The following is a 57180-nucleotide window of genomic DNA, read 5'->3' as shown; positions in this document are numbered from 1 at the left end:
CGAGCCGGGCGGCGCGGACGTAGGCGGCGGCGGGGGTGAACGCGAACCGGACGGTCACCGCCTCGGCCCGTCCCCCAGTGCGGTCGTGCTTGGAGCCGTTCACTCGCCGGGCACCGCTTCCCGGACATCGAGCACCTTGTCGAGGCCGGTGAGGTCCAGGAGCTTCCGGATGCGCGGGTTGGCGCAGACCACGACGAGGCTGCCGCCGGAGTCGGAGAGGCGGCGGCGGGCGCCGATGAGCACGCCCAGGCCGGTCGAGTCGCAGAACTCGGTGGGCGTCAGGTCGATCGCGACGCGCATGCGGCCCTCGGAGGAGAGTTGGCGGACGGCCTCGCGCAGCTGCGGCGCGGTGTACATGTCGATCTCGCCGGTCACGCTGATGACCGCGTACTCGCCGACCTGGGAGAGGCTGAGCCCCAGTTCGGGCTCGGCCGCGCCGTCGCCTGATGTTCCCCTCACGCCGTCTCTCCCCTCGTTCGTGCTGCCGACCGATCAATGCCTGTACCGCTCCCAGACCGCCGGACGACGGCCCGCCGGGCCTCGCCGGGCCGCTCGCGGGCCGTCGACCTGTGCCTTGCCGGGCGGACGGGCCCGCACTCGAGCAGCCGCGCCCGGTGAGCACTGTGTCTTGGCCCATAAGCGTACTGCGTTCCCAGTGGAGTGGAGCCGGGAGCGTATGACCGAATTGCGGGCGCGCCGTTCGCGTGGTCGATCGGTGCCGCTGGGTGGTGTCGGTGGGCTGCGGCATCATTGGACGGTGTCCGTCGACCAGCTCATCGCCGCCCTCGATCCGGAGTTCGCGCGCGCGTCCGGCCCGCAGGCCCCGCCGGGCGGCGGCCTGCGCCACCTGCGCCGGCTCCCGCCGCGCGCGTCGGTGCGCACCGAGTGGCCCGAGTGGGTGCCCGACCCGGTCCGGGACGCCTTGGCGGACACGGGGATCACCCGCCCCTGGCCGCACCAGGCCGAGGCCGCCACGCACGCGTTCGAGGGCCGTGACGTCGTCATCTCGACCGGCACCGCCTCGGGCAAGAGCCTCGCGTACCTGCTCCCGCTGCTCACTGAGGCCGCTGCGCACATTGACGGCCCGCAAGCTTCGCCGAAGGCGGCCGGCGAGGGCCGCACGCTGTACCTCGCCCCCACGAAGGCCCTGGCCGCCGACCAGGCGCGGGCCGTGGGCGAGTTCGCGGTCCCGGGCCTGATCCCGGCGATCGTCGACGGCGACACGCCGTTCGAGCACCGCCAGTGGGCGCAGCGGTTCGCGAACCTGATCCTCTCGAACCCGGACCTGCTCCACCACTCGCTGCTCCCCCGCCACCGCATGTGGCGCTCGCTGCTCAAGAACCTCAAGTACGTCGTGGTCGACGAATGCCACGTCTACCGGGGCGTCTTCGGCGCGCACGTGGCCCTCACCCTGCGCCGGCTCCTGCGCCTCGCCGAGCATTACGGGGCGAGCCCGACGGTGATCGCGGCCAGCGCGACCGCGGCGGACCCGGCCGCGTCCCTGTCGGTCCTCACCGGGCGCCCGGCGGTGGCGGTGACGCAGGACTTCTCGCCGCACCCGGGGGCGACGGTGGCGCTGTGGGAGCCGGTGACGTACGAGTTCGACGGCGAGCCGCAGCAGGCGTCGACGCTGAGCGAGACGGCGCGGATGCTGGCGCTGCTCACCCGCAGGGGTGTGCGCACGCTGGCGTTCGTCCCGTCGCGCCGGGGCGCGGAGATCGTTGCGGCGGAGGCGAAGTCGCGGCTGGGGGCGGATCCGGCGGCGGAGCGCATCGCGGCGTACCGCGCGGGCTACCTGCGGGAGCACCGCCGGGAGCTCGAGTCGGACCTGCGGGACGGGAAGCTGCTGGGCGTGGCGACGACGAACGCGCTGGAGCTGGGCATCGACGTCACCGGCCTGGACGCGGTGCTGCTGTGCGGGTATCCGGGCCGGCTGGCAAGCTTCTGGCAGCAGATCGGCAGGGCGGGCCGGGGCGACACGGAGGCGCTCGCGGTGATGCTCGCGAAGGACGATCCGCTGGACACGTTCCTGGTGCACCACCCGGAGGCGATCTTCGACCGGCCGGTGGAGGCGAGCGTCTGCGACCCGTCGAACCCGTACGTCCTGGCGGGGCACCTGTGCCTGGCGGCGGAGGAGCTGCCGCTGAAGGACGCCGATCTGGACGCGATCCCGGGCAGCCGCGCGGTGGCCGAGCAGCTGTGCGAGCAGAAGCTGCTGCGCCGGCGGCCCGGCGGCCGGTACTACTGGATCGGTTCGGAGCGGCCCGAGGTGACGCTGCGCGGTTCGGGCCCGATGGGCGTGGACATCGCGGAGACGAAGACGGGCCGGCTGATCGGCACGATCGACGCGGCGGCCTCGCACCGCCTGGTGCACAACGGGGCGCTGTACCTGCACCAGGGCGAGTCGTTCATTGTGGACAATCTGGATCTGGAGGACGGCCTGGCGCTGGTCCATGCCGCGAAGCCGCCGTGGACGACGACCGCGCAGGAGATCACGCACCTGGAGGTCCTCGCCGAGCGCGAGCGGCTGGAGATGGGCGACGTCACCATCTGCCTCGGGGAGGTGGAGGTGACGTCGAACGTGATCTCGTACCAGCGCCGCAGGCTCCCTTCGGGCGAGGTGATCGACACGCAGCCGCTCGACCTGCCGCCGCAGACGCTGCGCACCGTGGCGGTGTGGTGGACGGTGGAACCTGAAGCGCTGGAAGGGGTGCCGGACCTCGCGGGTTCGCTGCACGCCGCCGAGCACGCCTCGATCGGGCTGCTCCCGCTGATCGCGACGTGCGACCGGTGGGACATCGGCGGGCTGTCGACGCCCGCGCACATGGACACGGAGCTGCCGACGGTGTTCGTCTACGACGGCCACCCGGGCGGCGCGGGCTTCGCCGAGCAGGCCTTCCGCAAGTGGCAGGACTGGCTGGGCGCCACGAAGGAGGCGATCGCGAGCTGCGAGTGCCGCTACGGCTGCCCGAGCTGCATCCAGAGCCCCAAGTGCGGCAACGGCAACGAGCCGCTGCACAAGAAGGGCTCGATCGCGGTCCTGGAGCTCCTGCTCAAGGCGGGGGAAGGCCCGGTCACTGCGACGGTCCACGCCCAGAAGCCCGCCACGAGCCCGGAGGACGACCTCTGGCCCGGCGACTTCTGACCGCCCGAGCGGTGCCGAGCGGCAAGGCACCCACCGGGTGTCCGCCTCCGGTCCGGTTCAGCCGGAGACGCGGGTGAGGCTGGCGCTCAGGTGGGGGCTCAGGGGCTTGCCTTCGGCGGCCAGCTCCTGCGCGTACATGAGGGCGCCTTCGACGATGCCGTAGAGGCGCTTGCCCGCGGTGACCTCTTTGGCCTGGGGGCTGCGCACGACCGCGTCGGTGGCGATCTCGATCTTGGTGCCGTCCACGTGCCCGTAGTACAGGTCGAGGATGCCGGTGGGGTGCGAGAGGAGCACTTCGATCTCGGGGCGCTTGGGGTCCTCGCCCTTCACCACGCGCCACCAGCCGGTCTCCTGCGCCGCGGGGCGCACGGGCTTGCCGTCGGCGTCGATGATCCAGGAGCGGGACTGGTAGCGCAGGAACGGCCGCCCGTCGTGGAGGAAGCTGATCTCCTGGGCGTACAGGAAGTCCTCGGTGCCGGGGTAGCCGCCCTGCCCGCGGCCGCGCCAGCGGCCGACGAGGGGCAGCAGCGGCAGCAGGTCGTCGTGCAGGTTGGGCCCGCGGCGCAGGTCGTCGGTCTCCTCGAAGGGGTAGGGCTCGACCTTCTGAAAGGTCGAGGCGAACTCTTCGGGTACTTCGCGCTCGCTCATTTGTTCCTCGCGGTTCGAATGGTCCAGTAGCCGAGTGCGCCCGCCATGGCGCCTGCGGCGATGACGAGCACGGCGGTCATTGCCGTCTCCACGGCCACCACTTTACGTCCGGTCCTCGTCGTTTTCCCGATGCGATGGCAAGATGTTGAGCATGACTACACCTGGACCCTTCGACAGCTGGCTCTCGGACATGGACGGCGTGCTCGTCCACGAGGGCGTGCCGGTTCCCGGCGCCAACAAGCTCATCGAGAAGCTGCAGGAGGCGGGGAAGCGGTTCCTCGTCCTGACGAACAACTCGATCTACACCCCGCGCGACCTGCATGTGCGGCTGAAGAACTCCGGGCTGCAGGTGCCGGTCGAGTCGATCTACACCTCGGCGATGGCGACCGCGGACTTCCTGCAGTCGCAGCGGCCCAAGGGCTCGGCCTACGTCATCGGCGAGGCGGGCCTGACCACGGCCCTGCACGAGATCGGGTACGTCCTCACCGATTACCGCCCGGACTACGTGGTACTCGGTGAGACCCGGCGGTACGACTTCGGGGCGCTCACCACGGCGGTGCGGCTGGTCAAATCCGGGTCGCGGTTGATCTGCACCAACCCGGACACGACCGGCCCGAGCCCGGAAGGGCTCATGCTCGGGGTGGGCGCGGTTGCGGCGATGATCACTGCGGCGACCGGTTCGGAGGCGTACTTCCCGGGGAAGCCGAACCCCCTGATGATGCGGAACGCGTTGCGCCGCATCGGGGCCCACTCGGAGACGACGGTGATGATCGGCGACCGCATGGACACCGACGTGCTGTCGGGCCTGGAGGCCGGGCTCGAGACGGTCCTCGTTCTGTCAGGGGTCACTGACACTATGGAAGAAGTCGAGCGATACCCCTTCCGGCCGAACCACGTCAAGGACTCGGTCGCGGACCTCATCGACTGGATCGAATAGCCGCGGCGACCGCTCGCGGCGCCGCACCTGCGCAAGGAGCCGCCCATGCCTCCCGGCCAACGCCCCGCCAAGTCCGTCTCGCGTGCGCGCCAGGGAGGTGAAGCAGAGTTCGTCCCCGCACCGCGGCCCGCTCGCGGGCCGCAGGAGGCCTCCCGTCCGGCACGGGACGTGCCGCCGAAGCAGTTGGCGCCGCAGCGGGAACCGCACCGGCCCGAGCCCGAGGCCGAGCCGAGGGGCGAGGCCAAGCTGAGCGCGATGGAGTCGCGGCTCCTGGCGTTCGAGGCCCGCTGGTGGCGCGCGTCGGGCGCGAAGACGCAGGCCATCAGCGACGAGCTGGAGCTCACTCCCGAGCGGTACTACCAGCATCTGGCGCGGCTCATCGACCACCCGGAGGCGGCCGCCGAGCAGCCCGCGGTCGTGCGGCGGCTCAGGGCCGCCAGGGACCAGCGCCGCGCGGAGCGCTGACCGGGTCGCGGGCCGATGTCACTGCGCGAGCGGCTACCGCCGAGCACTGACCACCGCGGTCCGGCACCGCCCGACAGCACCGTGAACCGATGCCGCGGCACGCCCGCCCGGCCGCAGTTCGCGATCCGCCTGGGGCCCAAGCGGCCCCGGCACTCATGCGGCGCGCGCCCGCCGTTCCGTGACGGCGTACCAGCCCGCGCCCGCCGCGAACACGGCCAGGCCGCCGAGCACCGCCGAGAGCGGCAGGCTCGCGGCCACGAGCAGGCACCCGGCGAGCCCCAGCCACGGCAGCGGGGCGCGCCGGTCGAGGGTGACCGCGGCCGCGTTCGCGACCCCGTAGTAGATCAGCACGCAGAAGCTCGAGAATCCGATCGCGCCCGCCAAGTCCAGTGTGGACACCAGGATGAGGACGAGGCCGCTCGCGGCCAGCTCGGCCGCCCAAGGCACCCCGAACCGCTCCGACACCGCCGCCAGTCCGCCCGGGAGCCGCCGGTCGCGCGCCATCGCGAGCGCCGTGCGCCCGATGCCGGCGAGGAGGCTGAGGAGCACCCCGGCGACGGCGATCCCCGCGCCGATCGCCACGACCGGTTTGAGCGCGGGCGCGCTCGCGCCCGCGAGGTCGGCGAGTGGCGCGGTCGAGGCCGCGAGGGTGCCCGCGCCGAGGACGTTGAGCACGGTGAGCGCGACGAGCAGGTACACGGCGAAGGTGATGCCGAGGGCGATCGGGACGGCGCGCGGGATGGTCCGTTCCGGCTGCTTGACCTCTTCGCCGAGGGTGGCGATGCGGGCGTAGCCGGCGAAGGCGAAGAAGAGGAATCCGGCGGCGGTGAACACGCCCCACGGATGCGTGCCGTCGAGCGGTTGGGCGGCGACAGGCCCGGTGGTGCCGGCGATGACGACGGCGGCGAGCACGGCGAGGGTGGTTGCGGCGAACACGGCGGAGGCGAGGGCGGTGCGCTTGACACCGAGGAGGTTGATGGCGCAGAACGCGACCACGGCCGCGGCGGCGAGGGCCCGGGGGTGCTCGGGCAGGAGGTACGCGCCGAGGGTGAGGGCCATGGCCGCGGCGGACGCGGTCTTGCCGACGAGGAAGGCCCAGCCGGCGGTGAACCCGGCGGCGGGGTGCAGGCGGCGGGTGCCGTAGACGTACGCGCCGCCGGCCTGCGGGTGGAGGGCCGCGAGACGGGCGCTCGAGCGGGCGTTGCAGTAGGCGATGAACCCGGCGATGGCGAGGGCGGCGAGGAGGCCGGGGCCGGATCCGGCGGCGAGGGCGGCGGGGGCCCAGACGGCGAAGACGCCGGCGCCGAGCATGGAGGCGAGTCCGATGGCGATCGCGGAGGGGAGACCGAGGCGGCGCTCGAGGTTCGGCCGCTCTCGCGGCGGTGCGGGCATGCGTCGAAGATACCGTGCGGGCGTTCGGGAACCGCCTAGCGATAGCGCCGGTCGGGCTCGAGCCAGAGCGGCAGCGCGACGGTGTCCCACGGGATGCGCTGGACGGTGCGGAGGATGGCGAAGCCGATGAGGAGTCCCCCGGGGGTGTCGGTGAACCAGTGCCAGCCGAGGTAGGTCGTGGAGCAGATGACGATGATCGGCGGGAGGACCAGGAACAGCCGCCGCGCGAGCGGGGGCCAGCCCGCGCCGACGAGGAGCACGATGAACCCGTACCAGATGATCGTGTTGAGGACGTGCCCCGACGGGTAGGCCCCGGAGGGCTCGAGCCCGGAGAACAGGACCGACTGCGCCGCATCGGCATAGGGCGGCCGGGAGGCCTCGGGCCAGTGCGGGTAGACGCGCGGCAGGGCGTACTTGAGGACGAGAACCGCGCCCGCCATGCCGTACGCGGCGAGGAACGCGATGAGCGGGCGCACGTTGCGTCCGCGCCAGGCGATGATCGCGGCCAGGCCGAGGGCGATGCCGCCGAGGAGGCCGCCCTGGCCGAGCCGGTTGGTCTGGACCGCGATGAAGTTCGCCCACTCGGGACGGTTGGCGTCGGCGAGGTCGCGGATCCAGATGTCGAGGTCGACCAAGGGGCTGGGCCAGAAGAGGGGAATCGTGAGGGCCACGAACGCGACGGCCATGGCGATCTCCGGCAGCCATGAGCGCGGTCGTCTCGGGACGAAGGGCCGCCAGGCCTGAGTGTCGGCTTTGGTGCGGCGCTGGTCTGCGGCGGTCACGGGCGTAAGCCTAGCGACCGGGGTGCGGTCGGCGAATCCGATACGGGGTTGCACGTGGAAACGGTGAGGGGCGCCCGCGGGCGGGCGCCCCTCACCGGTGTCCTGGATGCGGGTTACAGCCCGGCGACGTCGGCCTGCTTGGTGCGGACGGCCTCGGCGGCTTCCTTCAGGTTGGCGAGCTCATCGTCGGTGAGGGGGGTCTCGACGACCTTCTTGACGCCTTCGGCGCCGATCTGGGCGTTGACGCCGAGGTAGACGCCGGAGATGCCGTACTCGCCGTCGACCCAGGCGCACACGGGCATCACGGCGCCGGAGTCCTCGGCGACGGCCTTGGCCATGCGGGCCGCGGCGGCGGACGGCGCGTAGTACGCCGAGCCGGTCTTCAGGAGGGCCACGATCTCGGCGCCGCCGTTGCGGGTCTTGGTGACGAGCTCCTCGACCTTCTCGGCGGGGAGCAGGTCGGCGAGCGGCTTGCCGTCCACAGAGGACTGGCTCGGCACGGGCACCATGGTGTCGCCGTGCGAGCCGAGCGTCAGGGTGGTGACGGACTTGACCGGGACCTGGAGCTCTTCGGCCACGAAGTTGGTGAAGCGGGCGGTGTCGAGCATGCCCGCCTGGCCGAGCACCCGGTGCTTCGGGAAGCCCGAAGCGAGCTGGGCGAGCGCGGTCATCTCGTCCAAGGGGTTGGAGACGACGATGATCACGGCGTTCGGGGAGTGCTTGACGAGGTTCTCGGTGACGCCGCGGACGATCTTGGCGTTGACCTCGAGGAGGTCCATGCGGCTCATGCCGGGCTTGCGCGGGAGGCCGGCGGTGATGACGATGACGTCGGAGCCGGCGGTCTTCTCGTACCCGTTGCCGTCGTTGTCGGTGGTGGCGCCGACGACCTTGGTCTCGAAGCCCTCGATGGTGCGGGACTGGTTCATGTCGAGGGCGAGGCCCTCGGGCTTGCCCTCGACGATGTCGGTGAGGACGACTTCATCGAAGACGTCGTACTCGGCCAGGCGCTGGGCGGTGGTGGAGCCGTAGAATCCGGCGCCGACGACCGTGACTTTCTTACCCATCGAATGCTCCTCTGCATTAAGGCTGCCTGTCTGGTGCGCAGGCCCTCGGGTTGGTGCGGCGGCGCTTGCGTCGCCGTGGTGTGCCAGGTGAATGGCGGGCTACGCGAGCGTAACCAGGTCTGTTCGTCCACGCTATGACGCTCGTCTCGGAAGGCGCATCCGGCCCCTGACCGGGTGGCGGAGGCCTCCAAATGCGCTCGGTGCGAGTGTGCGCGGCGGGTCCGCGGCACGGGCCCGGGGCCGGTTTGGCTCCGGCGGCGGGTTTCGGGGTGGCCGAAGCGGGGGATGATGTGAGCACGGGTGGCGTCGGCGAAGTGTCGGGGATCCGTCCCGCTTCGGCGTCCCGAAACGTGGGCACTCGTTGACTTCTCCTATTGATGTAGTGGACTATTCAGGGGCCATCCGTACCCGAGGGAGCCGCGCGTGCTGTTCGCGACCACCATCCTCTCGTCCGTCGCCGCAGGCTTCGTCGCCCAGCTCGTCGACGGCAGCCTCGGCATGGGCTTCGGCACGATCACGATGACGTTCCTGCTCGGCCTGGGCATCGCCCCGGTGGTGGCGTCGGCATCGGTGAACGTCGCGACGATCGCCACGGGCGCCGCGAGCGCGGTCGCGCACCACCGGCTCGAGAACGTCCACTGGCCCACGACGTTGAAGCTCGGCATCCCCGGGGCCGTCGGCGGTTTCGCCGGGGCCTGGGCGCTGGCGTCGCTGACGCGGCTCGACGCCGCCACACCGGTGACGAGCGCGATCCTCATCGCCCTGGGCGTGGTGATCGTGTGGCGCTTCATGCAGGGCCAGGGCGCGGGCCACGGCCCGATCCGGTCCGGGTTCGCGATCCCGACGGGCCTGGTCGGCGGTTTCCTCGCCGCGGTCGGCGGGGGCGGCTGGGGGCCGGTGACGATGCCGATCACGTTGACGACGTCGCGGCTCGAGCCGCACCGGGTGGTCGGGTCCGTGTCGACGGCGCAGGTGTTCGCTTCGACGGCGGCGGTGCTCGGCTTCTGGATGGCGGTGCCCGACACGCTGACGGTGCTGTGGCCGGTCGTGGTCGGCATGGCGGTGGGCGGCATGGCCGCGGCGCCGCTGGCGGCATGGCTGACGCGCAAGATCCCCACGGCGAAACTGGGCTCGACGATCGGCATGCTCGTGGTGGCGCTGAACCTGCGCACGCTCCTGGCGACCTTCTCGGTCCCCTGGCCTGTCGTGACGGGCCTCTACCTGGCGCTCGCGGCGGTCTGGGCGCTGGTGCTGGTCGCCCCGAAGCGCCGCGCGACCCGGGAGGCGGCGGCGCAGCCGGCGCCACTGGAGGCCGAGGCGTAGCACTCGGCCCGATGACATGCGAAGGCCCGGACCGTCGAACGGTCCGGGCCTCGCGTTTGCGGTCGTCTAGAACGCCTTGCCGCGCTGGAGCTCCCGGGCGATGACGATGCGCTGCACCTGGTTGGTGCCTTCGTAGATCTGGGTGATCTTGGCGTCGCGCATCATGCGTTCGAGGGGGAAGTCCTGGGTGTAGCCGTAGCCGCCGAGGATCTGGACCATGTCGGTGGTGATCTGCATGGCCGCGTCGGAGGCGAAGCACTTGGCGGCGGCGCCGAAGTAGGTGAGGTCGGCGTCGCCGCGCTCGGAGCGGGCGGCGGCGGCGTACGTGAGTTCCCTTGCGGCGCTGATCTTCATGGCCGCGTCGGCGAGGAGGAACTGGACGCCTTGGAACGCGGCGATCGGCTTGCCGAACTGCTCGCGTTCGGCCGCGTAGGCGGTGGCGGCGTCGAGCGCGCCCTGGGCGATGCCGAGGGCCTGCGCGGCGATGGTGACGCGGGTGTGGTCGAGGGTGCGCATGGCGAGTGAGAAGCCTTGGCCCGCTTCGCCGATGAGGCGGTCGGCGGGCAGGCGCACCGAGTCGAGGTAGACCTCGGCGGTCGGGGAGCCCTTGATGCCGAGCTTCTTCTCGGGCTTGCCGAAGGAGACGCCCGCGTCGCCCTTCTCGACCACGAACGCCGAGATGCCCTTGGCGCCCGCGCCGGGCTCGGTGACGGCGAAGACGGTGTAGAACTCGCTCACGCCGGCGTTGGTGATCCAGCGCTTGACGCCGTCGAGGACCCAGTGGTCGCCGTCGCGGACGGCGCGGGTGGTCATCGACGCGGCGTCCGAGCCGGCTTCGGGTTCGGAGAGGCAGTAGGAGAACATCGCGTCGCCCGCGGCGACGGGCGGCAGGTAGCGGCGCTTGAGCTCCTCGGAGGCGTCGAGGAGGAGCGGCAGCGAGCCGAGCTTGTTGACGGCGGGGATGAGGGAGGAGGAGGCGCAGGCGCGCGCGACCTCTTCGATGACGATGGCGGTGCCGAGCGCGTCGATGCCCGCCCCGCCGTACTCGGCCGGGATGTGGGGCGCGTGGAGGTCGGCGGACTTGAGCGCCTCGTAGGAGCGCTCGGGGAAGGTCGCGGTCGCGTCGGCCTCGGCGGCGTGCGGGGCGACCCCGGTGTCGCAGACATCGCGGGTCGCCGCCCGGATGTCGGCGTACTCTTCTGGCAGCTGGTAGGGGGTGAACCCGGTGGACATCAGTGGCTCCCGCGTTTGTTACTCGTCAGTACGATGGGCCGAGTGTAGCCCACTGCGGCCGCGACCGGTGATGCCCGCCACCGCGAGTTCTCCACTCCTTCGCCGCAACTTAGGACGAAGTTCATGCGTGAAGCTGAATATACGACTGCGCAGGCCATAGTCGCATTCACGTACAATTCGAGGTCGCCGCGCACGAATCCAACGCATGTACGCACGGGCGCCGCCCCCGACCGGGCGGGCCCGCCGAACGAACAGACAGGGCACCAGATGGCGAACGCGATCCCGACTCCCTCGCAGAACACCACGACCCGGCCCCGCATCGCCTTCCTCGGGTGCGGCTACCTCGGGACGACCTACGCCGTCTGCTTCGCGGAGCTGGGCTACGAGGTGGTCGGATACGACGTCGACGCCGCCAAGATCGAATCGCTCAACACCGGGGTCCTGCCCATCCACGAGCCGGGCCTGCCCGAGCTGCTGAAGAAGAACCTCGACACCGGGCGCCTGCGGTTCACCACCGACATCCAGTCCGTCGCCGACTTCGCCGACGTCCACTTCATCTGCGTCGGCACCCCCCAGCGCAAGGGCGAGCACGGCGCGGACCTCTCCTACATCGAGACCGCCGTCGTCGACCTCTCCAAGCGCCTGAGCCGCAAGGTCCTCATCGTCGGCAAGTCCACCGTGCCCGTGGGCACCGCCACCTGGGTCCAGGAGCTCATCGACCGCCACGCCCCCGAAGGGCTCGGCGTCGAGGTCGGCTGGAGCCCGGAGTTCCTGCAGGAGTCGAACGCGATGCACGACGTCCTGCGCCCCAACCGGATCGTGTACGCGGCCCAGTCCGAATGGGCCTCCCAGCTGCTCAAGGACGTGCACCGCGGCATCCTCGAGCTCGCCGCGGTCGAGGACCGCGAGGTCCCCGTCGTCGAGACCGACCTGGCGACGGCCGAGCTGGTGAAGGTGGCCGCGAACGCGTTCCTGGCCACCAAGATCTCCTTCATCAACGCCATGGCGGACCTGAGCGAGGCCGCGGGCGCCGACGTGGTCGACCTGGCCCGCGCCATCGGCTACGACCAGCGCATCGGCAACAAGTTCCTGCGCGCCGGCATCGGCTTCGGCGGCGGCTGCCTGCCCAAGGACATCCGGGCGCTCTCGGCTCGCGCCGGCGAGCTCGGCGTGGGCGAGTCGTTCCGGTTCCTCGACGAGGTCGACGCCGTGAACACGCGCCGCCGTTCGCACACCGTGCGCGCGGTCGCGGAGCTGGCCGGGCGGTCCTCGGGGCCGAACGGGCCGGACCTCTCGGGGGTGCGCATCGCCTATCTCGGCGCGACGTTCAAGCCCGACACCGACGACATCCGCGACTCGCCCGCGCTCGACATCGCGCGGCGGCTGCGGTCGGCCCGCGCCGACGTGGTCGTGTACGACCCGGAGGGGCTGGAGAACGCGAAGGCGGCCGCGCCGGAGCTGAGTTTCGTGAAGACCCTCCCCGAGGCCGTCGCGGGCGCCGACGTGGTGTGCGCGATGGTGCCGTGGGAGGAGTTCCGCACGCTCGACCCGGAGGCGCTGGGCCGGCAGGTGGCCGAGCGGCGCATCCTCGACGGCATGAACGCGTTCGACCCGGTGCAGTGGCGCAAGCACGGCTGGTCGTACCAGGGCATCGGCCGCTAGACTCGGAAACGCGAATTCCCCGAACCGCCCGGCGCGCACGACGCGCCGGGCGGTTCGTTCGTCAATTCGCGAGGTTCACCCGGGTGAAGGGCCAGGCGTGCGGGGGGCGGTCGATGAGCTCTTCGGGCGGGTCGGGGAGGCGGCGGGGCGGGCGGGGTCCGACGGCGATCACGACGACCCGGTCCCCGGAGATGAACACCTCGGCGCGCACCTCGGGGTCGGCGACGGCGTGCACGCCCTCGTCGAGCACCCAGCGGAGCAGCTCGGCCCCGCGCCCCTCGGCGGCCTTGGCCTCCCACATCAGCGTGTCCACCGCTACTCCTCTACTGCCTCAGTGCCTTTCAGGCCGTCCCAGCGGCGGGCGCGGGGGTGCTCGAGTCCGAACTGGTCGAGCGTCCGCGCCACCACGTGGTCCACGATGTCCTCGATCGTCTCAGGCCGGTTGTAGAACGCGGGCACCGGCGGCAGCACGACCGCGCCCATGCGCGAGAGCGCCAGCAGGTTCTCCAGGTGGATCTCCGAGAGCGGGCTCTCGCGGGCCAGCAGCACGAGCCGGCGGCGCTCCTTGAGCGTCACGTCGGCGGCCCGCCCGATCAGCCCTTCGGTGTAGCCGGTGCGGACGGCGGCGACGGTCTTCATCGAGCACGGCGCGATCACCATCCCGTCGGTGCGGAACGACCCCGAGGAGATCGGCGCGGCCTGCTCCCCCGCGCCCCAGGCGTGGTCGGCGAGCGCGGTGACCTCGGCGGGCGTGTAGGGGGTCTCGAGGCGGAGGGTCGTGCGGGCCCAGCGGCTCATGACGAGGTGGGTCTCGACGCCCTCGAGTTCGCGGAGCGCTTCCAGGAGCCGGACGCCGAAGATCGCCCCGGTCGCTCCGGTGATGCCGACGACGAGTCGCATGTCCCCTCCGCCTTTCCTCGAAATGTGGCCCATCGCACTTACAATCACGACATGGTTCGTCACAAGCTGTACATAGCGGCCGCTGCGGTGCTGCTGCTGCTCGCACTCGCCTGGGTCTGGCCAGAGGGCGACGAGCCGCCCGCGAGTGCGACGACCGCGACCGAGCCTACTGCGCCGGACTCGCCTTCGCCTGCGAGCGAGGGCGAGAGGGAGGCCGAGGACACCGACGCGCCCGCTGCGCCGGACTCGTCGGCGCCACCGCCGGAGCCGAGCGCCACGGGCCCCGCGCCGACCGACCCGGCGTCCTCCCCGCCGCCCGCCGCGTCGTCGCCGCCCCCGGCGGCCGAGCCGGCCGCGAACACGTACGACGGGCCCTTGGGGACCCGCAACCACACCGGGGACGACCGGGTGGCGCTCACGTTCGACGACGGGCCCTCGCCCGTATGGACCCCGAAGGTGCTGGACATGCTGCGCGAGCAGGGGGTCAAGGCGACGTTCTGCCTGATCGGGGCGTACGCGGAGGCGTACCCGGAGCTGGTGGCGGACATCGCGCGCGAGGGCCACACGCTGTGCAACCACTCGTGGTTCCACGAGTTCGACCTGGGCAAGTGGAGCGAAGCGGAGATCCGGGCCAACCTGCAGCGCACGAACGACGCGATCGTGAAGGCCGCGCCGGGCGCCGAGGTGCGGTACTTCCGGCACGCGGGCGGGCAGTGGACGGACCGGGCGATCGCGGTGGCCGCGGACCTGGGCATGGAGTCGCTGCACTGGACCGTGGACCCCTCGGACTGGGACAACGCGGTGACCGAGGCGCAGATTCGCGAGCACGTGCTCGACCGCAGCGCACCGGGCACGATCGTGCTGCTGCACGACGGCGCCTCGAACCAGGCGGACATGTGCGGGGCGCTCAAGTCGATCTTCGCGGAGTTCTCACGCCGCGGCTACGTGTACACGGCCCTGTAAGCCGCCTCCCCGCAGTCGCACCGTCAGCTGCCCTGCGTCGAACGCGCCGAGCGCTCCCGGCCGCACGTAGGACTCGACCACGGCCGCACGCAACACGGGTGCCGCCGCCGCTGCGAGCGGCCGCGCGTCAGGCCCGACCAAGGCCGCGCCCGACGCGGCTACCGCCCCCGCTGCGAGGTCAGCGCAGGCCGGCGGGCATCTTGCGGCCGGGCAGGAGCGCGAGGAACGCGAGGGCGATCAGGCCGACGCTCATGGCCGCCTGGACCGGGAACGCCAGCCCGAGCATCCCGCCGCCGCTGCCGCCGCCCGACCCGCCCTCGTCGATCGGCCGCGACTCGGGCGACGCGCCGTCGGGGGCAGGGTCGGGGGTGCCGTCCCCGTCGGTGTCCTCACCGTCGGTGTCGGAGGTGCCGTCGCCGTCGTAGCTGGGGCTCGGGGTGGGCGAGCCGGGCGGGATCGGGTAGGTCTCGTCGGCGTTCGTCCAGTCCACATGGGAAATAGCGGATCGGCTTTCAGTGGCGGCATCGGTCGCGCTCAGGCTCCCGAGAATCGCGGGCAGCGAGAAGAGGCCCGCCACCCCGATCACGGTCGCGGCGAGCACCAGACGCGAGAGCCGGAACTTGCGCACAGGTACACCTTAGTCGTGGGAGACCAGCGATGCGCGCCTGTCGGGGCATGTAACCCGATCGAGTTCGCTTGGCGGTCAAGCATGACGGCCCGTTGGGGCCCGATCGCGCTGCGGCGGCGCGGGTTTCGGCGGGTCAGGCGGCGGCCGCGCGCGAGGCGCGGACCGTGCCGGCGACGACCGCGCCGACGAAGACCGCGGCGACATAGACCGCGAGCGCCCCGTAGACCACAGTGGCCACTGCCGGAACGGTGGCCACTGCGATGGCGGCGGCCGCGATCGCGATGAGGCTGCGCGCGGGCCAGCCGAGGCCGAGGTCGCGGCGGGCCACCGGCGAGGCGGCCTTGTCCAGCCCCGCGGCGAGGTCGTAGAAGTACAGCGCGATCACGGTGAGCAGCAGGTACAGGACCGGCCAGGACACGCCCGCCGCGATCCCGGCCGCACCGATCGCGCCGAGCTCGACCGCGCGGAGCCCGGCGGGGATGAACCAGTCGAGGAGGCCTTCGTGGTCGGTGCGGGCCACTGAGGCGGCGAGGACCAGCGCCAGCGCGGCGAGCCCGAACGGCGCCCACGGGGGCGTGCCGAGCGCGGCGGCGAGCACCGCGGCGCCGGCGGCGGCCACGGCGGCGGCGGTCGCCGCGAACGGCGTCATGTCGCCCCCGACGGGGCTGCGGGGCACGAGCTTGCCGAGGGGCCCGTCGTCGCGGTGCGCGGACCGGTCGGGGCGGCGCAGTGCGGCGGTGCGGGCGGCGAGGGAGCGGAGGGTGCGTCCGGCGGTCGTGTAGCCGAGGGCGAGGAGCTGCCAGACGAGGAGCGCGGCGAGCGCGGCCTGCGGCCCGAAGGCGACGGCGGCGACGGCCAGGAGGAGCCAGCGTTCGCCGACGGGGGCGACGATGGTGCGCTTGATCCAGTACAGCGGGGTGCGGTGGGCGCCCATGACCTGCTCGGAGGCGGAGCCGAGGCGCTGGCCGAGGTGGGCGGCGCGGCCGACTGGCGGCGCGGATTCGCGCTTGCGGGCCTGGCGGACGACGGCGGTGTCGAGGAGGACGGCGTACCAGGTGTCGGCGGTGTGCCGGATGGTCTGGGTGGCCATGGCGCCGATCGCGAGGCCCCAGGCGGCGGGCGCGGGGACGCCGCTGGCGGTCGCGCCGGCGGCGAGGCCGGCGTAGATGAGGAACTCCTTGGAGCGGTCGGCCATCATGTCGAGCCAGCCGCCGAAGGACGAGAAGTTCTGGGTGTAGCGGGCGAGCTGGCCGTCGACGCAGTCGAAGACGAAGCTGCAGTACATGAGGACCGCGGCGGCGAGGTACCAGAGCCGCTCGTCGGCCTGCTGCGTCCAGCCGGTGGCGAAGATCCCGGCGGCGGCGACGGCGAGCGCGATGGACACCCAGGTGACGGGGGTGGGGGTCCAGCCGAGGCGGGCGCCGAGCTTGACGAGCCGGGGGGTCCAGGTGGAGACGGCGTACGTGGCGAAGAAGTCGTCGTCGTGCTTGATGGCGTTCTTGAGCCGCCACGCGTCCATGTCGACCGCTTCGATGGCGGCGATGGTCGCGAGGGCTTCGTCGGCGCTGCCGACCTGGCGGTGCTCGAGGCCGGCGGTGCGGTAGGCGTTGACGGGGATGGCGCGGGCGTGGAGGGCCGCGAGGACGGACGCGAACGCGTCGCCTTCCGCGCGGCGCGGCCAGTGCCGTTTGAGGCGGGCCAGGTGGGCGGCGGAGACCTTCGCGAGGCCGCCGAGGCGGTCCGGTCCGGGGCCGGGGCCGGTGACCAGGCCGCGTTCACAGTTGACCGGGGCGGCGGTGGGGTCGTCGCCGCCGACGAGCACGCCGGAGCGGCGCGAGGAGTCGGACAGGACCGCGGCGACGGTGGTCGGGGACGCCACGAGGTCGGCGCAGGCGACGTAGAGCGCCCCGCCGTTCTCGGCGGCGAACGCGAGTTCACCGAGGTGGCGCAGGTCGGTGTTCGCGTCCGCCGACTCGATCTGGGCGGCCTTCACGGGCCGGTCCGTCCCGGGCCGGGTGAGCACGGTGACGTCGTCGCAGCCGGCGTCGCGGATCTGCGCGATGAGCCGGTCCAGGACGGTGGTGTCTTCGGTTGTCTCGGCGTGGCCGCCCGGAGCCGGCAGGATGACGGCTCGGCTCACGTGGCCGCCTCGGCCGCTCCCGGGACGAGGGCGGGGGCGGCGGCGGCCTGCTCAGCGGCGGCCGCGGCCGCCTGCTGGCGCCGCTTCTTCGCGGCCTTGGCGTCGGCGTCGCGCTTCTCGGCGGCCTTGTAGGCGTCGAGGGCCTCTTCGACGGTGCCGTCGGTCTCGAGGGTGCCGGCGTCGAGGAAGATGCCGCGCTTGCAGTACTTCTTCAGGTCGCCTTCGGAGTGGGAGACGAACACGAGGGTGCGGCCCTCTTTGAGGAGCCCGGCGATGACGGCCTGGCATTTGCGCTTGAACGCGGCGTCGCCGACGGCGAGCGCCTCGTCGACCAGGAGGATCGGGTGCGGCAGCTGGGTGATGACGCCGAAGCCGAGGCGCACCTTCATGCCCGAGGAGTAGTGCTTCAGGGGCGTGTCCATGAAGTCCTCGAGTTCGGAGAACTCGACGATCTCGTCGTACTTGGCCTTGATCTCCTTGCTGCTCATGCCGTGCAGCGCGCCCACGAGGTTGACGTTCTCGCGGCCGGTGAGGTCGCCGGAGAAGCCCGCGGACAGCGCGATGAGCGGGGCCACGCGGCCTTCGCGGCGCACGTACCCCTCGTCGGGGATGAGGACGCCGGTGATCAGGCGCAGCAGCGTGGACTTGCCGGTGCCGTTGCGGCCGATGATGCCGACGGCGTCGCCGGGGAAGATGTCGAAGTTGACGTGGCGCAGGGGCCAGAAGTCCTGCGCCGAGGCGCCCTTCTGGTTGGCCGAGCGCCTGACGAACAGGTCTTTGACCCGGCCTTTCTTCTGCTTGCCTTTCGCGAAGCAGATCCCGAGGTCACGAGCCTGAATGATCGGCTCTTCCATGGGGGCGGCCCTCCCGGACAGGTGGTTGACACAGCGCGCCAATAGTACCGCCCGGTCGTTTTCGGCAGCTCGCGGCAGATCCGAGAGCTTCCTCATGCCCGCCGCTCCGGGCCCGGTCAGGCCGCGCGGTCGCCTTCGGCGGCGCGGCGCCGCTCCGCTGCCAGGCGTTCGACCTCGAACGCGGCGAGGATGCGACGGAGCGTGACCTCAGCACGCTCGGCCGACGCGCGCGCCTCCAGCCGCGTCTGGCGGCTCTCGTTCCACACCAGCCCCAGGGCCCCCAAGGTGACCAGGCTCATCAGCGATGAGACGACCCACACCAGGCGCTGTTCGCCGAGGACGGTGACGGCGAGCAGTCCGAGAGCCGCGAGGCCGCCAGCGACGGCGGCGACCCGCACGGGCGAGGGCCGGCCGAACCGGATGTAGACGGCTTTCAGCTTCTGCTTCATCGGAGGCACTCTCATCTGGCGGCGGGACTGGGCACGGCCGGGGACTCGGCCGGGTCTTCGGGGGCGGCGCCGGGCGCGGCGGGGTGCGGGAGGGCCCCGTTCGCCGGGGCTTCGCTCGATGCGGCACCGTCCGCGGGGGTGCTCGTCGTTGCAGCGCCGTTCTCGGAGGCGCGGTTTTCAGATGCACCGTTTTGGGAGGCACGGTCTTCAGATGCACGGTCTTCAGGCGCACTGCCGAGGAGGTCGGCGACGAGCTGCCGGTAGGCGTCGTGGCTGAACCGCTCCCGGACCCGCTGCTGGGCGAGGGCGCTGCGGGCGAGGAACCGCTCGGGGTCGGCGTACAGCCCGTCCACCAGTCCCACCACTTCGGACGGTTCGCAGTAGAGGGCGGCGTCGCCGAACGTCGGCTCGAACCGGGGCGGCAGGACCGTGACGCACCCGGCCGCGAGCGCCTCGAGGACGGCCCGGCCGAACGCCTCGTACTGCTGCGGGTGCGGGAAGTAGATCCAGAAGTCCAGCTGGTACAGGAACGATTCGACGTCGGTCTCGTCGAAGCCGTAGCAGGTCCACGCCGCGGGCGGGTCCTCGCCGGTGATCGCCGCGACCGACCCGGCCCCGCCCATGATCCGCACGTCCCAGCGCCCGTCCCCGGGGTAGATCAGCGGCAGGTCGGCGGCTGTGGGCCACTTCGTCCGGTCGTCGCGCGAATGCCGCCCGACCACCGGCAGCACCGACCGGAACCCGGTGCGGGCCGGGGCGATGTCAGCGGTGTCGAGGATCCCCGGCATGTCGAAGTCCGCCAGCGCGGTCGCGGTCAGGCCCTCCTGCGCGGGCCCCGCGGGCGTGAGCGCCTCGCGCACCTGCGGGCCCTGCGGCACCCAGAGCGGTTCGACGCCGAACATGTCGATCGCGTTGGCGTGGCAGGCGTCCGGTACGTACCGGGTGTCGGAGCCGTCGCGCTCGTGCGGGGCCTGGTTGGCGAGCACCACCATCCGCCGCGGGCGCACGCCCGAGCGCTCCCCGGAGCGGAACTGCAGGATCGGCGGGTACCGCAGCACCAGCAGGTCGCACACGACGTCGTCGGTGACCAGGACCTGCTCCACGAGCCCGGCGTTGACGAGCCGCTGGAACGGCGCGCACATCGGCCGGTCCTCCACGGTCATGTGCCGCCACGACTCCAAGTGCATGACCGCGACCTTAAGCCCTGCGGCCGTGAGTGCTTTGACCTCCTCGATCATCGACTTCTGCGGGCCGCCGAAGGGCCGCCAGTCGAGGCAGAACACGACGTCGAAGCGGCGCTGGCGCTGCTCCGCGCGGGCCACGGCCGCGTGGTAGGGGGCCCAGAACGGGCGCTGGGCCGGGGCCCGCGGCAGATACGGGTCGGCGCCGGCGCGGATCGCGTCGTGCCACAGCGGGTACGCGGACTGGTAGGCGCGGCGCGCCGGGTGCTTCCAGCCGGGCCCGAACTCCTCACGCGAGAGCGAGCCGGGCGCCTGGCGCATGATCGTGTCGCGCACGCCGTGGAGGCGGCGCACCGCGCCGTCGCCGAACGCGGCCGCGATCCGGTGCAGGAACTCCGTGTCGGCGCCCTTGCGGACCTCGTCGTAGTAGCCGATCCGGTCGAGCACGCTGCGGCGGAACATCATCGAAGCGGTCGAGACCGTGGTGAGGACCCTGCCCGGGCGGGTCACGGTGAGGTCCTCGTTGCACAGGAACGCCTCCCCGTACGTCAACTGCAGCGCCGGGTCGGCCAGCAGCGGCGCGACCGACCGCGCGAGCCGCCCGGGCGCGGCCCAGTCGTCCGAGTCCAGGCCCGTCACGTAATCGCCGGTGAGGGCGTCGAACGCGGTGTTGCGGGCCGCGAACGTGCCGCCGTTGGCTTCACGGCGGATCACCCGCACCCGGTCGTCCAGGGCCGCGACCGCATCGAGGACGGCGTCGAACTCGGGGCCCGAGGCGTCGTCGACGACGAGCACCTCCAGGTTCGTCCACGCGCCGTCGAGCAGCGAGCGGACCGCCGTGAGCAGGGCCCGGCCGGGCCGGTACGCCGTCATCACCACCGAGATCCGCGGACCGGACTGCACCTTCGGCGTCGGCGCGGCGCGCAGCCGGTCGAACCACGGCAGCAGCTCCCCGTCCACCGAGGCCGGGCCCAGCCGCAGCTCGCGGCGGCCCGCGAGCGCGCCGAACCGCTTGACCCACGCCGGCTCGTCGCCGCCCGCGTCAGGATGCGCGAGGTCGGCGACCAGCGCGCCGCGCTCCAGCGCCGGCAGGTGCCTGCCGTAGCGGCGCAGCAGGCCACGGGTCTTGGCCAGGTCGCCGAGGACGTACGCGAGCTGCGTGTGGACGGCCGCCTCGCGAGGGCTCACGCGGCGGACCCCGCCCACCTCGAGCGCCAGGTCGAACAGCGCCAAGGCGTCCCGCCGGTCCTGTTCACCCCCCGTCTGGAGGCCCACGACCCGCGCGAGCGACGCCAGCGCCGCCGCGTTCACCTCCAGTTCCCTCACGGCCGCGGCGTCGCGATGGTGTGCGGCAGCGATGAGCCCGGGGAGGTCGAGGCGGCGGGTCGCGGCGCGGGCGAGCAGGTGGCGGGCACCGGGAGAGCGGGTGCGCAGCGCGGTCGCGCTCAGCGTTCCCGGAGCCCGTTCCCCCGCACGCACCAGGAGGTCGTCGGTGAGTCGGCCCGGATAACGCGCGGTCTCGTCAGCTCTGTGCATCTCGTCCGTTCATCTCCAGGTTGCATTCCGCCCAGATCTTCGCGTGTCCAATGGCAATAATGCTGAATTGAATGCGAACAATTGTCCTCAGTCGCGTAAACAGATGCTGAACTGGGAAGCCGGTCAATCCTCATGAATGGGTTCGGGATATCGTGGGCGCGAAATGAGCGACTCACCGAAACGCCCGCGCATCGTCCGCAACGACTATAGGGCCCTGCACCCGCCCACCTCGGGTGATTGGCAGCCGAGTCTCGCGGTGAGCGTCGTCGTCCCAGCCTATGGGGGCCAGGACGAACTGGATCTGGTATTGGCGGCCCTTGCGGCCCAGTCGTATCCGCCGGACCTCATGGAAGTCGTCGTCGTCGACGACAATTCGACGCCGCCCCTGCGCCTGCCCGACCTGCGCCCGGAGCACACGAGACTGGTCGTCACCACCGGGGAGTCCTGGGGTTCCGCCCACGCGGTCAACACCGGCGTGAACCACGCGGACGGGCAGGTCGTGCTGCGCCTGGACGCCGACATGGTCGCCTACCGCGACCATGTGGAGGCGCAGATGCGCTGGCACCACGCCGCCGACTACCTGGCGGTGCTGGGCCACAAGCGGTTCGTCGAATGGGAGCCCGGGCGGTTCACCCCCGAGCAGGTCCACGAAAAGGTCCTCGCCGGCGAGGCCGCGGCCCTGTTCGCCGTCGAGGACGCGAAACCGCACTGGGTCGAGAACGTCATCGCCGACACCGCCGGACTCGTCCAGCACCACCCCGGGATCTTCCGGGTCTTCGTGGGCGCCACCAACTCCGTGCACCGCGACTTCTTCAAGACCGTGGGCGGACTCGACACCGACCTGCGGCTCGGCTCCGACACCGAGTTCGCGTACCGGCTCGCGCAGGCCGGGGCCGTGTTCGTCCCCGAGACCACCTCCTCCGCGTGGCACCTGGGGATGCCGCAGATGGTGCAGAAGTGGGACGAGGGCCGCCACCAGCGCGTGCCCTACATCGCGCAGCGCGTGCCCCTGCACGGCATGCGCCGGACCGCGCCGCCGCGCGCCTGGCGGGTCCCCCTGGTGGACATGGTCGTCGACGTCGCCGACGCGACCGCCGCCGACGTCGACGCGTGCGTCGCAGCCGTCCTCTCCGGACCCGACGGAGACGTGCGCATCACCCTCGTCACCGGCCAGGGCCCCGCCCCGCAGGACCGCACGTCGATCCTCGCCGGCGACGGCGCGCAACTGCGCCTCATCGAAGAGACCTACGACGCCGAAACGCGCGTCCGCGTCACCACCGAAACGCCCCCGCCCGACCCCGCCGCACCCTACCGGCTCGTACTCCCCCGCCCCGTCCCGCTGCGCGCCAACAGCGTCGGCAAGCTCATCGCGGCCATGGAACGAGCCGACGCCGGCCTCGTCCTCGCGGCCCTGCCCGACGCGCCGCCCGCACGGCTCGAACGCACCGCAGCGTTCGCCCGCGCCCGCCACATCACCGGCGGCAACGGCCTCGACCAAGTGGTCGCCGGCATCTGGGGAGCCGCCCGGTACGACGGGCTCGCCGCCCGCGAAGCCGAAGCCACGGTCTATGAACCCGGCCCGCCCGACGCGGCCAGGCGCCTCGCACGCCGCTTCTTCGACGCCCGCCAGCGCGCGCGCCTGCGCGCCCTGCTCCGGCGGTGACCGCCATGCCCCCACCCGCACTGCGCGGCAACGACTACGGGCCGCTGGTGCGCCCCGGCGACGACTGGGAGCCCGCACTCAGCGTCAGCATCGTCATCCCCGCCCACGGCCAGCAGGACAAACTCGACGTCACCCTCGCCTCCCTCGCCGCCCAGACCTACCCGGCCCGGCTGCTCGAAGTCGTCGTGGTCGACGACGGCTCCGACCCGCCACTGCGGCTCCCGCAAATACGGCCGGAATCGACGCGGATCGTCCCGCCGCTGCCCGGCGGATGGGCATCGGCGCACGCCACGAACTCCGGTGTCGCCCAAAGCGACGGCGACGTCGTACTGCGCCTGGACGCCGACATGCTCGCATTCCCCGACCATGTCGCCTCCCAGCTGCGCTGGCACCACACGGCCGACTACCTGGCTGTACTGGGACACAAGCGGTTCGTGGACTACCAGCCGGGCGACCTCGACCCCGCAGTCGTCTTCGACACGGTGCGCGCCGGCAAGGCCGGAGAGCTCTTCGACCACGAGTCCTCCCAACCCCAGTGGATCGAGCAGATCATCGACGCCACGGCCGGACTGCGCCAAGCCGACCACCGGGCGTTCCGCGTGCTCGTCGGCGCGTCGTTCTCCGTGCACCGCAGCCTGTTCACGGCCGCAGGCGGCATGGACGCCGACGTCCTGCTCGGCTCCGACACGATCTTCGGGTACCGCCTGCACCAGGCCGGGGCCGTGTTCGTCCCCGACGACAATTCCTCCGCATGGCATCTGGGCCCCCGGCAGATCGCCGAACGCGGCGCGCTCGCCAAGGCCTACCGGCGCCCGCGCATCGCCAACCGGGTGCCCGAACTCGACCTGAAGCGGCCCAGGGCCGCCCGCGGCTGGGAGACACCGCTCGCCGACGTGGTCGTGGACACGGCCGACGCCTCGGCCCCCGACCTCGACCTCAGCCTGAACCTCGAGTCGATTGTGGACACACTGCTGTGCGGTGCCGCACCCGACGTCCGGGTCACGCTCCTCGGCGACTGGCCCGAACCGCACCCCGGCCGGCACCCGATGCTCGACGACCCCCACCTCGACGCGCGACTCCTCCTCGAATCGTTCCGCGGCGAGAGCCGCGTGCGCTTCGCCGCCGACTTCACGCCCGACCCGAAGGTGCCCTACGTGATCCGCATGCCCGCAGCCGTACGGCCGGGACCGGACGCCGTCGCATCGCTCGTCGCCTACGCGAACCAGCACCGCCTCGGCCTCGTCGAAGTGGCCGCCCCCGAAGGCGCGGTCCGCCTGGAACGCACCGCCGCCGCCGCACGAGCCGCACACCTCGGCGTCGGCATCGACGCAGTCTGGGGCAGCGCCCGCCTCGCCGGGCCGCTCGGCGACGCGCTCGCCGGTTCAGGAACCGGAGACGCGCGGAGCGGGCAGCGAGGACTGCGCGGGAAGGCCCGAGGCCTCCTCCGCCGCATGCGGGACCACTGACGCGCCGACCGAACTGTTCGCGGACGACGCCTCGACCTCCGACGCCGTCGACTCCGGCGCGGGCACCGGCCCGCGCTGCGCACCGTTCCGGTTGACCCGCTTCGCGATCCGGTACACCTGCCGGAACGCCTCATAACCCACATAGGCGCGGGCCGCCAGAAGCCGCTGCTTCAGACCGGTGACGCCAGCGGCAGGCTGCCAGGCGTCCGCACCGGGGTGGTAGCGGCGGTACAGCTCAGAGGTGCGCCGGAAGAACTCCCGGCGCTTCTTCGGCTCCACCCGCTCCGTGTTGCCGATCACGAGCAGCAGATGCCACACCATGTGGTTGAACAGGGCCACACGGACCCCCGCGTCGTCGACGTCCTCGAAATCGTCCCAGGTCCGCTGCCACTGCGTGAACACGTCGAAGTGGCGGTCGTCGCGGGTGCGGGTGATCGAGGACCCGGCGCGCTGGCGCCACTGGTAGCAGCATTCGACGACGACCGCGATGCGCTCGGCGCGGCGCAGCAGCGCGTAGGTCCAGGGGATGTCGGTGTACCAGCCGGTGGGGAAGCCCAGGTCGATGCCGTTGAGGAACTCGCGGCGCGAGACCTTCGTCCACGGGGTGTGCGTGTAGTCGACGATGCGCGGCCATTCCGCGAGCGTGAAGCCGCTCGGATCGGCCGGGCAGTGCGCGGCGAGCTCGGGGAGTTCGCCGGTCTCGATGACGCCGGTGTCGCGCCGCTTCTCGTGCTGGACGAGGACGACGTCGGGCGGGCGGGGGCCGGCCACGGCCTTGAGGACCCGTTCGACCGCGCCGGGCTTGAGCTCGTCGTCGGCGTCGACGAACCACACGTAGTCGCCCTTCGCCTGGGCCAGACCGAAGTTGCGGGCCGGGCCCGAGCCGGCGTTCGCGGGGGTCGTGACGACCTTGATGCGCCCGTCGCGGGCCGCGTAGCGCTCGGCGACGGCGCGGGAGCCGTCGGGCGAGCAGTCGTCGACGACGACGACCTCGAGCTCGTCTGCGCCGTGAGCACCGGTGCCGCCGCCGACGACGGTGTCGAGGCAACCGGGGAGGTACTCCTCGGCCTCGAATACGGGGATGACAATGCTCAGAGCGGGCATGGATCGATAGTAGCCCCAGCGGCACACAAGGATTGCTCAGTGAATAGGACCGGGATCACGCCGCGGAAAGGACGTCAGTGCATGTAAACGGCGGATTTCCACCGACATTGCGAAACCATTCCGCGCTCCGCGTCGCGGTACAAAGAATGGTGAACTCTTTCCGAGCACAAGGTGAACAACCCGGCAATGCGACGAATGGCTTGACCACAGGTGTCGCGGGAATGAACGAGTGACCTACAAGGACCTGCGTCTGCCCTGGTCAGGGAAGCGGTGTTCGCCATTGCTAATGTTGTTCGCAGCACCCCCGAGACGCCTCTGAATCGCAAAGGACTCCACTGTGTCTGCTAATGACGCGGCAGCCGTTGACGCTGCGCACCCGATCGACCTGGTCGTGGTCGGCCAAGGGTACGTGGGCCTGCCGCTGGCCCAGGCGGCGATCGCCAAGGGCCTCAGCGTGGTCGGCCTCGACCGCTCCCAGCCGGTCGTCGACGCGCTCAACGCCGGTTCCAGCCACATCGACGACGTCTCGGACGCCGAGCTCGAACTGATGATCCGCGGCGGCTACACCGCTTCGACGGACGCCTCCGTGCAGGCGCGGGCCAAGGCGATCGTCATCTGCGTGCCGACCCCGCTCGGCGAAGCGGGCGGACCCGACCTCGCCGCCGTCATCGGCGCGTCGCACGCGGCCGGGCGACACCTGCAGCGCGGCTCGCTCGTGGTGCTGGAGTCCACGACCTACCCGGGCACGACCGAGGAGGTCGTCGCACCGATCCTGCGCGAAGAGTCCGGCCTCGAGGCGGGCGTCGACTTCCATCTGGCGTTCTCGCCCGAGCGGGTCGACCCGGGCAACCCGGTGTACGGGATCGTCAACACGCCCAAGGTGGTCGGGGGGCTCACGCCCGCGTGCACCGCGGCCGCGAAGGCGCTGTACTCGCGGTTCATCGACACGATCGTCGAGGCGAAGGGGCCGCGCGAGGCGGAGATGGCGAAGCTGCTGGAGAACACGTACCGGCACGTGAACATCGCGCTCGTCAACGAGATGGCGGTGTTCTGCCAGGAGCTGGGCGTGGACCTGTGGGACGCGATCAACCTCGCCAAGACGAAGCCGTTCGGTTACCAGGCGTTCTACCCGGGGCCGGGCGTCGGCGGGCACTGCATCCCGATCGACCCGAACTACCTGTCGTACAAGGTGCGCACGCTCGGGTACCCGTTCCGGTTCGTGGAGCTGGCGCAGGAGATCAACAACCGGATGCCCGAATACGTTGTGCAGCGGGCGATGGCGAAGCTGAACGCGAACGGCCTCGCGCTCTCGCGCGCCCGGGTGCTGCTGCTCGGGGTGACGTACAAGCCGGACATCGCCGACCAGCGCGAGTCGCCGTCGACGCCGGTGGCGCGCAAGCTCCTCGCGGCGGGTGCGGAGCTGGCCTACCACGACCCGCACGTGCCGGCGTGGAGCGTCGGCGCCGACCAGATCGAGCGCGTCACGGAACTCGAGACGGCCAAGGCCGACCTGATCGTGCTCCTCACCAACCACGCCGAATACCAGGCCGAGGCGCTGCCGGCGGGGGTGCCGGTGCTGGACACGCGGGGCGCGCTGCGGGGTGTCGAGGGCGTCGAGGCCCTCTGAGGACCGGGGCAGCCCCCCGCCCTCCCAGGGGGGCGACCCCGATTCAAGTCTCTCGCGCAGGTCCGACAAGAACCTCCCCGTCTTACCGTCGTAAGGAAAAGTGTCACTCGAAAGAGTGAGCGAACCGCCGCGGGCCTCACGGCCCGCGGCGGTTCCGGTCTCCCTGGTTTCCTTACAGGGCCTAGGCGACCGCGCGGGCGAACTTCCGCGTCGCCCACCACACCAGCACGATCGCGAGCGCGCCGATGTAAGCGGCGGCCTGCCAGATCGCGTTCGCGCCCATGTCGCCCTGGAACAGCGACCGCGCCGCCTCGACCGCGTAGTAGAACGGGTTGAAGTCGGCCACGTTCTGGAGCCACGCGGGCGCCAGCGCCATCGGCAGCATGATGCCCGAGAGCAGCATGATCGGCTGGACGAACGTGTTGAGGACCGGCGCGAGCGTGTCCTCGCTCTTCAGGACGATCGCCACCCCGTACGAGAGCGCGCCGAGCATGAACGAGGTCAGCACGATGATCCCGAGCATGAGGAAGACGCCCGGCCAGTAGATGGTCAGGCCGCCGATCGGCGCGGCCAGCACCACCAGGAGGAGCGCCTGGAAGAGCGTGGTCGTGACGGTGGCGAACGTCCGTCCGATGAGGAGCGCCGCGCGGCTGACCGGGGTCACCCGCATGCGTTCGATGACGCCCGCGCGCAGCTCCGCGATGAGGCTGAAGCCGACGAACGTGGAGCCGAACAGGGCCATCATGATGATCAGGCCGGGCACGAAGGTCTCCATCGCGCCGGATTCGAAGCCCGGGGCGCCGTCGAGGCCGTTGAGCAGCGGCGCGAAGAAGATCAGGAAGTACAGCGGCTGGATCAGCATGACCACCAGCCACACCGGCTGCTTCAGGTTGAGCTTCATGGCCCGCGAGTAGACGAGCCAGGTGTCGAGCAGGGTCTTCATGTCAGTGCTCCTCTCGCAGCGAGCGGCCGGTCTGCTTCAGGAACACGTCGTCGAGGCTGGGCCGGTGCAGCTCGATGGACGCGGGGGCGATGCGAGCGGTGTCGAGGGCGCGCAGGAGCTCGGGGAGCGCCGCGGCGCCGTCGTCCACGTAGAGGCGCAGGACCGCGACGCTGGTGGCGGGGTCGGGTTCGCCCGCTTCGGCCTCGCGCACGAACGCCTTGTCGCCCAGGAGGGTCCGGGCCTCGGCGGCCTGGTCGGCCACGCCGATGAGGACGACGTCGCCGGCGACCTCCTTCTTGAGCTCCAGCGGCGTGCCCTCGGCGACGATCTCGCCGTGGTCGATGATGGCGAGCCGGTCGCACAGGGCGTCGGCCTCGTCGAGGTAGTGCGTGGTCAGGAAGATCGCGGTGCCGCGCTCGCGCAGGCCCCGCACCTCGTCCCACATGTGGGCGCGCGACTGCGGGTCGAGGCCGGTGGTGGGTTCGTCGAGGAAGAGCAGCTTCGGCTGGTGCATGATGCCGAGCGCGATGTCGAGGCGGCGCTTCTGGCCGCCGGAGTAGGTCTTGACGTTGCGGTCGGCGTACTCGCCGAGCTGGAACGACTCCAGGACGTCGACGGCGCGGGCCTGCGCGGTCCGCTTCGACATGCCGTAGAGGCGGCCCTGCATGACCAGTTCCTCGCGGGCGGTGACCTCGCCCCAGGTGCCGCCCTCCTGGCCGACGTAGCCGATGTCGCGGCGCACTGCCGCCGACTCCTTGGCGAGGTCGTGGCCGCAGACGACGGCGTGGCCCTCGGTGGGTTCGATGAGGGTGCTGAGCATCCGCATCGTGGTGGTCTTGCCGGCGCCGTTGGGGCCGAGGAGGCCGAAGACCTCGCCTTCCTTGACGGCGAGGTCGACGCCGCGGACGGCCTCGACCTCCTTGCCGCGGGACTTGAAGGTCTTCTTCAGCCCCTTGGTCTCGATGAGCATGGGTTCCTCACGGGTGGGTAGGGCGATGTTCCTATTTCCTTGTTCAAAGTTGACTATAACCAGGGCGTTGTGAAGGGCACAACCAGGTATAAGCGAAATCGTGAGATTAGTCAAAGGTATAATATTCAGGCATGTGGAGTACGCGTCTTCTCGTCCTCGGCCTCGTCCGGTGGCTCGGTCCCGTCCACGGCTACCTGGTGCGCAGGGAGCTGGACACGTGGCGGATGCCCGGCAAGGCCGAGATCGGCGCCGGCTCGATCTACCACGCGCTCAAGAAGCTCACCGCCGACGGCCGGCTCGAGGTCGTCGCGACCGAGTCGGTGGACGCGCGCCCCGCGCGCACCACGTACCGGATCACCGCCAGCGGCGAGGCCGAGTTCCAGCGGACGCTGCGGGAGAAGCTGTGGGACGTCGCCGGCGGTGAGGACCCGTTCAGCACCGCGTGGGCCTTCGCGCAGGTCCTCACCCCGGCCGAGAACATCGCCCTGCTGCGCCAGCGGGCCGAAGTGCTGTTCTCCCGCATCGAGCAGGTGACGGCGCTGCTGGCGGCGACCACTCCGGAGTTCATCCCCGGCGATGAGGGGGCGTTCGTCCCGGCCCACGCCCGCGCCATGATGAAACGCCAGATCGACCTGTGGATCACCGACGCCGAATGGTGCGAGGAGACGGCCGGCCGGATCGAGACCGGCGACCTCGTCCTCGGCCCCGAACTCGACGCCGAGCACGCCGCCCAATGGCGCGAGGCGATCAAGGGCGACCGGTTCATCGACAACGCCAGGGACCGCCAGGCCCTCATCGAGGAACTCACCGGGGAGGACCTCGCCGCGGACGACCTGAACGGCCGTTTAGGAGGTGATGCGAAAAAATCGACAACCCTCCTTATGGAGACCCTCCAAACGTTGAGCGGTTTATATCGTTTCGTCCGGGCTCCTGACGACGGCGTCGCCCCGGTCTCCGATATGCGGCCATTACACTGCGGAACGTGCGCAAGGTTTTGATCGCCAACCGCGGCGAGATCGCAGTGAGAGTCATCCGGGCCTGCCGGGACGCCGGGTACGAGTCCGTCGCCGTCTACGCCGACGGCGATCGCGATGCACCCCACACGCTTCTGGCCGACGAGGCCTTCGCCCTCGACGGCCTCACGGCCGCCGACACCTACCTGCGGATCGACAAGTTGCTGCGGATCGCCGAGCGGTCCGAAGCGGACGCCGTCCACCCCGGGTACGGGTTCCTCTCCGAGAACGCCGAGTTCGCGCAGGCCGTGATCGACGCCGGACTCACCTGGATCGGCCCCACGCCGCAGTCCATTCGCGACCTCGGCGACAAGGTCACCGCCCGCCACCTCGCCATGAAGGCCAACGTGCCCCTGGTGCCCGGCACCAAGGACCCCGTGAAGGACGCGAGCGAGATCCTCGCGTTCGCCGACGAGCACGGCCTCCCCGTCGCGATCAAAGCCGCCTTCGGCGGCGGCGGGCGCGGCCTCAAGGTCGCCCGCGACCGCGACGAGATCCCCGACTTGTTCGAGTCCGCCGTGCGCGAGGCCGAAGCCGCGTTCGGGCGCGGCGAGTGCTTCGTCGAGCGCTACCTCGACCGGCCCCGCCACGTCGAAGCCCAGGTCCTCGCCGACACCCACGGCAACGTCATCGTCGTCGGCACCCGCGACTGCTCCCTCCAGCGCCGCCACCAGAAACTCGTCGAAGAGGCCCCCGCGCCGTTCCTCACCCCAGAGCAGCGCGCCACCATCCACAACGCCGCCAAGGCCATCTGCAAGGAAGCCGACTACCACGGCGCCGGCACCGTCGAGTTCCTCGTCGCCGTCGACGGCACCATCTCATTCCTCGAAGTGAACACGCGCCTCCAGGTCGAGCACCCCGTCTCCGAGGAGACCAGCGGCCTCGACCTCGTGCGCGAGCAGTTCCGCATCGCCTCCGGCGAAGCCGTCCCGCTCACCGAGGACCCCGAGCCGCGCGGCCACTCCATCGAGTTCCGCATCAACGGCGAAGACCCCGGACGCGGGTTCCTCCCCGCCCCCGGCGCCGTCACCAAGCTGCGGCTCCCCGCCGGGCCGGGCGTGCGCGTCGACACCGGCATCGAAGAGGGCTCCGTCATCGACGGGAACTTCGACTCCCTGCTCGCCAAGGTCATCGTCACCGCCTCGACCCGCGAAGAGGCACTGCGCCGCTCCCGCCGGGCCCTCGCGGAGATGGAGGTCGAAGGCCTCGCCACCGTGCTGCCGTTCCACCGGGCCGTGATCGAGGACCCGGCGTTCGCCGAGGACTTCACCGTCCACACCCGCTGGATCGAGACCGAGTGGGACAACACGCTCGAACCGTACGGGGCGGGCGCCGCGGGCGGCGACAGCGAGGAGCGCACCAGCCTCGTCGTCGAGGTCGGCGGCAAGCGCCTCGAAGTGTCGATCCCCGCCGGGCTCCTCAACCCCGTCGCCTCCAGCAAGCCGAAGAAGCGCGGCCCCAAGAAGAAGGCCGACGCCGGACCCGCCATCGGCGGCGACGGCCTGCCGTCCCCGATGCAGGGCACCATCGTCAAGGTCGCCGTCCAGGACGGTCAGTCCGTCGTCAAGGGCGACACCATCGTGGTCCTCGAGGCCATGAAGATGGAGCAGCCCATCGAAGCGCACAAGTCCGGCACCGTCTCGGGGCTCGAAGTGGGCATCGGCGACGTCGTGGCCGCCGGGGCCCCGATCTGCCAGATCTCCGATTGAGCCGCGTAACCGATCTGTCAGATCGCAGACTTACAACCGGGCGTTCGCGGAGGGACAATAGTCAGTGCTGTGCGTAACACCACAAGCACTGCTCTCACCGACCGAAATCGGGTTACGGTTCCCGGCGGCGGAAATTCTCCGTCCGGAACCCGACCACTCCCTACAGGGGGATAGCCATGCGCTTCATCGACGGACAACCCGGCCACGACCTCACCTACTCGGACGTGTTCATGGTCCCGAACCGGTCGAACGTGGCCTCGCGCCTCGACGTCGACCTGTCGACCGCCGACGGCACCGGGAACTCCATCCCCATCATCGCGGCCAACATGACCGCGGTCTCGGGCCGGCGCATGGCCGAGACCCTCGCCCGCCGCGGCGCCCTCGCGGTGATCCCGCAGGACATCCCCGTGGACGTCGTCGCCGACGTCATCGCCCGCGTCAAGTCCCGCCCGCTCGACTGCGACGCGGCCCTGACCCTCCCGCCCACTGCCACGGTGGCCGAGGCCATCGCCCTCTTCCCCAAGCGCGCGCACGGCGCGGTCATCGTCACCGACTCCGAGCGCCGCCCGCTCGGCGTCGTCACCGAAGCCGACTGCCGCGGCGTCGACCGGTTCACGCAGCTTGAACTGGTCGCCTCCGACCGGCTCGTCACCCTGCCCATGGGGATCTCCGACGCCGAGGCGTTCAAGATCCTCGAGGACGCCAACATCAAGCTCGCGCCCGTGCTCGACGGCGAGGGCCGCCTCCACGGCGTGCTCACCCGGGCCGGCGCGCTGCGCAACACCATCTACCGGCCCAACACCGACGCGAACGGGAAGCTCCGCGTCGCCGTCGCCATCGGCATCAACGGCGACGTCACCGGCAAGGCCACCGCGCTCGTCGAGGCCGGGGCCGACGTCATCGTCGTCGACACCGCGCACGGCCACCAGGAGAAGATGCTCGACGCGCTCAAGCTCGTGCGCGACGCCGCCCCGCACCTGCCCATCGCCGCGGGCAACGTCGTCACCGCCGAAGGCGCGACCGACCTCATCAACGCGGGCGCCGACATCGTCAAGGTCGGCGTCGGCCCCGGCGCGATGTGCACCACCCGCATGATGACCGGCGTCGGCCGGCCCCAGTTCTCCGCGGTCCTGGAATGCTCCACCACCGCGCACCGCTACGGCAAGCACGTGTGGGCCGACGGCGGCGTCCGCCACCCGCGCGACGTCGCCCTCGCGCTCGCCGCGGGCGCCTCGAACGTCATGATCGGCTCCTGGTTCGCCGGGACCCACGAGTCCCCCGGCGACATGCACTACGACGCCGACGGCCGGGCCTTCAAGGAGTCCTTCGGCATGGCCTCGGCGCGGGCCGTCAAGGCCCGCAGCGCGAGCGACTCCTCGTTCGACCAGGCGCGCAAGGCCCTGTTCGAAGAGGGCATCTCGACCGGACGCATGTACCTGGACCAGAAGCGCCCCGGCGTGGAGGACCTCCTCGACTCGATCGTGGCGGGCGTGCGGTCCGCCGCGACCTACGCCGGCGCGACGAACCTGGCAGAGTTCCACGAGCGCGCAGCCGTGGGTGTGCAGTCCGCCGCCGGCTACACCGAAGGCGCGCCGGTCCCGAGCAGCTGGTAAGCGCCGCAAGCAGCATCGAGGGGCGCAGGTTGCCCCAAGCGAGGCCGCGGGCGCTGGTAGCCCGGCAAGATGCCGCCGTTGACGTCCGCCGGGAGGCGGGCGCCTTCGTGGTTTCCCGGTGTTGCGCTGAGTTGCTGGTTCACATGTGCGGTCTTGTTTGGTGCGGGCGCACCGGCGCCTTTGCCGGTGCGCCCGCGTACATCTCCTCGCGAGGTGTCCTGGCAGGAGCCGCGCGGGAGTGCACTCCCGCGCGGTCTTCGGGGGCGGCCCCCGGGGATTCCCACATTCGCCGCCAGTCCTGCCAGGACCGGTTCGCCACTCCGCACTTCCACCACCACCGGCGAAGCAGCTGTTTTTGCTATCAACAATCACAGGTCGGGCAAGGGTTGCCAAGCACCACTTTCCAGCCTGTGGATAACTTGCCGCAACTGCGGTGAAATTGCTGTTCAGGGGGTGTGGATAACTTGGGGTGATGCGGCGTGAGCGTGGCTCAGTTCCTTGCGTCCCTGGCCAGCATCGCCGCCTGGACCCGGTTGGTGCAGCCGAGTTTGGCGAGCACACGGCTCACGTAGGTCTTCACGGTCGCTTCGCTCATGTGGACCCGGCCCGCGATCTCCGCGTTCGACAAGCCCTCGGCCACGGCATCCAGGACCTCGCGTTCGCGCGCGGCCAGGCGGGCGACGCGGTCCACCGCGTCGCGCCGCCGCGGCGCCGACTCCGGGGCCACCAGGCCCAGCACCATCCGCGTCACCACCGGCGACAGGTACGCCTCCCCCGCCGCGACCGCGCGCACCGCAGCCACCAGTTCCTCTGGCGCGCAAGTCTTCAGGACGAACCCCGCCGCGCCGTGCTCCACCGCCGCGAGCACGTTCTCCTGATCCCCGAAAGAGGTCAGCACCAGCGCCCGCGTCCCCGGCGACACCGCCGGGAGCCGCTCGACCACCGCGAGACCGCCCAGGCCCGGCATGTGCAGGTCCACCAGCGCGACCTCCGGTCGGCAGCGTTCGATCGCCGCCAGTGCGTCGCGTCCGTTGTGGGCGGTGCCGGCGATGTCGATTCCCGCTGCTTCCAGGACCGTGCGCACCCCTTCGACGACGAGCGGTTCGTCGTCGGCGATCACGACGCGAGTCATGCGCCCTGCACCCCGGCGATCGAGGTCAGCGGGAGGAGGACAAGGAGCAGCACGACGGTGCCGATGGCGGCGGCGCGGGCGGTTCGCGGGAGTTGCGGGTGCGTGGTTGGGAGGGGCAGCATGGCGCTCAGTCGGAAGCGGTCGGCGTCGGCGCGGTGGTCGAGGAGGCCGCCTGCGGCGGCGACGCGTTCGTGGAGGCCGGGGAGTCCGTGTCCGCCGGGCAGGGCAGGGGCCTTCGTTGCGGGGAGCGGGTTCTCGACGGCGACGAGCAGGGCGTCGGTCTCCCAGGTCACTGTCGCGCGGACGCGTGCGCCGGGCGCGTGTTTGGCGGCGTTCGCGAGGCCTTCTTCGAGTACGGCGTAGGCGGCGCGGGCGGCGACGGCGGGGATCGGGCCGGGTTCGCCTTCGTGGCGCAGTTCGACGGCGACGCCCGCTTCCATGAAGGACGCGGCGAGGGTCGCGGCTTCGGCGGGGTCGAATCGGGTCTCGGTCTCGGCTCCTGCGCGCAGGAGCGACACGAGGCCGTGGAGGTCTGCGACGGCGGCGCGCACGGTGTCGCCGACCTGCCGGGCCTCGGCGCGCCGTTCGGGGTCGTGGTCGCGGACTTCGAGGGCGGCGACTTGCACTGCGGCGAGGCCGAGGCGGCGTCCGATGCGGTCGTGCATGTCGCGGGCGAGGCGCAGGCGTTCGCGTTCGACCGCGACCTCCTGTTCGCGCATGGAGCGGCGGTACCGCTGCCAGAGGGCGACGACGACCGCAGCGGCGAGCAGCGCGAGGATGCCGGCGGGGAGGGGACCGGCGGGGAGGGCGGCGAGGAGGGCGAACTCGGCCAGGACGATGGCGACGGCCGCGAGCAGACCTTTCATACGGCCAGGGTACGCATCGGGTCGGCGGGGTGGCGGTTCACTTTCGTCGCGAGGGGAAGCGACCTTCGGCGACTGTTCGCGGGGTGCCCGCTTTTCTACGGTTGCAGTGTGATCGAAGTGAGCAATCTGACGAAGCGGTATCGCGGCGGCACGGCCGTCGACGACCTGTCATTCACGGTGGAGCCGGGCCGCGTCACCGGTTTCCTCGGGCCGAACGGCGCGGGGAAGTCCACGACCATCCGGCTCATCCTCGGCCTCGACCGGCCTACGAGCGGGCGGGCCACGGTGAACGGGCGGCCGTACGCGTCCCTGGACCGGCCGCTCACCGCGGTCGGGGCGCTGATGGACGCCGGGGATCTGCATCCGACGCGCAGTGTGCGCGAGCATCTGCGCTGGCTGGCGCGTTCGAACGGGATCGGGGAGCGGCGGATCGGGGAGGTCTTGGAGGCCACTGGGATGGCGGGGGCGGCGCGGAAGCGGGCGAAGACGCTGTCGCTGGGGATGAAGCAGCGGCTCGGTGTGGCCGCGGCGCTGCTGGGGGATCCGGAGGTGCTCATGCTGGATGAGCCGGTGAACGGTCTCGATCCTGAAGGGGTGGTGTGGATCCGGCATCTGATGAAGGATCTGGCGGCGGAGGGTCGGACGGTGCTGGTGTCGAGTCATCTCATGTCGGAGATGGCGTTGACGGCGGAGCATCTGGTGGTGATCGGGCGGGGCCGGCTGCTGGCGGACACGTCCACGAAGGATTTCATCGCCGCCCATGCGGCGGCGGACGGCAGTGGGGCGAGTCTGGAGGAGGCGTTCATGCGGTTGACGGGTGCGTCGGTCGAATTCCGCAGCGGTTCGGGCATGTCGGGGGGTGCGCAGTGAGCGGGTTCGTGCGTGCGGCGTCGGCCGAGTGGGTGAAGGTCCGTTCGGTGCGGTCGACGGTGGTGTCGTTGGGCCTGTTCGCGTTCGTCGCGCTCGGATTGAGCTGGGTGATCGCGAACGGGTTCACGGCGGGCGGTCCGGCGACCGATGCGCTGCTGCCGGTGTTCTTCGGGTTGCTGACGGCGCAGCTGGTGCTGGTGACGTTCGCGGTGGCGACGGTGGGTGCGGAGTTCTCGACGGGCACGATCCGGGCGTCGCTGGCGGCGGTGCCGTCGCGGGGCCGGCTGTTCGCGGCGAAGATGACGGCGGTGGGACTCACCGTGGCCGCGGCGGCGCTGGTAGTGGAGCTGGCGGTGTTCGGGCTGGTGCGGGTGGTCATCGGCGAGGCGGCGGCGCCGTTGACGGCGTGGTGGACGGTCGAGTCGCTGCTGGGCGGCTGGATTCATCTGACGCTGCTGAGCGTGTTCACGGCGGCGATCGCGGTGATGCTGCGCAGCACTGTGGTCACGTTGTCGGTGCTGCTGCCGGTGCTGTTCCTGTCGGGGCAGGGCCTGGGGAACATCGAGGCGATCAAGCCGGTGGCGCAGTACCTTCCCGATCAGGTGGGGATGGTGGTCATGCACTTGACGCGGCCGGGCGATCCGCAGTTCGGGCGGGATTACGGGCCGTGGGAAGGGATCGGGATCCTGGTGTTGTGGACGGCGGCGGCGCTGGTCGGGGGCTGGTTGGTGATGCGCCGCAGAGATGCCTGAGCGGTGAGGGCCGGCGAGGCTGCGAGGGCGGGTTCCGCCGTCGCGGCCTCGCCGCCGTACGTGGACCGTCCACAGTTAACCGAACAGACTTCATTGCGCTTGGTGTTCATATAGCTTCAATCGGTAATCGGCCCGTGTCAGCAGGGCCGCGGACTTCGTGCGGCGCCGTCGGTGCCGCGCGGCGCATACCGAAGGAGCTCCAGTGAAACGCATTGCCATGTTCGGGGCAGGATCGATGATGCTCGCGACGGCGCTCGCGGCGCTGCCGGCGACGGCCGGGGCGCACGGCGAAGACGGGAGAGGGGAGGCGAAGCATCTGCTCGTGGCAGAGTCGTTCACCGGAGACAGCGTCGTCGACCCGAACTTCCACTCCCTCAGCGCGTGCCTGACGGCGAACACCGTCGTGGGCGGTGCGAACGATTTCGGCTCCTGCTCCGAGGAGGCCACGGGGCCGGTCCCGGAGTCCGGTAAGACGCCCGGCTACCTGCAGCTCACGGACGCGGCCAAGTACCACCACGGCGGCGTCGTCTACAACAAGGCCGTCGAGAACGAGGGCGGCATCGAGGTCACGTTCGCGCAGTACCAGTACGGCGGCACCGAAGCCGACGGCATCTCGTTCTTCATCGTCGACGGCGACACGAACCTCACCAAGCTCGGCGCGCACGGCGGGAGCCTCGGCTACGCCCAGCACACCGACATGCCCGGCATCGAGGGCGGCTACCTCGGGCTCGGACTGGACGCGTGGGGGAACTTCTCGGCCGACACCGAGGGCCGCGGCACCGACTGCCCGGAGGACCACCGGGCGCCGGCCGAACTGCGGATCGAGGCGAACCGCGCTCCCGACAACGTGGCGCTGCGCGGGCCCGGCAGCGGCCACTCCGGCTACTGCCTGCTCGCCACCACCGCCACCGATGAGGTGGTCGGCACCGTCCCGAACGGGGACCTCTACGGCACCGACTTCCCCGAGAGCCTGCGCGGCGACTCCCTTGCGGACTCCAAGCGCCTCGTCAAGCTGAAGGTCTCGGGCGGCACGCACCCGAAGGTCACCGTGGACATCAACTTCATGACCGATGACGCGGAGGCCGCCTCGGGCTGGCACCGGGTCCTGGAGACCAGGATGCCGCACGCCGCGCCCGACACGTTCAAGTTCGGATTCGCCGCCTCCACCGGCGGGGCCACCGACATCCACTTGATCCGTCACCTGAGGGTCGAGACCTTCAAGTAGCGAGTCTGCGAAGAAGGGGGCCGCGGCGATGCGCTGCGGCCCCCTTCTTCGCGTGTCCGGGTCAGAACTCCATGAGCTGGCGGGCGGCCTCGGCGACCGATCCGGACAGGGACGGGTAGATCGTGAACGTCCGCGCGACCTGCTCGACCGTGAGCCGCTGCTCCACGGCGAGCGCGATCGGCGTGATGAGTTCGGAGGCGCGGGAGCCGACGACGATGCCGCCGGCGACGATCCCGGAGGAGTTCCAGGCGAAGAGCTTCACGAACCCTTCGGTGCGGTCGACCATCTTGGCGCGGGGGTTGGACGCGAACGGGAGGAGGACGCCGCGGCAGTCGACTTTGCCGGAGTCGACGTCGGCCTGGGTGACGCCGACGGAGGCGAGTTCGGGGTCGGTGAAGACGTTGGCGGCGACGTGGGCGAGTTTGATGGGGCGCACGGCTTCGCCGAGGGCGTGCCAGATGGCGATGCGGCCCTGCATCGCGGCGACGGAGGCGAGGGCGTGGACGCCGGTGACGTCGCCGGCGGCGTACACGCCGGGGACGTTGGTGCGGGAGACCTTGTCGACGGGGATGAAACCGCGCTCGTCGACGGTGACGCCGTAGGCGTGGAGGCCGAGGTTGTCCGAGTTGGGGATGGAGCCGACGCAGATGAGGGCGTGGGTGCCTTCGATGACGGTGCCGTCCTCGAGTTCGACCTCGACGCCGTCGTCGGTGCGGCGGGCGGCGGCGGCGCGGGAGTGGTTGCGCACGTCCATGCCGCGGCGGACGAAGACGCGCCCGACGGTCTCGGCGGCTTCGGCGTCCTCGTGGGGCATGACGCGGTCGCGGGAGGAGATGAGGGTGACATGGGAGCCCATGGCGAGGTAGGCGGAGGCGAATTCGGCGCCGGTGACGCCGGAGCCGACGACGATGAGGTGCTCGGGGAGCTCTTTGAGGTCGTAGAGCTGGCGCCAGGTGAGGATGCGTTCGCCGTCGACGGGCGCGGAGGTGAGGGTGCGGGGGGTGGCGCCGGTGGCGATGAGGACGACGTCCGCTTCGGCGTCGTAGGGTTCGCCTTCGACGGGGACGATGTGGAGTTCGTGGACGTAGTTGTAGCCCTTGTCGACGCGCAGCGCCCCGCGGCCGTGGACGATGTCGACGCCGGCGTTGAGGAGCTTCTGGGCGATGTCGGCGGACTGCTGGGCGGCGAGGCGGCGGACGCGGCCGTTGACGGCGGCGGGGTCGGCGGTGGCCTCGATGGCGGCGACGCCGAGTTCGCTGGACTCGTGGATCTCGGTGAGGACGGAGGAGGCGGCGATGAAGGTCTTGGAGGGGACGCAGTCGGAGAGGACGCACGCGCCGCCCGGTCCGGTGGCCTCGATGAGGGAGACGTCGGCGCCGAGTTGGGCCGCCACGAGGGCGGCTTCATACCCGGCCGGGCCTCCGCCGATGATCGCTACTCGTGCCACGGTGCGCCTTTCGGTGTTCGGGATGCTTCAGTGCGGGCAGGTTTAAGGGTATCTTCGAGTCGTGCATCTCTATGCCGCGTATGGCTCGAATCTCGACCCTGCCCGAATGCGCGCCACGTGCCCGCGGTCGCCGCTGGTGGGTACGGGCTGGCTGGAAGGCTGGCGACTGACGTTCGGCAACGCCGACCTGGGCTCGGAGACCGCCGTCGCGACGGTGGTGGAGTCGCCGGGCGAGCGGGTGTTCGTGGCGCTCTACGACCTCGACCCGGCCGACCGGCAGGTCCTCGACGAACTCGAGGGGCTGAACTCGGGGCTGTACCGGCGGATGCACACGCAGGCCGCGACATTGGAGGCGAACCGCCCGGTGTGGCTGTACGTGTTCGAGGGCTTCGAGGGCGGGCTGCCGAGCCAGTGGTACCTCGACGAGATCATGCGCGCCGCTGAGGCCGCCGGCGCGCCGCAGGACTACGTCGAGACGCTGCGGAAGCGTCCGACGGCCGAATAGAGGCGGATCGGCCCCGGGCAGCGCGCCTGTTCGGGCCGGTCGGGCGGGCCTGTCGTACCCCGTGCGTACCCTCGGATTCGGGGGCGCTGCGAGTGTCCGATTTGCCGGGACACGCCGTTCACCTACTTGCATGACGATCGGGGGAGTCGCTTGGCGACTCCCCCGATCGTCTTGCGCTGCTTCAGAAAGCGGGGCTCGCGGCGGCGGCGAGGACCGTGTGGGTCATGACGCGGATGCCGTGCGCGAGGGCGGTCTCGTCGATGTCGAAGTTGCCCTGGTGGATGTCGAGGCGCTCGCCGGGGCGGCCGACGCCGAGGCGGGCCATCGCGCCCGGCACCTGCTCGAGGTAGTACGCGAAGTCCTCGCCGCCCATCGACATGGGGGCTTCGGCGACGGCGTCGTCGCCGAGCGCGGCGGCGGTGGCCCCGGCGAACATCGCGGAGGCGACGCGGTCGTTGACCACGGGCGGGACGCCGCGGCGGTAGTCGATCTCGCATTCGACGCCGGAGGCGCGGGCGACCGAGCGGGTCACCTCCTGCACCAGATCGGGGATCATGTCCCAGGTCTCGTGGCCGTGCACGCGCACAGTGGCGCGCGCAAGGGCCTCCTGCGGGATCGCGTTCGCGGCCTCGCCGGCCTGGACCGCGCCGAAGACGATCGCGACGGACTGGCGCGGGTCGAGGCGGCGGTTCACGAGCGCGGGCACGTCGACCACGACACGCCCGATGGCGTTGACGAGGTCGGAAGTGAGGTGCGGGCGGGAGGTGTGGCCGCCGCGACCGGACATGCGGACCTCCATGACGTCGCACGCGGCCGTCAGGGGCCCGTTGCGCACGGCGATCTTCCCGGCCGGGAACTGCGGGTCGCAGTGGAACGCGAAGATCGCGGCGACGTCCTCGAGCGCCCCGTACTTGATCATCGTGGGCGCGCCGGACGGGAACTGCTCCTCGGACGGCTGGAACACGAGCCGGAACCGCCCGGGCAGGCCTTCGCGGCGCTCGATCTCGGCGAGGACGCGGCCCAGGCCCATGAGCATCGCGGTGTGGGCGTCGTGGCCGCACGCGTGGGTGACGCCGGGGACCGTGGAGCGGTACGGGACCTGCTTCGGGTCGTGGATCGGCAGCGCGTCCATGTCGGCGCGGATGGCGATCACGCGGTCGCCGGTGCCGATGTCGCAGGTGAGGCCGGTGCCGTCGGGGATGAGCTGCGGGTCGAGCCCGGCTTCGGCGAGGGCGGCGGCCACGTAGTCCGCGGTGTCGTGCTCCTGGCGGGACAGGCGCGGGTTCGCGTGGATGTGGCGGCGGGCCGCGATGACCTCGCCCGCGTGGGCGGCCAGCCAGCCGTCCAGGAACTCGGGCAGCGACATGGACATGGCCTGCTCCTCAGCGGCGTTGCCGGAATTGTCGAACGAGGGAAGTGCGCCGGGCACCACGAGACACGATTCGGGCGCGATCGCGCCCGGCAGCGGCTCATTGGACTTTGTGGCGATACCCATCTCGACGACTTTCTCCGCAGTGAGCGTAAACATTCCTTCGCGCCTCGCAATTCGCGTTCAAGGATCAAAGCCAATGGAGGGCGATCCGGCAAGCTTAATCCGATCGCGCTCCGTTGCGGCCAGCGCCGTGATTTGCGACGCCCGGCTGCCGTCGAGCTGGTCCCCGCGCCAGTGGTGACGGTTGCGCGACGAACGGTCACGGCCCTTAGCCTGTACCCGCTGTCATGAGGCATAACGCTTGCCGGGCCGATAAGTTACGGCCGAGATCCGGTTTTCATTCGGAACAGGGACGCGCGCGGCGGTATGTCGCGTCCGCGGGCCAGTGTTTCCCGGTGTCGCGTTTTCGGCGACAGACCCGTTGTGCGCTTTGTCTCTAGGTGACGGTGCGCTCACCAATTGTCGTTGGGTACGTACCGTCCCCATTCGGCGGCGAGTGCGCTGCAGACTTCGCCGACGGTGGCGCCGGCGGCGAGGGCGGTCTTGAGGGGGTAGAGGACGTTGTCGGTGCCCGCGGCGGCGGCCGTGACGGCGGCGAGTGCGGCGGTGAGGTCGGCCGCGTTGCGGGAGGCGCGGTGGGCGGCGAGGCGGGCGACCTGGGCGGCTTCGATCGCGGGGTCCACTTTGAGTGGTTTGTAGGGCGCTTCGGCGCCGTTGAGGGTGTAGGCGTTGACGCCGACGACGGTCTGCTCGCCGGAGTCGATGCGCTTGGCCGTCTCGTAGGCGCTGCGTTCGATCTCGCTCTTCTGGAAGCCCGCTTCGATGGCCTCGACGGCGGAGCCGTGGGCGAAGACGGCGTCGATGAGGCGCAGGGCCTCGGCTTCGACCGCGTCGGTGAGGGCTTCGACGGCGTAGGAGCCGGCGAAGGGGTCGACGGTGGCGGTGAGGTCGGTCTCGGCGGCGATGACCTGCTGGGTGCGCAGGGCGAGGCGGGCGGAGGCGTCGGTGGGGAGGGCGATGGCCTCGTCGTAGGCGTTGGTGTGGAGGGACTGGGTGCCGCCGAGGACGGCGGCGAGGGCCTGCACGGTGACGCGGGCGAGGTTCACTTCGGGCTGCTGGGCGGTGAGTTCGACGCCGGCGGTCTGGGTGTGGAAGCGGAGCTTCATGGAGCGGGGGTCTTTGGCGCCGAAGCGGTCGCGCATGATGTGGGCCCACATGCGGCGGGCGGCGCGGAACTTGGCGACCTCGGTGAGGAGGGTGGAGCGGGCGACGAAGAAGAAGGAGAGGCGGGGTGCGACGGCGTCGACGTCGAGTCCGGCGTCGATGGCGCAGTTGACGTACTCGATGCCGTCGGCGAGGGTGAACGCGAGTTCCTGCGCGGGGGTCGCCCCGGCTTCGGCCATGTGGTAGCCGGAGATGGAGATGGTGTTCCAGGCGGGGAGTTCGGCGGCGCAGTAGGCGAAGGTGTCGGCGACGAGGCGGAGGCTGGGCGCGGGCGGGAAGATGTAGGTGCCGCGCGCGATGTACTCCTTGAGGATGTCGTTCTGGATCGTGCCGCGCAGTTCGGCGGTGTCGGCGCCCTGCTCTTCGGCGACGAGCTGGTAGAGCAGGAGGAGGACTGCGGCGGGGGCGTTGATGGTCATCGAGGTGGAGACCTCGTCGAGGGGGATGCCGCCGAAGAGGACGCGCATGTCGGCGAGGGAGTCGACGGCGACGCCGACTTTGCCGACCTCGCCGGCGGCTTCGGGCGCGTCGGAGTCGTAGCCCATCTGGGTGGGCAGGTCGAAGGCCACGGAGAGGCCGGTGGTGCCGGCTTCGAGGAGGTCGCGGTAGCGGCGGTTGGACTCCGCGGCGGTGGCGAACCCGGCGTACTGGCGCATGGTCCAGGGCTTGGAGGTGTACATGGAGGGGTGGACGCCGCGCGTGTAGGGGAAGGACCCGGGTTCGCCGAGCCGTTCCGGGAGGTCCTTCGCGGCGTCGTCGGGTCCGTAGACGGGCCGGATCTCGATCCCGTCGCGGCCTTGCGGTGACGACTGCATGGCTGCCATCCTAGGGGGTGAACTGCGTCTTCGGGAAGCTCCGCCCCGGTCCCGGAGGCATAGTCTCGGCGAAGCTTGCGAGCCGTGGATTCGTGACGCCGCGCCTGAGGCCCCTGCCGCTTACGACACCGTTCACGACCGGTTACGCGAATCGCCGCGATGCGGTTGGCGAGCCGTAATCGGGGCCGGTACCTACCGGTAGGCTCCGACACGGCAGACTAGTGGGGATCCCTCGCGAGGAGTGGCCGAATGACGTACTCATCTGACTACGGTCGCGGTGGTCCCGGAGCATATGAGGACCCCCGCCCCGGCGCGGTACCGTCCCCTCGGTACTCCCCCGAACCCCAAGAGCCGTCAGGGTTCTCCGGTGCATCCTACGGATCCGGACGCGCCGGCGGTGACCCGCATCCCTCGTTCGGCGCGCACGGCGCCGGGCCCGATCCGCGCCCGGCCCAGGGCGGCCGCCCGGATCCCGGACGCGATCCCTACGCGCCCGCGTACGGCCAGTCGAACCCGAGCTTCGGGCAGTCGAACCCCGAGTACGGCCAGTCGAACCCCGGGTTCAACCGGGACGCGTACGGCGGCGACTCGTACGGCGACTCCTCGTACCGGCACAGCAACTCCTACGGCAACTACGGGAACCTCGGCCAGAGCTTCGCGGCCGGCGGCCAGGGCCAGCGCCCGCGCGCCGTTCCGGCCGGCACCGGCAACCGGGCCGGGCCCGGCGACCTGGTGGCCGACCGCTACCAGCTGGTCGACCTGGTCGGCAAGGGCGGCAACGGGTCCGTGTGGCGGGCGCAGGACATGGTGCTGCGCCGCGAGGTGGCCTTGAAAGAGGTGTTCCTGCCGCCGGACCTGCCTGTGCCCGAGCGGGTGCAGATGATCGACCGGTCGCGGCGGGAGGCGCAGATCGCGGCGGCGCTGTCGCATCCGTCGATCATCCGGATCTTCGACGTGGTCGAGCACGCCGGGCTGCCGTGGATCGTGATGGAGCTCCTGCAGGCGCGCAGTCTCGCGGAGATCCTGACGCAGGACGGGCCGCTCGCGCCGCGGGTGGCCGCGAAGATAGGGCTGGCGCTGGTCGGGGCGCTCCAGGCGGCGCACGACGCGGGGATCATCCACCGCGACATCAAGCCGGGCAACGTGCTGATCTCGACCGACGGGCGGTGCGTGCTCTCGGATTTCGGTGCGGCGCAGCAGCATCAGGTGTCGGGTGGGACCACGCCGGGGAAGGTGCTGGGGTCGGCGCATTACATCGCGCCCGAGCGGGCGGTCGGTCACCCGGCCGAGCCGGCGAGCGACGTGTTCAGTCTCGGCGTGACCCTGTACGCGGCCGTCGAGGGCCGGCCGCCGTTCGACCGCGGTGACGCGGTCTCGACCATGCGCGCGGTCGTGCAGGAGCCGCCGGAGAGCCCGCGCCATGCCGGGCCGCTCACGCCGCTCATCGGCGGGATGCTCGCGAAGGACCCGCAGCAGCGCGCGCCGCTGCCGCAGGTGCGACAGGAGCTGCAGGCGCTGCTCGCCGGGCCTTTGGGGACGGGCGGGATGCCGCAGCAGTCGCCGCCGCTCCAGCAGCAGGCGGCCTTCCAGGACGTGTCGCCGCCGCGCACCGGCGCGCGCCCGCGCACCCGCGAGCCCGAGCCCGAACCGGCCGGGAACGTGTGGAAGTCCACTTCGGTCATCGTCGTGTGCGTGCTGCTCGCGCTCGTGCTCGGCTGGGGCGCTTACAAACTGCTGCTCGGCGACACCGGGGGCGGGGATGCGGATCCGGGCGCGTCCGACAGCGCCGGGGAGGACCCGACGGGCGAGGGCGACGACGCCGACGGCGGCGGGCCCGCGTTCGAGACGGCGACGCACGAAGGGGACGGGTTCACCGCGAACTACCCCGCGGGCTGGACCGAAGGCGAAGCGGGCGAGCACTACGCGGTGTACTTCAACCCCGAGGACGACACCCAGTGGGTGCGGTTCTACTCCGGGTTCGACCACGAGTCGGACAGCACCGAGGCGTACCTCTCGGACTACTGGGACGGACTGCCGGAGTCCATGGAGGAGCTCGACCAGGTGCAGCTCGCCGCGACCTCGTTCGCGGAGATGGACGGCACCGTCCTGGAATACACCGGCACCAACCTCGACGACGGCGCCGACCGGCACTCGATCTGGGCGCTCGTCGACGCCGGCGACGGCACCGCGTACGGCGTGTTCATCTCCGGCGATGCGGCGGCATGGGACCTATCACAGCAGGTGTACGACGAGGCTGTGGCGTCGTTCCAGACCGGCTGAGGCCACACCGTCCACAACGACGGCCCCTCGTCAGGCGGATATGCGACGATTTCCGCATGACGGAGGAGACGACCAACCTGGATGCGCTGCGCGCCGACGTGCTGCAGTGGATCACCGACGACCCTGACAAGGCCTCCCGGGACGAGCTGTACCGGCTGCTCGACGGCCTCCCCGCGGCGGGCCCCGAGCTCGCCGACCGCTTCGCCGGGCGGCTGAAGTTCGGCACCGCGGGCCTGCGCGGGCCGCTGCGGGCCGGACCGAACGGCATGAACCTCGCCGTGGTGCGCGCCGCCGCCGCCGGCCTCGCGAACTGGCTCGACGCGAAGGGCGCGGCAGGGCCCGTCGTCATCGGCTACGACGCCCGCCACGGCAGCCGCGACTTCGCCGCCGAGACCGCGCGCGTCGTCACCGGCTCCGGCCGCCGCGCCCTCGTCATGCCCGGACCGCTCCCGACGCCCGTGACCGCCTACGCCGTCACGAAGCTCGGCGCCGCCGCGGCCGTGCAGGTGACCGCCAGCCACAACCCGCCGCAGGACAACGGCTACAAGGTGTACCTCGGCCGCGAGCTCGGCGGGGACCTCGGCGCGGGCGCCCAGATCGTGCCGCCCGCCGACACCGAGATCGAGGCCGCGATCGAAGCGCTCGGCCCGCTCACCGAAGTGCCCCTGGGCGACGAGGGCGAGATCCTCGACGGGGCCATCGTGGACGAGTACCTGGACGCCGTCGCCTCCGTCGTCGACCCCGACGACCCCAAGCGGCTCGCGTCCGTCGCCACCCCGATGCACGGCGTCGGCGGCGCGACCCTGGTGCGCGCCATGGAACGGGCCGGCTTCCCGGCCCCCACCCTGGTCGCCCGCCAGGCCGACCCCGACGCCGACTTCCCCACCGTGGCCTTCCCCAACCCCGAGGAACCGGGCGCGATCGACCTGCTCACGGCCCTCGCGATCGAGGAGGGCGCGGACGTGGCGCTCGCGTTGGACCCGGACGCCGACCGCTGCTCGGTCGCCGTCCCGGTCGGCGACGGCACCTGGCGCCAGCTCAGCGGCAACGAAGTGGGCGTGCTCCTGGCCGACCACTGGATGCGCAAGGGCCGCAAGGGCACCTACGCGACCACGATCGTCTCCACCACGCAGCTCAAGGCGATGTGCGAGCGGCGCGGCTTCGGCTACATGGAGACCCTCACCGGCTTCAAGTGGCTGGCCCGCACCAGCGCCGACCTCGCGTTCGCGTTCGAGGAGGCCCTCGGCTACTGCGTCGCCCCTGAGTTCCTGCGTGACAAGGACGGCATCTCCGCGTCCCTCATCGTCAGCGAGATCGCGGCCGGCCAGGCCGCGCGGATGGCGACCCTGCAGGACCGGCTCGACGAGCTCGCCGAGGAGTTCGGCGTCTACGAGACCGGGCAGCTCTCCGTCCGCGTCGAGGACCTCGGCGAGATCGACGCGTGCATGAAGCGCCTGCGCGCCCACCCGCCCACGTCGCTCCTGGACGAACCGGTCACCGAGTACCTCGACCGGCTGCCCGACGCGGACGTCGTCACCGTCACGACCGCGAACGCCCGGGTCGTCTGCCGCCCCAGCGGCACCGAGCCGAAGCTCAAGGCGTACCTCGAGGTCCGCGAGGACGTCGGCGGCGACCTCCCCGGCGCCCGCGAGCGCGCCCGCGCGAGCGTCGAGGCACTGAAGGCCGAGATCGCCGCGGTCCTGGGCGTGCCGCACTAACAACAACGAGCACGAACGAGGGGGCCAGGCGCTGCGCGCCCGGCCCCTTCGGCACGGCGTGTCAGAACATGAAATCCGACGGCTGGTCGCCTACGATCGAGTCATGGCTGATCTGGAGATCCACGACGTGTCCGAAGACGTGATGGCTCGGCTGCGGCTCCGCGCGCAGAACAACCACACGACGGTGGAGGGCTTCGTAAAGCGCCTGCTCGAACAGGATTCGAAACGGCTCACCACCGACGAACTCATCGTGCGCGGTCGAGAGATTTCGGAAGGCAGCGGGGTCACGACCGAGGACATACTCACTGTCATCGAGGAGGACCGGACGCACCGCAAGTGATCGTCATTGACACCTCCGCCATGATCGAACTGCTTACCAGCTCTGATGAGCTGGGCGAGGGTGTCCGCGCAGCGGTCGCCGGTGAGAAACTGGTTGCGCCGCATTTCATCGATCTCGAATTCAGCTCGGTGCTCCGTGGCTTGGTACTGGGCCGCAAACTGGAGCAGGCAAAAGCCAACCAAGCCTTGGAATCGCTGCTCCAGTCGAACATGGACCGGTATCAGCACACCTGGTATCTGCCCCGAATCTGGGAGCTAAGAGCGAACATGACGCCGTACGACGCCTCCTACGTCGCGCTGGCGGAAGCCCTGCGAGCCCCGCTTCTGACGGTCGATAAGAAGTTCGAGAGAACCCCCGGGCTCCAATGCGAGATTCACTGCATCACGGCGTAACGAGCCGACTGCGACGAATTGAGCATCCGATGACCGACAACCTCCCACCGCACCGCGCCAACGGCGCCGCGATCATCGCGTACTACGCGAACCGTGTACCCGATGAGGATTTCGCGGAGGTGCTCGAAGCGATCCACGAGGAGATGAACAGGCCGGTCACGGTGGAGGACCCGTGGGAGACCGAAGCTTGTCCTCCGCCAGGCGATCCGCCGGTAGTCATCGGCGGGCTGCGGAGTGAACTCGATTTCGAGGACGGCGTCTTCGACGTCGATCCGGACATCCAGTAGATGTTCTACGGAGACGAGTGAGGGGCCGGGCGCTTGCGCGCCCGGCCCCTCGTCGTTCGTGCTGTTAGAAGCGGCGGTAGGCGCCGAATTGGCGGTCGCCGGCGTCGCCGAGGCCGGGAATGATGTAAGCGGCGGCATTGAGCTCCGGGTCGACCGCGGCGGTGGTCATGCGGAGGCTGATGCCGGAGGCGTCGAGCTTCGCGATGCCGTCGGGCGCGCACAGGACCGAGATCAGGTCGATGTCGGTGCAGCCGCGCGCGGCGATCATCTCGCAGCAGCGCAGGAGCGAGCCGCCGGTGGCGACCATCGGGTCCAGCACGATGACATGGCGTCCGGCCAGGTCGTCGGGCAGGGACTCCATGTAGGCGTACGGCTCATGGGTCTCCTCGTCGCGGGCCAGGCCCACGAACCCCATCGAGGCGTCCGGGATCATCGCCTGGGCCGCGTCGGCCATGCCCAGCCCGGCGCGCAGCACCGGGACGAGCAGCGGCGGGTTCCCGAGCCGGTAGCCCTTGGCCGGGGCCACGGGCGTCCTGATCGCGTATTCGGTCACGGCCACGTCGCGCGTGGCCTCGTAGACGAGCATCGTTGTGAGCTCGTGCAGGGCAGCCCGGAACCTTGGCGAGTCCGAGCGCTCGTCCCGCATGGCGGTAAGCCGTTCTGCGGCGAGCGGGTGTTCCACGATCTTGACATCCACGGTTCCCAACCTTAACGCCCAGCTCGCCGCGCTAATGTGAGCTGGTCACCACAGTCTGAGTCGAACGTCTCGGGAATACGGATATCATCCAGTCATGGGATCAATTTTGAGCGGCGCTGAGGCCGCCGCCCTCGTCCGCGCCCTCCCCGGCGTCGACGCGGTGGGCCTCGAAGCGCGCGCGGCGGGGCTCGCCACCCGCTCCGTCAAAGCGGACGCGAAGGCCAAGGCCATCGACCTCGCCATCAGCATGATCGACCTCACCACCCTCGAAGGGGCCGACACCCCCGGCAAGGTCCGGTCGCTCGCCTCCAAGGCCGTGCGCCCCGACGGCGACGCCCCCGCCACCGCCGCGGTCTGCGTCTACCCGTCGATGGTGGCCGTCGCCGCCGAAGCCGTCAAAGGCACCGGCGTCAAGGTCGCATCCGTCGCCACCGGCTTCCCGGCCGGGCAGGTGCCGCTCGACGTGCGCCTCGCCGACACCGAAGCGGCCGTCCGCGCAGGCGCCGACGAGATCGACATGGTCATCAGCCGCGGCGCGTTCCTCGCCGGCGACCTCGAACGGGTCTTCCACGAGATCAAGGCCGTCAAGGCCGCCAGCGGCGAGGCCCGCCTCAAGGTCATCCTCGAGACCGGCGAGCTCGTCACCTACGACGACGTGCGCCGCGCCTCCTGGCTCGCCATGTACGCCGGAGCCGACTTCATCAAGACCTCCACCGGCAAGGTCGGCGTCAACGCCACCCTCCCGGTGACACTGCTGATGATGCAGGCCGTGCGCGACTTCCGCGCCGCCACGGGCGTGCAGGTCGGCGTCAAGCCCGCCGGCGGCATCCGCAACACCAAGGACGCCATCAAGTACCTGGTGTGCGTCAACGAGGTCCTCGGCGACGACTGGCTCTCGAACGAGTGGTTCCGCTTCGGCGCCTCCAGCCTCCTCAACGACCTGCTCATGCAGCGCCAGAAGCTCAAGACCGGCCACTACTCCGGCCCCGACTACGTGACGGTGGACTAAGCGATGTTCGAGTACGCGCCCGCACCCGAATCGGTGCGGCCCCAGATCAAAGAGCACTACGGGCTGTTCATCGACGGCGAGTTCACCGACGCCGCCGACGGCGCCGTCTTCAAGTCCGTGAACCCCTCCACCGAGGAGGCCCTGTTCACCGTGGCCGAGGCCGGCGAGGCCGACGTCCAGAACGCCGTCGCCGCCGCCCGCCGCGCACAGGAGGCCGTCTGGGGCCCCATGAGCGGCGCCGAGCGCGGCAAGTACCTGTTCCGCATCGCCCGGCTCCTCCAAGAGCGGGCCCGCGAGTTCGCCGTCGCCGAATCCCTCGACAACGGCAAGCCCATCAAGGAGACCCGCGACTTCGACGTGCCGACCGCGGCGCAGCACTTCTTCTACCACGCCGGCTGGGCCGACAAGCTCGCCTACGCGGGCCTCGGTGCGGACCCGAAGCCGCTCGGCGTCATCGGCCAGGTCATCCCCTGGAACTTCCCGCTGCTCATGCTCGCGTGGAAGATCGCGCCGGCGCTCGCGTGCGGGAACACGGTGGTGCTCAAGCCCGCCGAGACCACGCCGCTGACCGCGCTCATGTTCGCCGAGCTGTGCCAGGAGGCCGAGCTGCCGCCCGGCGTCGTCAACATCCTCCCCGGCGCCGGCGCCACCGGTGCGGCCCTTGTGGACAGTGCGGTCGACAAGGTCGCGTTCACCGGTTCGACCGCGGTCGGCCGGGCCATCGCGAAGTCCATCGCGGGCTCCAAGAAGAAGCTCACCCTCGAACTCGGCGGCAAGGCCGCGAACATCGTGTTCGACGACGCACCCGTCGACCAGGCCGTCGAGGGCATCGTCAACGGCATCTTCTTCAACCAGGGGCACGTGTGCTGCGCCGGTTCGCGCCTCCTCGTGCAGGAGTCGGTGGCCGACGACGTGCTCGCGCGGCTCAAGGCCCGCGTCGAGACGCTGCGCGTGGGCGACCCGCTCGACAAGAACACCGACATCGGCGCCATCAACTCCGCCGAGCAGCTCTCGCGCATCCAGGCGCTCGCCGAGACCGGCGCCGGCGAGGGCGCCGAGGTCTGGCAGCCCGCCTGCGACCTGCCCGAGCGCGGATTCTGGTTCCGCCCCACCGTGTTCACCGGCGTCCAGCAGTCCATGCGCATCGCCAAGGAGGAGATCTTCGGCCCGGTGCTGAGCGTGCTCACGTTCCGCACCCCGGACGAGGCGATCGCCAAGGCCAACAACACCCCCTACGGCCTCTCGGCCGGAGTGTGGACCGAGAAGGGCTCCAAGATCCTGTGGGCGGCCGAGCGGCTGCGCGCAGGCGTGGTGTGGGCCAACACGTTCAACCAGTTCGACGCCGCCAGCCCGTTCGGCGGCCTGAAGGAGTCCGGTTACGGCCGCGAAGGCGGCCGCCAGGGGCTGGAGGCCTACCTCGATGTCTAAGCAAGCACCGGCCGACCGCCTCAGGGTCAAGAAGACCTACAAGCTGTACGTGGGCGGGAAGTTCCCCCGCTCGGAGTCCGGAAGGAGCTACCCCGTGAGCAGCCCGGACGGGACCGAGCTGGCCAACGCCGCGCTCGCCAGCCGCAAGGACGGCCGCGACGCAGTGGCCGCCGCCCGCAAGGCCCAGCGGCCCTGGGCGGGCCAGACCGCGTACCTGCGCGGCCAGATCCTCTACCGCGCCGCCGAGATGCTCGAAGGCCGCGCCGGGCAGTTCGCCGAGGATCTCTCCGAGGCCACCGGCACGGAAGTCCAAGCGGCGCTGGGGACCGTGGAGGCCGCGATCGACCGGCTCGTGCACTACGCGGGCTGGACGGACAAGTACACGTCCGTGCTCGGCGGGGCCAACCCCGTCGCGGGCCCGTACTTCAACCACACGACCCCCGAACCGCTCGGCGTCATCGCGGTGGTCGCCCCGCAGGACGACCCGCTCCTGGGCCTCATCGAATCCGTCGCCCCCGCGATCGCCACCGGCAACACCGTCGTAGTCCTCGCCAGCGAGTCGAAGCCGCTGCCCGCGTTGAGCTTCGGCGAAGTGCTCGCCACCTCCGACCTGCCCGGCGGGGTCGTCAACATCTTGAGCGGCAAGGCCGCCGAGGTCGCGCCGCACCTGGCCGCGCACGCCGACGTCAACGGGCTCGACCTGGGCGGCGTCGCCGACGCCGAACTGGCCGCGAGCCTGGAGGCCGCCGCCGCCGAGACCCTGAAGGTGGTCCGCCGCCCCGGGCGCGCGGGCACCTCGCTCGACCTGCTGCGGCAGTGGACGGAGTACAAGACCGTGTGGCACCCGGCCGGGATGGCCGCGACCGCCGGAGGCGGTTACTGAGCGACCGTCGATGGGGCCTTGCCGTCAACGGGCAGGGCCCCATTCGCATATTCCTTTCCGAACGGACCTACCGGGTACGACCGGGCGTGTCGCGTCGTCGTACGCTGTTCCCCAGCTAGATCACTACGGGAGGGACGCGACATGGCGGCCGATTCGGACGGGCCGGTGCGCAGCGCCGAGACGGACAAGCTCTGGAACGAGATGAGCGTCGACCCGGTGGAACTCCACCTGGGCAAGGACTCCGGTTTCACCCTGCGCGCGTACCGAATGTCGGACACCCTCCCGGGCGGGAAGGCCAAGGCCGAGCCCGAACCCGCCGCGGACGAAGACGACGAGGACGCAGCGCCGCTCGGCAAGCACGCCGAGAAGGACGACGAGGCGACCCCTGAGGACGCGGACGCCCCCGAGCCCGACGCGGCCGACTTCGCCGACGACGAGGACAAGGCCGACGAGGAGGAAGACGCCCTCGACGCCACCCCCGAGGAAGTCCCGGTGTTCTTGACCCGCAAGGGAAAGCTCTTGGTCTTCCGCGAGGCGGACGCGCTCGTCGCGTACGTCAAGGAGCACGACGACCACGACCTCGCCGTGATCGAGGAGTACGCCGAGCTGCAGGAGCGCCTCAGCACCGACGACATCGTGTGTGACGAAGACGACACCTACGAGCTGGACCTGGTCGTGGCCAACCTGCGCGGCGGCCAGGAGTCCTGGGAGCCCGAGCTGCTCATCAAGGCCGCCGAGGTCGGGCGCGACCTCGGGTACGCGCTGAAGAACGAGTCGGTGCTCAACTCGCTCGCCCCCGGTTCGCCGCTGGACGACCTCGACGAGACCTTCCGGATCGTCGTCGACGGCGGCCTGCGCGGCAAACTCGCCAAGCGCCGCTTGAAGAAGAACGACTCGCAGCAGGCGGCGATCGCCTGGCGCGGCGTCATCGCCAAGATCAACGATCATGTGGAATGGCGCGGTTAGGGAGCACGCCCATCGGCCGAACAGCCCATGCGGACTCGTACGCGGAGTCCGAATCCCGGCGCCGCCGCGGCGCACGCGGCGGCGCGGTCGCGTCGCACACCGTTATTGCACAAGGGAATCCCCTGGTCCGCAGCGTCGAGGAATTGACGGAAATGTGTGCTATGGCTTTCCATCCCTTCATGAACCCGCACTGTCCGTCCGCTTGCAGAACCGAGTATTCTGCGGAAAACTGATAACGGACTGGTAAATACAGGCGGGGCTTCGGCCCGCCGACAGGGGCCGGCGCCCGTCCGGGTGCGCCCTACGAGAGGAGCCCCGCGGGTGCAAGTGTTCTGCGGCATCACCATCGACCAGCAGGTAGCAGGAGCCGGACAAGGCGACACCGCCTGCGCTGTCGCGCTCGTCGCGGCCGGCGGCAGCCTCATCGCCACCGACACCTTCGGCGACGACCCCCGCGGTTGGGTCCGCCTCAACAGCCTCCTCGCGCGATCGGCGCCCGGGCAGTCAGTCTCGGTGGCCGTCGACGGCGAGGTGGTCCAGCTGGCCGAGTTCGCCGCAGCCGCCGGGCAGCTCGTCGTCCGCGCCGCCAGCCCGGCCTCGCGCTCCAAGGACGCCCTCGACGACGCCATCGCCATGGCCCGCGGCCTGGCGACCGGCGAAGTGAGCGGCCAGCCCTACGCGGCGCGCCCTGAGATCAACGCTCTGCGTCCCATCCTGGACACCGTGGCCTCGGCCGCCAGGGCCCGTCACGACGCGGCAGAGGCGCTCACGTGCCTGCTGCGCGCGGTATTCCCCGCGGCGCTCGCCGCCTGGGACGACCCGAGCGAGGCCAACGCCGTCGCCATCCTCACCCGGCTCCCGCAACCCGGTGCGCTGCAGTCGATCTCGACTGAAGAGCTCGCCGCGGACCTCGCCACCGTGGCCGACCCCGGCCAGGTCGCGGCGATGGCCGGGGCCCTGACCGAGGCCATCCGCGAGATCGGCGGCGGGGACGACCCGTCCGTCGCGCCGTCCGTCTCCGCGACCGCCGACGCGGTCTCGGCCTGGGACCGCTCGCTCGAAGGGCTCATCGGGCTGCTCCAGGCCAAGCGCCCGCGCCTCGACGCCGCGCCGCCCGCCGCCCCTCCCGTCGCGTACGACGACGAGGACCGCCCGACGAGCCGCCACGGCCACGACACGCACACCACCGTCCGCCTCCCCGGCGACCTGCCGGACCGACAGAGCCTCCGCGCGCTCGACCCGGCCTCCCAGTTGCACTCGGTCGTGGACCTCGAAGCGACGCAGGTGATCCCGGAATCGCAGATGCCGCCGGTCGACGGCGAGACGCACACCCGCTCGATCCGCCGGCGCCGCCGGGCCCAGCCCGCCGAACTGCCGCAGTCGGACCTGCCCGCGCCGAGCGAGCGGACGGTCCCCCGGCCGGCGCTGACCGACGCGTTCCAGTCCGACAGCATGCGCCAGCCCGAGCCCGAGCCGCGCCGCCACCCGTGGCAGCCGAAGGACGACGTCCACATCGTCGACGTCGCCAGCCTCATGGCCGACGACGACGGGCTCATGATCCTCGGCCAGGCCCGCAGCGCCTGGTTCAAGCGGCCCGAAGGCGAAGAGCCCGAACCGGAGTCGTGGAACCTCCCCGGCGACGAGGGCTGGCGCACCGCCCGCCACGTCACCGAGGCCCCCGAGACCGAGGAGCCGGTCACGCCCGCCGGGCTGCCGCGGCGAAAGCCGCAGGCGAACCTGGTGCCGGGCGCGGTCGTCGCGGACGAGAACCCGCGCTTCGACGAGCCGATCGACCGCGACCCCGAGCTGCTGGCGCAGAACACTGCCGGCTACTTCAAAGGCTGGGGCCGCGCCCGGGGCGGCCGCCCCGGTGCAGGCGCCAGGACGGAGAGGATGGCGACCCGATGAGCGCCAATCTCGGCGTCTACGAGCGCTCCCTGAGCATGCTGCTCGGCTCGCTCGTGGCCCGCACCCCCGGGCTCTCGCACGCCGTCCTGGTGAGCGTCGACGGCCTGCCGCTCGCCGTCTCCGCCGGGCTCCCCAAGGAGCGCGCGGACCAGTTGGCGGGCATCGGATCGGGGCTGCTCTCCATGGGCGAGGGCGCCGGCCGGTCCATGGACCACGGCCCGACCCAGCAGGTCATCGTCGAGATGGCCGAGGGCGTGCTCCTGGCCGCCCCGGTCGGCCCGCAGATCTGCCTCACCCTGCTCGCCGTCTCCCAGTGCGACCGCGAGCAGCTCGGCTACGAGCTCGGCCAGTTCACGATGCAGGTCGGACCGCTGCTGAACGAGGCCCTGACGAACACGGGCTCCATCCCGAAAGTCGTGTAAGGCAAGCGAAACGGGCCCCGAGGCGATGCCTTGGGGCCCGTTTTCGCACCCTTGCTGGATTGTGGGAGTCGAGGTTAGAGCGGGCAGCGACAACGGGGGCCGACTCGGTGGGGGTCGGCTCTCGGACTGGAGGGGGCGCGGGTCAGAGCGGCAGCGACAACAGGGTCCTGCCAACCGAGGCTCCGCTTTCGGCTTTCAAGCTGGAGTGGGCGCGGGTCAAGGCGGGCAGCGACAAAGGGTCCGTATTCCTTTGCGGTGTACAGTGCGGCCGGCGGGCAGCGCGGGACCACCGGGGGCGGGTCGTTGGCGCGGTTCGCACTGCGCCCCACGTGCTCTCGCGCGCTCCGTGAATGTCCCTCATGGAATGTTCACCCCATTGAGTGATGACGCCCCGCCCCCCACCTGTCACTATTGAACTACGAACAAGAAAGCGAAAACAGGCAGGACATTCGAGAACAAGGAAGGAGACGAAGGACCATGAGTCGCTGCACCACCACCCCGAACCCCTTCCCTCCCTTGGTCTCCAACCGCCCCTCCCAAGCTGCCGCCATCCGCTCCACCCTCGATGCAGCCGCAGCCCTCATCAACGCCCAGCACGCGGCAGTGCTCTCCTCGGTGATCGAGATGAAGGAGCAGAACCTCCACCGCTCCGAGTTCGGGTTCTCCGCCCTGCGTGATCTCCTGGTCTCCCAGTTCGACTTCCACAACCGCACCGCCGCCGACATCGCCGCGATCGCCCGCCTCTCCGGCAAGTTCCGGATCCTCGCTTCGGCTGCCACTTCGGGGAAGGCTCGGATCGACCAGGTCGCCTATGCCGTCCGCCAGCTCGACCAGACCCCTGCCATGCGCCTGTTCGCCCGCACCCCCTTCCGGGCACCGGTCCCCTCCCCCTTCGATGCTTCAGTCGAGTGCACCACTCCCGAAGCGATGGTCGCCGAGTACTGCGCCCACGCCTCCTTCAAGGAGCTGCGCCGCCACCTGGATGAACTCTGGGCCGCGATCGCCGAAGAGTCCGAACTGTTCGATGAGCTGGGCGAGCAGTCGATGCAGCGCTTGGAGCTGATCCCGCAGGGCAACGGCATGTGGGCCTTGGAAGGCCAGCTCTCCGAGGCCACCGGTCGCCTGCTCGACAAGTACCTGAAGACCGCCTGCCCGCCTCCGCGCCAAGAAGA

Annotated in this window: 51 protein-coding genes (1 of these 51 only partly in view); 28 read left to right on the top strand and 23 right to left on the bottom strand. The window is 71.1% G+C overall.

Annotation, left to right across the window (positions count from 1 at the left end):
- On the bottom strand, positions 1-103 hold the beginning of the coding sequence (locus AB0I03_RS22185; RefSeq protein ID WP_360415790.1) for an ATP-binding protein. Its footprint begins 416 nt before the window's first position; 103 of the gene's 519 nt are visible here — the first part of the coding sequence; the start codon lies at positions 101-103; its stop codon lies off the left edge, out of view.
- The gene (locus AB0I03_RS22180; RefSeq protein ID WP_360415788.1) at positions 100-459 is read right to left on the bottom strand and encodes an STAS domain-containing protein; all 360 of its coding nucleotides are present in this window, start codon (positions 457-459) and stop codon (positions 100-102) included. Before AB0I03_RS22180 ends, AB0I03_RS22185 begins: the two co-directional genes overlap by 4 nt.
- Before the next feature lie 298 nt (positions 460-757).
- Here AB0I03_RS22180 and AB0I03_RS22175 point away from each other — a divergent pair, with 298 nt between their 5' ends.
- Complete coding sequence (locus AB0I03_RS22175) at positions 758-3145, top strand: DEAD/DEAH box helicase (RefSeq protein WP_360415786.1); 2388 nt, start codon at positions 758-760, stop codon at positions 3143-3145.
- Between the two features lie 57 nt (positions 3146-3202).
- Here AB0I03_RS22175 and AB0I03_RS22170 read toward each other — a convergent pair whose 3' ends face one another.
- Complete coding sequence (locus AB0I03_RS22170) at positions 3203-3793, bottom strand: FABP family protein (RefSeq protein ID WP_360415784.1); 591 nt, start codon at positions 3791-3793, stop codon at positions 3203-3205.
- A 151-nt stretch (positions 3794-3944) separates the two neighbouring features.
- Between AB0I03_RS22170 and AB0I03_RS22165 the strand changes: the two genes are divergently transcribed.
- Both AB0I03_RS22165 and AB0I03_RS22160 read left to right on the top strand, forming a co-directional pair.
- Positions 3945-4730, top strand: coding sequence for an HAD-IIA family hydrolase (locus AB0I03_RS22165; protein WP_360415782.1), 786 nt, complete (start codon positions 3945-3947; stop codon positions 4728-4730).
- A 45-nt stretch (positions 4731-4775) separates the two neighbouring features.
- A complete protein-coding gene (locus AB0I03_RS22160) occupies positions 4776-5195 on the top strand; it encodes a DUF3263 domain-containing protein (RefSeq protein ID WP_360415780.1) in 420 nt (139 codons plus the stop codon).
- A 153-nt stretch (positions 5196-5348) separates the two neighbouring features.
- Here the strand turns inward: AB0I03_RS22160 and AB0I03_RS22155 are convergent, their stop codons facing one another.
- The 3 genes from AB0I03_RS22155 to mdh form a co-directional block, all read right to left on the bottom strand.
- Positions 5349-6587 (bottom strand): APC family permease, encoded by a 1239-nt coding sequence (locus tag AB0I03_RS22155; protein WP_360415778.1) that lies wholly within the window; start codon positions 6585-6587, stop codon positions 5349-5351.
- Positions 6588-6622: 35 nt separating this feature from the next.
- Positions 6623-7369, bottom strand: a complete 747-nt coding sequence (locus AB0I03_RS22150; RefSeq protein ID WP_360415776.1) for a phosphatase PAP2 family protein — start codon at positions 7367-7369, stop codon at positions 6623-6625.
- 113 nt (positions 7370-7482) lie between these two features.
- A complete protein-coding gene (mdh, locus tag AB0I03_RS22145; RefSeq protein ID WP_360415774.1) occupies positions 7483-8433 on the bottom strand; it encodes a malate dehydrogenase in 951 nt (316 codons plus the stop codon).
- 423 nt (positions 8434-8856) lie between these two features.
- Here mdh and AB0I03_RS22140 point away from each other — a divergent pair, with 423 nt between their 5' ends.
- Positions 8857-9756: a sulfite exporter TauE/SafE family protein gene (locus tag AB0I03_RS22140; RefSeq protein ID WP_360415772.1), complete on the top strand. Its 900-nt coding sequence runs from the start codon at positions 8857-8859 to the stop codon at positions 9754-9756.
- 66 nt (positions 9757-9822) lie between these two features.
- On the opposite strand, the gene AB0I03_RS22135 is transcribed toward AB0I03_RS22140, so the two are convergent.
- Complete coding sequence (locus tag AB0I03_RS22135) at positions 9823-10989, bottom strand: acyl-CoA dehydrogenase family protein (RefSeq protein WP_360415770.1); 1167 nt, start codon at positions 10987-10989, stop codon at positions 9823-9825.
- A 267-nt stretch (positions 10990-11256) separates the two neighbouring features.
- Here AB0I03_RS22135 and AB0I03_RS22130 point away from each other — a divergent pair, with 267 nt between their 5' ends.
- Positions 11257-12651 carry a UDP-glucose/GDP-mannose dehydrogenase family protein gene (locus AB0I03_RS22130; protein ID WP_360415768.1) on the top strand — a complete coding sequence of 465 codons (1395 nt, stop codon included), beginning with the start codon at positions 11257-11259 and terminating at the stop codon, positions 12649-12651.
- 61 nt (positions 12652-12712) lie between these two features.
- Here the strand turns inward: AB0I03_RS22130 and AB0I03_RS22125 are convergent, their stop codons facing one another.
- Positions 12713-12964 (bottom strand): hypothetical protein, encoded by a 252-nt coding sequence (locus AB0I03_RS22125; protein WP_360415766.1) that lies wholly within the window; start codon positions 12962-12964, stop codon positions 12713-12715.
- A gap of 2 nt (positions 12965-12966) precedes the next feature.
- On the bottom strand, positions 12967-13551 hold the full coding sequence (locus AB0I03_RS22120) for a non-oxidative hydroxyarylic acid decarboxylases subunit B (protein ID WP_360415764.1): 585 nt from the start codon (positions 13549-13551) through the stop codon (positions 12967-12969).
- Positions 13552-13602: 51 nt separating this feature from the next.
- Here AB0I03_RS22120 and AB0I03_RS22115 point away from each other — a divergent pair, with 51 nt between their 5' ends.
- Positions 13603-14514, top strand: coding sequence for a polysaccharide deacetylase family protein (locus tag AB0I03_RS22115; RefSeq protein WP_360415762.1), 912 nt, complete (start codon positions 13603-13605; stop codon positions 14512-14514).
- A 178-nt stretch (positions 14515-14692) separates the two neighbouring features.
- Here the strand turns inward: AB0I03_RS22115 and AB0I03_RS22110 are convergent, their stop codons facing one another.
- The 5 genes from AB0I03_RS22110 to AB0I03_RS22090 all read right to left on the bottom strand — a co-directional run bounded on the left by AB0I03_RS22110 (position 14693) and on the right by AB0I03_RS22090 (position 21302).
- Positions 14693-15142: a hypothetical protein gene (locus AB0I03_RS22110; protein WP_360415760.1), complete on the bottom strand. Its 450-nt coding sequence runs from the start codon at positions 15140-15142 to the stop codon at positions 14693-14695.
- Between the two features lie 133 nt (positions 15143-15275).
- Complete coding sequence (locus tag AB0I03_RS22105) at positions 15276-17282, bottom strand: CDP-alcohol phosphatidyltransferase family protein (RefSeq protein ID WP_360415758.1); 2007 nt, start codon at positions 17280-17282, stop codon at positions 15276-15278.
- A complete protein-coding gene (locus AB0I03_RS22100; protein WP_360415756.1) occupies positions 17279-18136 on the bottom strand; it encodes an ABC transporter ATP-binding protein in 858 nt (285 codons plus the stop codon). The genes AB0I03_RS22105 and AB0I03_RS22100 overlap by 4 nt, the downstream gene beginning before the upstream one ends.
- Positions 18137-18252: 116 nt before the next feature.
- Complete coding sequence (locus tag AB0I03_RS22095) at positions 18253-18585, bottom strand: hypothetical protein (protein WP_360415754.1); 333 nt, start codon at positions 18583-18585, stop codon at positions 18253-18255.
- An 11-nt stretch (positions 18586-18596) separates the two neighbouring features.
- Complete coding sequence (locus AB0I03_RS22090) at positions 18597-21302, bottom strand: glycosyltransferase (RefSeq protein WP_360415752.1); 2706 nt, start codon at positions 21300-21302, stop codon at positions 18597-18599.
- Between the two features lie 163 nt (positions 21303-21465).
- Between AB0I03_RS22090 and AB0I03_RS22085 the strand changes: the two genes are divergently transcribed.
- Positions 21466-22965 (top strand): glycosyltransferase family 2 protein, encoded by a 1500-nt coding sequence (locus AB0I03_RS22085; RefSeq protein WP_360415750.1) that lies wholly within the window; start codon positions 21466-21468, stop codon positions 22963-22965.
- Positions 22966-22970: 5 nt separating this feature from the next.
- Positions 22971-24431: a glycosyltransferase family A protein gene (locus AB0I03_RS22080; RefSeq protein ID WP_360415748.1), complete on the top strand. Its 1461-nt coding sequence runs from the start codon at positions 22971-22973 to the stop codon at positions 24429-24431.
- On the opposite strand, the gene AB0I03_RS22075 is transcribed toward AB0I03_RS22080, so the two are convergent.
- Positions 24348-25535, bottom strand: a complete 1188-nt coding sequence (locus AB0I03_RS22075; protein ID WP_360415746.1) for a glycosyltransferase family 2 protein — start codon at positions 25533-25535, stop codon at positions 24348-24350. The two genes, AB0I03_RS22080 and AB0I03_RS22075, sit on opposite strands and share 84 nt — an antisense overlap.
- 337 nt (positions 25536-25872) lie before the next feature.
- Between AB0I03_RS22075 and AB0I03_RS22070 the strand changes: the two genes are divergently transcribed.
- Entirely contained in the window at positions 25873-27162 is a 1290-nt protein-coding gene (locus AB0I03_RS22070; protein WP_360415744.1) for a nucleotide sugar dehydrogenase, read from the top strand.
- Between the two features lie 181 nt (positions 27163-27343).
- Here AB0I03_RS22070 and AB0I03_RS22065 read toward each other — a convergent pair whose 3' ends face one another.
- Together AB0I03_RS22065 and AB0I03_RS22060 are read right to left on the bottom strand one after the other, a co-directional pair.
- Positions 27344-28105: an ABC transporter permease gene (locus AB0I03_RS22065; RefSeq protein WP_360415742.1), complete on the bottom strand. Its 762-nt coding sequence runs from the start codon at positions 28103-28105 to the stop codon at positions 27344-27346.
- A gap of 1 nt (position 28106) precedes the next feature.
- Positions 28107-29075 carry an ATP-binding cassette domain-containing protein gene (locus AB0I03_RS22060; protein WP_360415740.1) on the bottom strand — a complete coding sequence of 323 codons (969 nt, stop codon included), beginning with the start codon at positions 29073-29075 and terminating at the stop codon, positions 28107-28109.
- Positions 29076-29206: 131 nt separating this feature from the next.
- Between AB0I03_RS22060 and AB0I03_RS22055 the strand changes: the two genes are divergently transcribed.
- From AB0I03_RS22055 to AB0I03_RS22045, 3 genes are all read left to right on the top strand, one after another.
- Complete coding sequence (locus AB0I03_RS22055; RefSeq protein ID WP_360415738.1) at positions 29207-30073, top strand: PadR family transcriptional regulator; 867 nt, start codon at positions 29207-29209, stop codon at positions 30071-30073.
- Entirely contained in the window at positions 30058-31797 is a 1740-nt protein-coding gene (locus tag AB0I03_RS22050; protein WP_360415736.1) for a biotin carboxylase N-terminal domain-containing protein, read from the top strand. Before AB0I03_RS22055 ends, AB0I03_RS22050 begins: the two co-directional genes overlap by 16 nt.
- Positions 31798-31973: 176 nt before the next feature.
- Positions 31974-33410, top strand: coding sequence for a GuaB1 family IMP dehydrogenase-related protein (locus tag AB0I03_RS22045; RefSeq protein WP_360415734.1), 1437 nt, complete (start codon positions 31974-31976; stop codon positions 33408-33410).
- A 490-nt stretch (positions 33411-33900) separates the two neighbouring features.
- Here AB0I03_RS22045 and AB0I03_RS22040 read toward each other — a convergent pair whose 3' ends face one another.
- Both AB0I03_RS22040 and AB0I03_RS22035 read right to left on the bottom strand, forming a co-directional pair.
- Positions 33901-34530, bottom strand: coding sequence for a response regulator transcription factor (locus AB0I03_RS22040; RefSeq protein WP_360415732.1), 630 nt, complete (start codon positions 34528-34530; stop codon positions 33901-33903).
- Positions 34531-34538: 8 nt separating this feature from the next.
- A complete protein-coding gene (locus AB0I03_RS22035) occupies positions 34539-35408 on the bottom strand; it encodes a histidine kinase (RefSeq protein ID WP_360415730.1) in 870 nt (289 codons plus the stop codon).
- Positions 35409-35516: 108 nt separating this feature from the next.
- Between AB0I03_RS22035 and AB0I03_RS22030 the strand changes: the two genes are divergently transcribed.
- From AB0I03_RS22030 to AB0I03_RS22020, 3 genes are all read left to right on the top strand, one after another.
- Positions 35517-36278: an ATP-binding cassette domain-containing protein gene (locus tag AB0I03_RS22030; protein ID WP_360415728.1), complete on the top strand. Its 762-nt coding sequence runs from the start codon at positions 35517-35519 to the stop codon at positions 36276-36278.
- Positions 36275-37030, top strand: a complete 756-nt coding sequence (locus AB0I03_RS22025; RefSeq protein ID WP_360415726.1) for an ABC transporter permease — start codon at positions 36275-36277, stop codon at positions 37028-37030. The genes AB0I03_RS22030 and AB0I03_RS22025 overlap by 4 nt, the downstream gene beginning before the upstream one ends.
- A 202-nt stretch (positions 37031-37232) precedes the next feature.
- The gene (locus AB0I03_RS22020) at positions 37233-38255 is read left to right on the top strand and encodes a hypothetical protein (protein ID WP_360415724.1); all 1023 of its coding nucleotides are present in this window, start codon (positions 37233-37235) and stop codon (positions 38253-38255) included.
- 61 nt (positions 38256-38316) lie between these two features.
- On the opposite strand, the gene AB0I03_RS22015 is transcribed toward AB0I03_RS22020, so the two are convergent.
- Positions 38317-39702: an NAD(P)H-quinone dehydrogenase gene (locus AB0I03_RS22015; protein WP_360415722.1), complete on the bottom strand. Its 1386-nt coding sequence runs from the start codon at positions 39700-39702 to the stop codon at positions 38317-38319.
- Between the two features lie 61 nt (positions 39703-39763).
- Here AB0I03_RS22015 and AB0I03_RS22010 point away from each other — a divergent pair, with 61 nt between their 5' ends.
- The gene (locus tag AB0I03_RS22010) at positions 39764-40207 is read left to right on the top strand and encodes a gamma-glutamylcyclotransferase family protein (protein WP_360415720.1); all 444 of its coding nucleotides are present in this window, start codon (positions 39764-39766) and stop codon (positions 40205-40207) included.
- A 181-nt stretch (positions 40208-40388) separates the two neighbouring features.
- Here the strand turns inward: AB0I03_RS22010 and AB0I03_RS22005 are convergent, their stop codons facing one another.
- Both AB0I03_RS22005 and AB0I03_RS22000 read right to left on the bottom strand, forming a co-directional pair.
- Complete coding sequence (locus AB0I03_RS22005; RefSeq protein ID WP_360415718.1) at positions 40389-41702, bottom strand: amidohydrolase; 1314 nt, start codon at positions 41700-41702, stop codon at positions 40389-40391.
- A gap of 389 nt (positions 41703-42091) precedes the next feature.
- Entirely contained in the window at positions 42092-43678 is a 1587-nt protein-coding gene (locus AB0I03_RS22000) for an acyl-CoA mutase large subunit family protein (protein WP_360415716.1), read from the bottom strand.
- A 249-nt stretch (positions 43679-43927) separates the two neighbouring features.
- On the opposite strand from AB0I03_RS22000, the gene AB0I03_RS21995 reads away from it, so the two are divergent.
- From AB0I03_RS21995 to AB0I03_RS21975, 5 genes are all read left to right on the top strand, one after another.
- Positions 43928-45958, top strand: coding sequence for a protein kinase (locus AB0I03_RS21995; protein WP_360415714.1), 2031 nt, complete (start codon positions 43928-43930; stop codon positions 45956-45958).
- A 56-nt stretch (positions 45959-46014) separates the two neighbouring features.
- Entirely contained in the window at positions 46015-47676 is a 1662-nt protein-coding gene (locus tag AB0I03_RS21990; RefSeq protein ID WP_360415712.1) for a phospho-sugar mutase, read from the top strand.
- 103 nt (positions 47677-47779) lie between these two features.
- Positions 47780-48016, top strand: coding sequence for a hypothetical protein (locus tag AB0I03_RS21985; RefSeq protein ID WP_360415710.1), 237 nt, complete (start codon positions 47780-47782; stop codon positions 48014-48016).
- Positions 48013-48408, top strand: coding sequence for a type II toxin-antitoxin system VapC family toxin (locus AB0I03_RS21980; protein WP_360415708.1), 396 nt, complete (start codon positions 48013-48015; stop codon positions 48406-48408). Before AB0I03_RS21985 ends, AB0I03_RS21980 begins: the two co-directional genes overlap by 4 nt.
- 29 nt (positions 48409-48437) lie before the next feature.
- Positions 48438-48695: a hypothetical protein gene (locus AB0I03_RS21975; protein WP_360415706.1), complete on the top strand. Its 258-nt coding sequence runs from the start codon at positions 48438-48440 to the stop codon at positions 48693-48695.
- Between the two features lie 64 nt (positions 48696-48759).
- On the opposite strand, the gene upp is transcribed toward AB0I03_RS21975, so the two are convergent.
- Positions 48760-49392, bottom strand: coding sequence for a uracil phosphoribosyltransferase (gene upp, locus AB0I03_RS21970; RefSeq protein ID WP_360415704.1), 633 nt, complete (start codon positions 49390-49392; stop codon positions 48760-48762).
- Positions 49393-49486: 94 nt separating this feature from the next.
- On the opposite strand from upp, the gene deoC reads away from it, so the two are divergent.
- The 7 genes from deoC to AB0I03_RS21935 all read left to right on the top strand — a co-directional run.
- Positions 49487-50401 (top strand): deoxyribose-phosphate aldolase, encoded by a 915-nt coding sequence (gene deoC / locus AB0I03_RS21965; protein WP_360415702.1) that lies wholly within the window; start codon positions 49487-49489, stop codon positions 50399-50401.
- Between the two features lie 3 nt (positions 50402-50404).
- On the top strand, positions 50405-51829 hold the full coding sequence (locus AB0I03_RS21960; protein ID WP_360415700.1) for an aldehyde dehydrogenase family protein: 1425 nt from the start codon (positions 50405-50407) through the stop codon (positions 51827-51829).
- Positions 51822-52712, top strand: coding sequence for an aldehyde dehydrogenase (locus AB0I03_RS21955; RefSeq protein WP_360415698.1), 891 nt, complete (start codon positions 51822-51824; stop codon positions 52710-52712). The genes AB0I03_RS21960 and AB0I03_RS21955 overlap by 8 nt, the downstream gene beginning before the upstream one ends.
- Positions 52713-52853: 141 nt before the next feature.
- Positions 52854-53678 (top strand): DNA primase, encoded by an 825-nt coding sequence (locus tag AB0I03_RS21950; protein WP_360415696.1) that lies wholly within the window; start codon positions 52854-52856, stop codon positions 53676-53678.
- A 321-nt stretch (positions 53679-53999) separates the two neighbouring features.
- Positions 54000-55586, top strand: coding sequence for a hypothetical protein (locus AB0I03_RS21945; RefSeq protein ID WP_360415694.1), 1587 nt, complete (start codon positions 54000-54002; stop codon positions 55584-55586).
- Positions 55583-56008, top strand: a complete 426-nt coding sequence (locus AB0I03_RS21940) for a roadblock/LC7 domain-containing protein (RefSeq protein ID WP_228091671.1) — start codon at positions 55583-55585, stop codon at positions 56006-56008. The genes AB0I03_RS21945 and AB0I03_RS21940 overlap by 4 nt, the downstream gene beginning before the upstream one ends.
- Before the next feature lie 477 nt (positions 56009-56485).
- On the top strand, positions 56486-57180 hold a 695-nt coding region (locus AB0I03_RS21935; RefSeq protein ID WP_360415692.1), incomplete at its 3' end, for a hypothetical protein.

The sequence above is a fragment of the Glycomyces sp. NPDC021274 genome (assembly GCF_040641195.1).
GTDB lineage: Bacteria > Actinomycetota > Actinomycetes > Mycobacteriales > Micromonosporaceae > Glycomyces.
The sequence above is the reverse complement of the archived record's forward strand: the minus strand, read 5'-3'. Positions and strand labels throughout refer to the sequence as shown.

Coding starts and splice junctions, on each gene's coding strand:
- AB0I03_RS22065 (WP_360415742.1), bottom strand. CDS start 28,105: ATGAAGACCCTGCTCGACACCTGGCTCGTCTACTCGCGGGCCATGAAG.
- AB0I03_RS21990 (WP_360415712.1), top strand. CDS start 46,015: ATGACGGAGGAGACGACCAACCTGGATGCGCTGCGCGCCGACGTGCTG.
- AB0I03_RS22165 (WP_360415782.1), top strand. CDS start 3,945: ATGACTACACCTGGACCCTTCGACAGCTGGCTCTCGGACATGGACGGC.
- AB0I03_RS22135 (WP_360415770.1), bottom strand. CDS start 10,989: ATGTCCACCGGGTTCACCCCCTACCAGCTGCCAGAAGAGTACGCCGAC.
- AB0I03_RS22120 (WP_360415764.1), bottom strand. CDS start 13,551: ATGCGACTCGTCGTCGGCATCACCGGAGCGACCGGGGCGATCTTCGGC.
- AB0I03_RS22045 (WP_360415734.1), top strand. CDS start 31,974: ATGCGCTTCATCGACGGACAACCCGGCCACGACCTCACCTACTCGGAC.
- AB0I03_RS22035 (WP_360415730.1), bottom strand. CDS start 35,408: ATGAAAGGTCTGCTCGCGGCCGTCGCCATCGTCCTGGCCGAGTTCGCC.
- AB0I03_RS22005 (WP_360415718.1), bottom strand. CDS start 41,702: ATGGGTATCGCCACAAAGTCCAATGAGCCGCTGCCGGGCGCGATCGCG.
- mdh (WP_360415774.1), bottom strand. CDS start 8,433: ATGGGTAAGAAAGTCACGGTCGTCGGCGCCGGATTCTACGGCTCCACC.
- AB0I03_RS21940 (WP_228091671.1), top strand. CDS start 55,583: ATGAGCGCCAATCTCGGCGTCTACGAGCGCTCCCTGAGCATGCTGCTC.
- AB0I03_RS22055 (WP_360415738.1), top strand. CDS start 29,207: ATGTGGAGTACGCGTCTTCTCGTCCTCGGCCTCGTCCGGTGGCTCGGT.
- AB0I03_RS22130 (WP_360415768.1), top strand. CDS start 11,257: ATGGCGAACGCGATCCCGACTCCCTCGCAGAACACCACGACCCGGCCC.
- AB0I03_RS22170 (WP_360415784.1), bottom strand. CDS start 3,793: ATGAGCGAGCGCGAAGTACCCGAAGAGTTCGCCTCGACCTTTCAGAAG.
- AB0I03_RS22085 (WP_360415750.1), top strand. CDS start 21,466: ATGAGCGACTCACCGAAACGCCCGCGCATCGTCCGCAACGACTATAGG.
- AB0I03_RS21985 (WP_360415710.1), top strand. CDS start 47,780: ATGGCTGATCTGGAGATCCACGACGTGTCCGAAGACGTGATGGCTCGG.
- AB0I03_RS22000 (WP_360415716.1), bottom strand. CDS start 43,678: ATGCAGTCGTCACCGCAAGGCCGCGACGGGATCGAGATCCGGCCCGTC.
- AB0I03_RS21960 (WP_360415700.1), top strand. CDS start 50,405: ATGTTCGAGTACGCGCCCGCACCCGAATCGGTGCGGCCCCAGATCAAA.
- AB0I03_RS21955 (WP_360415698.1), top strand. CDS start 51,822: ATGTCTAAGCAAGCACCGGCCGACCGCCTCAGGGTCAAGAAGACCTAC.
- AB0I03_RS21995 (WP_360415714.1), top strand. CDS start 43,928: ATGACGTACTCATCTGACTACGGTCGCGGTGGTCCCGGAGCATATGAG.
- deoC (WP_360415702.1), top strand. CDS start 49,487: ATGGGATCAATTTTGAGCGGCGCTGAGGCCGCCGCCCTCGTCCGCGCC.
- AB0I03_RS22155 (WP_360415778.1), bottom strand. CDS start 6,587: ATGCCCGCACCGCCGCGAGAGCGGCCGAACCTCGAGCGCCGCCTCGGT.
- AB0I03_RS22090 (WP_360415752.1), bottom strand. CDS start 21,302: ATGCACAGAGCTGACGAGACCGCGCGTTATCCGGGCCGACTCACCGAC.
- AB0I03_RS22095 (WP_360415754.1), bottom strand. CDS start 18,585: ATGAAGCAGAAGCTGAAAGCCGTCTACATCCGGTTCGGCCGGCCCTCG.
- AB0I03_RS22075 (WP_360415746.1), bottom strand. CDS start 25,535: ATGCCCGCTCTGAGCATTGTCATCCCCGTATTCGAGGCCGAGGAGTAC.
- AB0I03_RS22115 (WP_360415762.1), top strand. CDS start 13,603: ATGGTTCGTCACAAGCTGTACATAGCGGCCGCTGCGGTGCTGCTGCTG.
- AB0I03_RS22100 (WP_360415756.1), bottom strand. CDS start 18,136: ATGGAAGAGCCGATCATTCAGGCTCGTGACCTCGGGATCTGCTTCGCG.
- AB0I03_RS22160 (WP_360415780.1), top strand. CDS start 4,776: ATGCCTCCCGGCCAACGCCCCGCCAAGTCCGTCTCGCGTGCGCGCCAG.
- AB0I03_RS21975 (WP_360415706.1), top strand. CDS start 48,438: ATGACCGACAACCTCCCACCGCACCGCGCCAACGGCGCCGCGATCATC.
- AB0I03_RS22080 (WP_360415748.1), top strand. CDS start 22,971: ATGCCCCCACCCGCACTGCGCGGCAACGACTACGGGCCGCTGGTGCGC.
- AB0I03_RS22060 (WP_360415740.1), bottom strand. CDS start 29,075: ATGCTCATCGAGACCAAGGGGCTGAAGAAGACCTTCAAGTCCCGCGGC.
- AB0I03_RS21950 (WP_360415696.1), top strand. CDS start 52,854: ATGGCGGCCGATTCGGACGGGCCGGTGCGCAGCGCCGAGACGGACAAG.